55 protein-coding genes and 1 riboswitch are annotated in these 57,671 nt (G+C 43.1%); of the genes, 17 read left to right on the top strand and 38 right to left on the bottom strand.

Translation table 11 applies throughout. The features are described from left to right. Window positions 1-515 precede the first annotated feature (515 nt). The 4 genes from ACE4RR_RS17545 to ACE4RR_RS17530 form a co-directional block, all read right to left on the bottom strand. Entirely contained in the window at window positions 516-1,814 is a 1,299-nt protein-coding gene (locus ACE4RR_RS17545) for a TrkH family potassium uptake protein (protein ID WP_375536749.1), read from the bottom strand. A gap of 30 nt (window positions 1,815-1,844) precedes the next feature. Beyond that, complete coding sequence (locus ACE4RR_RS17540) at window positions 1,845-2,513, bottom strand: potassium channel family protein (protein ID WP_375536742.1); 669 nt, start codon at window positions 2,511-2,513, stop codon at window positions 1,845-1,847. A gap of 68 nt (window positions 2,514-2,581) precedes the next feature. Next, window positions 2,582-2,735: riboswitch (cyclic di-AMP (ydaO/yuaA leader) on the bottom strand. A gap of 256 nt (window positions 2,736-2,991) precedes the next feature. After that, on the bottom strand, window positions 2,992-3,432 hold the full coding sequence (locus ACE4RR_RS17535; protein ID WP_375536741.1) for an NUDIX domain-containing protein: 441 nt from the start codon (window positions 3,430-3,432) through the stop codon (window positions 2,992-2,994). Between the two features lie 346 nt (window positions 3,433-3,778). Then, the gene (locus ACE4RR_RS17530) at window positions 3,779-4,030 is read right to left on the bottom strand and encodes a GNAT family N-acetyltransferase (protein WP_375536740.1); all 252 of its coding nucleotides are present in this window, start codon (window positions 4,028-4,030) and stop codon (window positions 3,779-3,781) included. A gap of 183 nt (window positions 4,031-4,213) precedes the next feature. On the opposite strand from ACE4RR_RS17530, the gene ACE4RR_RS17525 reads away from it, so the two are divergent. The 5 genes from ACE4RR_RS17525 (at window position 4,214) to ACE4RR_RS17505 (ending at window position 8,238) form a co-directional block, all read left to right on the top strand. Further along, window positions 4,214-4,786, top strand: a complete 573-nt coding sequence (locus tag ACE4RR_RS17525; protein WP_375536739.1) for a recombinase family protein — start codon at window positions 4,214-4,216, stop codon at window positions 4,784-4,786. A 36-nt stretch (window positions 4,787-4,822) separates the two neighbouring features. Beyond that, window positions 4,823-6,268: a Mu transposase C-terminal domain-containing protein gene (locus ACE4RR_RS17520; protein WP_375536738.1), complete on the top strand. Its 1,446-nt coding sequence runs from the start codon at window positions 4,823-4,825 to the stop codon at window positions 6,266-6,268. Next, window positions 6,261-7,073 (top strand): AAA family ATPase, encoded by an 813-nt coding sequence (locus tag ACE4RR_RS17515; RefSeq protein WP_375536737.1) that lies wholly within the window; start codon window positions 6,261-6,263, stop codon window positions 7,071-7,073. The genes ACE4RR_RS17520 and ACE4RR_RS17515 overlap by 8 nt, the downstream gene beginning before the upstream one ends. Before the next feature lie 362 nt (window positions 7,074-7,435). Continuing rightward, on the top strand, window positions 7,436-7,966 hold the full coding sequence (locus tag ACE4RR_RS17510) for a DinB family protein (protein WP_375536736.1): 531 nt from the start codon (window positions 7,436-7,438) through the stop codon (window positions 7,964-7,966). A gap of 71 nt (window positions 7,967-8,037) precedes the next feature. Continuing rightward, the gene (locus ACE4RR_RS17505) at window positions 8,038-8,238 is read left to right on the top strand and encodes a hypothetical protein (RefSeq protein WP_375536735.1); all 201 of its coding nucleotides are present in this window, start codon (window positions 8,038-8,040) and stop codon (window positions 8,236-8,238) included. A 279-nt stretch (window positions 8,239-8,517) separates the two neighbouring features. On the opposite strand, the gene ACE4RR_RS17500 is transcribed toward ACE4RR_RS17505, so the two are convergent. From ACE4RR_RS17500 to ACE4RR_RS17475, 6 genes are all read right to left on the bottom strand, one after another. Then, window positions 8,518-9,285, bottom strand: coding sequence for a DeoR/GlpR family DNA-binding transcription regulator (locus ACE4RR_RS17500; RefSeq protein ID WP_375536734.1), 768 nt, complete (start codon window positions 9,283-9,285; stop codon window positions 8,518-8,520). A 19-nt stretch (window positions 9,286-9,304) separates the two neighbouring features. Continuing rightward, the gene (locus tag ACE4RR_RS17495) at window positions 9,305-10,792 is read right to left on the bottom strand and encodes a rhamnulokinase (protein WP_375536733.1); all 1,488 of its coding nucleotides are present in this window, start codon (window positions 10,790-10,792) and stop codon (window positions 9,305-9,307) included. Beyond that, entirely contained in the window at window positions 10,789-12,009 is a 1,221-nt protein-coding gene (gene rhaI, locus ACE4RR_RS17490) for an L-rhamnose isomerase (RefSeq protein ID WP_375536732.1), read from the bottom strand. The genes ACE4RR_RS17495 and rhaI overlap by 4 nt, the downstream gene beginning before the upstream one ends. 24 nt (window positions 12,010-12,033) lie before the next feature. After that, window positions 12,034-12,411 (bottom strand): sensory rhodopsin transducer, encoded by a 378-nt coding sequence (locus tag ACE4RR_RS17485; RefSeq protein WP_375536731.1) that lies wholly within the window; start codon window positions 12,409-12,411, stop codon window positions 12,034-12,036. Between the two features lie 22 nt (window positions 12,412-12,433). Further along, entirely contained in the window at window positions 12,434-14,503 is a 2,070-nt protein-coding gene (locus ACE4RR_RS17480; RefSeq protein WP_375536730.1) for a bifunctional aldolase/short-chain dehydrogenase, read from the bottom strand. A gap of 393 nt (window positions 14,504-14,896) precedes the next feature. Continuing rightward, window positions 14,897-16,141 carry a hemolysin family protein gene (locus ACE4RR_RS17475; RefSeq protein ID WP_375536729.1) on the bottom strand — a complete coding sequence of 415 codons (1,245 nt, stop codon included), beginning with the start codon at window positions 16,139-16,141 and terminating at the stop codon, window positions 14,897-14,899. Between the two features lie 337 nt (window positions 16,142-16,478). On the opposite strand from ACE4RR_RS17475, the gene ACE4RR_RS17470 reads away from it, so the two are divergent. Genes ACE4RR_RS17470 through ACE4RR_RS17455 form a run of 4 tightly spaced genes read left to right on the top strand, consistent with a single transcriptional unit; the run spans window position 16,479 to window position 21,640 of the window. Continuing rightward, window positions 16,479-17,924, top strand: a complete 1,446-nt coding sequence (locus ACE4RR_RS17470; protein ID WP_375536728.1) for a PTS mannitol transporter subunit IIBC — start codon at window positions 16,479-16,481, stop codon at window positions 17,922-17,924. A gap of 27 nt (window positions 17,925-17,951) precedes the next feature. After that, window positions 17,952-20,051, top strand: a complete 2,100-nt coding sequence (locus ACE4RR_RS17465) for a BglG family transcription antiterminator (RefSeq protein ID WP_375536727.1) — start codon at window positions 17,952-17,954, stop codon at window positions 20,049-20,051. A 13-nt stretch (window positions 20,052-20,064) separates the two neighbouring features. Continuing rightward, on the top strand, window positions 20,065-20,502 hold the full coding sequence (locus tag ACE4RR_RS17460; protein ID WP_375536726.1) for a PTS mannitol transporter subunit IIA: 438 nt from the start codon (window positions 20,065-20,067) through the stop codon (window positions 20,500-20,502). 1 nt (window position 20,503) lies between these two features. Then, window positions 20,504-21,640 carry a mannitol-1-phosphate 5-dehydrogenase gene (locus ACE4RR_RS17455; RefSeq protein WP_375536725.1) on the top strand — a complete coding sequence of 379 codons (1,137 nt, stop codon included), beginning with the start codon at window positions 20,504-20,506 and terminating at the stop codon, window positions 21,638-21,640. A gap of 348 nt (window positions 21,641-21,988) precedes the next feature. On the opposite strand, the gene wrbA is transcribed toward ACE4RR_RS17455, so the two are convergent. Together wrbA and ACE4RR_RS17445 are read right to left on the bottom strand one after the other, a co-directional pair. Continuing rightward, window positions 21,989-22,606 carry an NAD(P)H:quinone oxidoreductase gene (gene wrbA / locus ACE4RR_RS17450; protein WP_375536748.1) on the bottom strand — a complete coding sequence of 206 codons (618 nt, stop codon included), beginning with the start codon at window positions 22,604-22,606 and terminating at the stop codon, window positions 21,989-21,991. A gap of 487 nt (window positions 22,607-23,093) precedes the next feature. Then, window positions 23,094-23,429, bottom strand: coding sequence for a helix-turn-helix domain-containing protein (locus ACE4RR_RS17445; RefSeq protein WP_375536724.1), 336 nt, complete (start codon window positions 23,427-23,429; stop codon window positions 23,094-23,096). A 316-nt stretch (window positions 23,430-23,745) separates the two neighbouring features. On the opposite strand from ACE4RR_RS17445, the gene ACE4RR_RS17440 reads away from it, so the two are divergent. Further along, complete coding sequence (locus ACE4RR_RS17440; RefSeq protein WP_375536723.1) at window positions 23,746-23,937, top strand: hypothetical protein; 192 nt, start codon at window positions 23,746-23,748, stop codon at window positions 23,935-23,937. 138 nt (window positions 23,938-24,075) lie between these two features. Here ACE4RR_RS17440 and ACE4RR_RS17435 read toward each other — a convergent pair whose 3' ends face one another. From ACE4RR_RS17435 to ureA, 21 genes are all read right to left on the bottom strand, one after another. Beyond that, window positions 24,076-25,437 carry a hypothetical protein gene (locus ACE4RR_RS17435; RefSeq protein ID WP_375536722.1) on the bottom strand — a complete coding sequence of 454 codons (1,362 nt, stop codon included), beginning with the start codon at window positions 25,435-25,437 and terminating at the stop codon, window positions 24,076-24,078. A 30-nt stretch (window positions 25,438-25,467) separates the two neighbouring features. After that, window positions 25,468-26,517, bottom strand: coding sequence for an Ldh family oxidoreductase (locus ACE4RR_RS17430; RefSeq protein ID WP_375536721.1), 1,050 nt, complete (start codon window positions 26,515-26,517; stop codon window positions 25,468-25,470). A gap of 81 nt (window positions 26,518-26,598) precedes the next feature. After that, entirely contained in the window at window positions 26,599-27,618 is a 1,020-nt protein-coding gene (locus ACE4RR_RS17425) for a tripartite tricarboxylate transporter substrate binding protein (RefSeq protein WP_375536720.1), read from the bottom strand. After that, window positions 27,619-29,118, bottom strand: coding sequence for a tripartite tricarboxylate transporter permease (locus ACE4RR_RS17420; RefSeq protein ID WP_375536719.1), 1,500 nt, complete (start codon window positions 29,116-29,118; stop codon window positions 27,619-27,621). It abuts the gene before it with no gap. 12 nt (window positions 29,119-29,130) lie between these two features. After that, window positions 29,131-29,703, bottom strand: a complete 573-nt coding sequence (locus tag ACE4RR_RS17415; RefSeq protein WP_375536718.1) for a tripartite tricarboxylate transporter TctB family protein — start codon at window positions 29,701-29,703, stop codon at window positions 29,131-29,133. A gap of 138 nt (window positions 29,704-29,841) precedes the next feature. Then, complete coding sequence (gene gucD / locus ACE4RR_RS17410; protein WP_375536717.1) at window positions 29,842-31,296, bottom strand: alpha-ketoglutaric semialdehyde dehydrogenase GucD; 1,455 nt, start codon at window positions 31,294-31,296, stop codon at window positions 29,842-29,844. Between the two features lie 10 nt (window positions 31,297-31,306). Next, window positions 31,307-32,239, bottom strand: a complete 933-nt coding sequence (gene kdgD / locus ACE4RR_RS17405) for a 5-dehydro-4-deoxyglucarate dehydratase (protein WP_375536716.1) — start codon at window positions 32,237-32,239, stop codon at window positions 31,307-31,309. A 196-nt stretch (window positions 32,240-32,435) separates the two neighbouring features. Beyond that, window positions 32,436-33,602, bottom strand: coding sequence for a mandelate racemase/muconate lactonizing enzyme family protein (locus tag ACE4RR_RS17400; RefSeq protein ID WP_375536715.1), 1,167 nt, complete (start codon window positions 33,600-33,602; stop codon window positions 32,436-32,438). Between the two features lie 39 nt (window positions 33,603-33,641). Next, window positions 33,642-34,568 (bottom strand): dihydrodipicolinate synthase family protein, encoded by a 927-nt coding sequence (locus ACE4RR_RS17395; protein WP_375536714.1) that lies wholly within the window; start codon window positions 34,566-34,568, stop codon window positions 33,642-33,644. Between the two features lie 21 nt (window positions 34,569-34,589). Beyond that, window positions 34,590-34,739 carry a hypothetical protein gene (locus tag ACE4RR_RS17390; protein ID WP_375536713.1) on the bottom strand — a complete coding sequence of 50 codons (150 nt, stop codon included), beginning with the start codon at window positions 34,737-34,739 and terminating at the stop codon, window positions 34,590-34,592. Beyond that, window positions 34,736-35,422 (bottom strand): GntR family transcriptional regulator, encoded by a 687-nt coding sequence (locus ACE4RR_RS17385; RefSeq protein ID WP_375536712.1) that lies wholly within the window; start codon window positions 35,420-35,422, stop codon window positions 34,736-34,738. Before ACE4RR_RS17385 ends, ACE4RR_RS17390 begins: the two co-directional genes overlap by 4 nt. Window positions 35,423-35,519: 97 nt before the next feature. Then, entirely contained in the window at window positions 35,520-36,848 is a 1,329-nt protein-coding gene (gene gudD / locus ACE4RR_RS17380) for a glucarate dehydratase (RefSeq protein ID WP_375536747.1), read from the bottom strand. Between the two features lie 26 nt (window positions 36,849-36,874). Further along, on the bottom strand, window positions 36,875-37,597 hold the full coding sequence (locus ACE4RR_RS17375; protein WP_375536711.1) for a FadR/GntR family transcriptional regulator: 723 nt from the start codon (window positions 37,595-37,597) through the stop codon (window positions 36,875-36,877). 555 nt (window positions 37,598-38,152) lie between these two features. Continuing rightward, a complete protein-coding gene (locus ACE4RR_RS17370; protein ID WP_375536710.1) occupies window positions 38,153-39,217 on the bottom strand; it encodes a metal ABC transporter substrate-binding protein in 1,065 nt (354 codons plus the stop codon). A gap of 1 nt (window position 39,218) precedes the next feature. Next, complete coding sequence (locus ACE4RR_RS17365) at window positions 39,219-40,043, bottom strand: urease accessory protein UreD (RefSeq protein ID WP_375536709.1); 825 nt, start codon at window positions 40,041-40,043, stop codon at window positions 39,219-39,221. Beyond that, window positions 40,036-40,677 carry an urease accessory protein UreG gene (ureG, locus tag ACE4RR_RS17360; RefSeq protein ID WP_375536708.1) on the bottom strand — a complete coding sequence of 214 codons (642 nt, stop codon included), beginning with the start codon at window positions 40,675-40,677 and terminating at the stop codon, window positions 40,036-40,038. Before ureG ends, ACE4RR_RS17365 begins: the two co-directional genes overlap by 8 nt. 44 nt (window positions 40,678-40,721) lie before the next feature. Then, window positions 40,722-41,408: an urease accessory protein UreF gene (locus tag ACE4RR_RS17355; RefSeq protein ID WP_375536707.1), complete on the bottom strand. Its 687-nt coding sequence runs from the start codon at window positions 41,406-41,408 to the stop codon at window positions 40,722-40,724. After that, a complete protein-coding gene (locus ACE4RR_RS17350; RefSeq protein WP_375536706.1) occupies window positions 41,398-41,853 on the bottom strand; it encodes an urease accessory protein UreE in 456 nt (151 codons plus the stop codon). Before ACE4RR_RS17350 ends, ACE4RR_RS17355 begins: the two co-directional genes overlap by 11 nt. Before the next feature lie 22 nt (window positions 41,854-41,875). Beyond that, window positions 41,876-43,585, bottom strand: a complete 1,710-nt coding sequence (gene ureC, locus ACE4RR_RS17345) for an urease subunit alpha (RefSeq protein ID WP_375536705.1) — start codon at window positions 43,583-43,585, stop codon at window positions 41,876-41,878. 5 nt (window positions 43,586-43,590) lie between these two features. After that, window positions 43,591-43,953, bottom strand: a complete 363-nt coding sequence (gene ureB / locus ACE4RR_RS17340) for an urease subunit beta (protein ID WP_375536704.1) — start codon at window positions 43,951-43,953, stop codon at window positions 43,591-43,593. Window positions 43,954-43,977: 24 nt separating this feature from the next. Further along, window positions 43,978-44,280, bottom strand: a complete 303-nt coding sequence (ureA, locus tag ACE4RR_RS17335) for an urease subunit gamma (RefSeq protein ID WP_375536703.1) — start codon at window positions 44,278-44,280, stop codon at window positions 43,978-43,980. Window positions 44,281-44,553: 273 nt separating this feature from the next. Here ureA and urtA point away from each other — a divergent pair, with 273 nt between their 5' ends. The 5 genes from urtA (at window position 44,554) to urtE (ending at window position 49,396) form a co-directional block, all read left to right on the top strand. Continuing rightward, the gene (urtA, locus tag ACE4RR_RS17330; RefSeq protein WP_375536702.1) at window positions 44,554-45,888 is read left to right on the top strand and encodes an urea ABC transporter substrate-binding protein; all 1,335 of its coding nucleotides are present in this window, start codon (window positions 44,554-44,556) and stop codon (window positions 45,886-45,888) included. 69 nt (window positions 45,889-45,957) lie between these two features. Beyond that, on the top strand, window positions 45,958-46,857 hold the full coding sequence (gene urtB, locus ACE4RR_RS17325; RefSeq protein WP_375536701.1) for an urea ABC transporter permease subunit UrtB: 900 nt from the start codon (window positions 45,958-45,960) through the stop codon (window positions 46,855-46,857). A 20-nt stretch (window positions 46,858-46,877) separates the two neighbouring features. Then, a complete protein-coding gene (gene urtC / locus ACE4RR_RS17320) occupies window positions 46,878-47,978 on the top strand; it encodes an urea ABC transporter permease subunit UrtC (protein ID WP_375536700.1) in 1,101 nt (366 codons plus the stop codon). Next, window positions 47,920-48,729, top strand: a complete 810-nt coding sequence (urtD, locus tag ACE4RR_RS17315) for an urea ABC transporter ATP-binding protein UrtD (protein ID WP_375536699.1) — start codon at window positions 47,920-47,922, stop codon at window positions 48,727-48,729. Before urtC ends, urtD begins: the two co-directional genes overlap by 59 nt. After that, window positions 48,707-49,396, top strand: coding sequence for an urea ABC transporter ATP-binding subunit UrtE (gene urtE / locus ACE4RR_RS17310; protein ID WP_375536698.1), 690 nt, complete (start codon window positions 48,707-48,709; stop codon window positions 49,394-49,396). The genes urtD and urtE overlap by 23 nt, the downstream gene beginning before the upstream one ends. Window positions 49,397-49,441: 45 nt before the next feature. Here urtE and ACE4RR_RS17305 read toward each other — a convergent pair whose 3' ends face one another. The 5 genes from ACE4RR_RS17305 to ACE4RR_RS17285 all read right to left on the bottom strand — a co-directional run bounded on the left by ACE4RR_RS17305 (window position 49,442) and on the right by ACE4RR_RS17285 (window position 55,786). Further along, window positions 49,442-50,623 carry an iron-containing alcohol dehydrogenase gene (locus ACE4RR_RS17305; RefSeq protein ID WP_375536697.1) on the bottom strand — a complete coding sequence of 394 codons (1,182 nt, stop codon included), beginning with the start codon at window positions 50,621-50,623 and terminating at the stop codon, window positions 49,442-49,444. A 22-nt stretch (window positions 50,624-50,645) separates the two neighbouring features. Continuing rightward, window positions 50,646-52,145 carry a sodium:solute symporter family protein gene (locus ACE4RR_RS17300; RefSeq protein ID WP_375536696.1) on the bottom strand — a complete coding sequence of 500 codons (1,500 nt, stop codon included), beginning with the start codon at window positions 52,143-52,145 and terminating at the stop codon, window positions 50,646-50,648. Between the two features lie 106 nt (window positions 52,146-52,251). Further along, window positions 52,252-52,740 carry a hypothetical protein gene (locus ACE4RR_RS17295; protein ID WP_375536695.1) on the bottom strand — a complete coding sequence of 163 codons (489 nt, stop codon included), beginning with the start codon at window positions 52,738-52,740 and terminating at the stop codon, window positions 52,252-52,254. Window positions 52,741-53,148: 408 nt separating this feature from the next. Next, window positions 53,149-54,153, bottom strand: coding sequence for a LacI family DNA-binding transcriptional regulator (locus tag ACE4RR_RS17290; RefSeq protein WP_375536694.1), 1,005 nt, complete (start codon window positions 54,151-54,153; stop codon window positions 53,149-53,151). A 163-nt stretch (window positions 54,154-54,316) separates the two neighbouring features. Then, window positions 54,317-55,786, bottom strand: coding sequence for a flavin monoamine oxidase family protein (locus ACE4RR_RS17285; RefSeq protein ID WP_375536693.1), 1,470 nt, complete (start codon window positions 55,784-55,786; stop codon window positions 54,317-54,319). A gap of 220 nt (window positions 55,787-56,006) precedes the next feature. On the opposite strand from ACE4RR_RS17285, the gene ACE4RR_RS17280 reads away from it, so the two are divergent. Continuing rightward, window positions 56,007-56,993 (top strand): aldo/keto reductase, encoded by a 987-nt coding sequence (locus tag ACE4RR_RS17280; RefSeq protein WP_375536692.1) that lies wholly within the window; start codon window positions 56,007-56,009, stop codon window positions 56,991-56,993. Between the two features lie 534 nt (window positions 56,994-57,527). After that, window positions 57,528-57,671, top strand: a 144-nt coding sequence (locus ACE4RR_RS17275; RefSeq protein ID WP_375536746.1) for a transposase, incomplete at its 3' end; no start/stop codon positions are given.

Here is a 57,671-nt window from a genome sequence, read left to right as displayed (position 1 = left end):
TTTATTTATCATAGAGAAAAGACTCTGATTCATAGCCGGTAAGCTTCTTTTTAGCAAAGAAATAAAGTTGATTCTGGGGTGAAGAGGCCGTTATAACGGTGATTTGGTATTTATGAGTGATACATTATTGAATGAAGTAAAGGAAATGTTCTTAAAATCGTCTTTAAAGTACTACATAATTTGATCAATAAAGATAATGGACCGGGCGACACCACGACAGACTGATCCAAAAGAAAAACCGTCTTTTGGTCACTCTGTACGATCGCTTCTGTACTAAACGTACCGATAACCATGGTCTGTGCGGTTGGCGCCGACATTGTGTCACTTTCAACGTTATTTTGCACCTTTTTTTGCGCTATTTTGCACTGTAGAATAAATATATAAAGCCTAATTCCTCCTTCTTTTTGAATGAGAAATTAGGCTAATGATTTTTATAAAATCGCGCGCCGTTTTCTTAAGAGCACTCTATAGTTTGAGAATTATCAAGTATTGATACGATCCTTTTTCTACATCAGTTACCCTGTAAATATATCTCCTTTGGGATATCTTATGTTACTCTGTTTCGAACTCGCTAAAGCAAATGCCAATGTTACAGGACCAATCCGTCCCATAAACATAAGAATAATAATAACAAGCTTTCCTATCTCTGATAATTCATCAGTCATTCCCATGGATAAACCAACCGTACCAAAAGCCGAAAAGACTTCAAATACAATCAGTGACATTGGAGTATGTTCTGTGATGGATAGTATAAAAACACCTAAGAAAACCGCCATTAAACTAATCACCATAATAGCTAACGATCTGGAAATGATATGTGGAGAAATGGTTCGTTTAAATACAACGGCTTCCTTTTTTCCTTTTAAGTAAGTAACCACAGCTAACACAATAACAATAAACGTTGTAAGCTTTATCCCGCTTCCTGTGGAGGCACTTCCTGCACCTATAAACATAAGCAGCAGGACTAGCATTATAGAACTGGTCTCCATGCTTCCTATATCTAGGGTGTTAAACCCTGCTGTTCTAGGTGTTACTGCCTGAAAATAGGAGGACCATAGCTTTTCAGAAAGAGTCAAGTTTCCTAATGTTGTTGGGTTTCCATATTCTAATACAAAAAGAAACAGCATAGCGATTACATTAACGATGATTGTGCTAGTTAACATGATTTTAGAATGTAAGGATAGTTGGCTAAATTTCCTTGTGTAATATACATCATGCAAAACAACAAACCCAATTCCTCCGGTTATGAAAAGAAAGGTAATAACAATATTTACTGCAGGGTCACCTACGTAAGAGGATAAGCTGTTAGTCCACAGGGAAAATCCAGCATTATTAAACGCTGAAATAGCATGAAATAAGCTGGTGTATATGCCATAGAACCATCCATACTCTGGAACCCAGCGGAAAGACAAAAGTATAGTAGCTATGATTTCCATAGCAAAGGAAAAAATTAAAAGAAGTTTAACTAAGCGAACCATTCCTCCTAAAGAAGTTTGATTAAATGATTCTTGGACCAGAATTCTTTCTTTTAATCCAACTCTCTTTCCTAATACAAGAACAATCAGAATGGCAAAGGTCATTAAACCTAAACCACCTATTTTTATTAAAATCATGATGACAACTTGTCCAAAAGTTGTAAAATCTATTCCAGTATCCAGTACGACTAACCCTGTAACCGTAGTAGCTGAGGTAGACGTAAATAAAGCATCTATGAACGTTATTGGATGATAGGTCGCAATAGGGAGTAGCAATAAAATGGTTCCCATAACTATAGCTGTTAAAAATCCAATGGCTAATGTTTGAGGTGGGGACATGTTAATGTGTTTGTCTCGTAATGCTCTCACTTATAGTCCCTCGTCTTCAAAACGTTTCACATCATTTTTGTGCCCAATGACTATAATTATATCTCCCTTTTTTACCACATCATCTGGCATGGGAGATACATTAATATTTCCGTCTGGTTTAATAGCCAGGATAGTCACACCAAAGGTAGCGCGGACATCTAATTCAATGAGCGTTTTATTATGCACTTTACTAGTAGCCAGTAGCTCTACAATGCTGTATTCATCAGAAAGATCAATATGGTCAATGATCTTTTCTGAAGCCATATTTTGTGCAATTCGAATACCCATATCATATTCAGGGTGAACAATTTGATCTGCCCCTATTTTTTCTAATACTTTTTGGTGATAAAGATTTTGCGCTTTTACACATACATTTTGGATATCCATATCTTTTAATACCAAAGTAGTTAATATACTGGCTTGTATGTTATCTCCAATGGCAACAACCACATGTTCAAAGTTACCAATTCCTAGAGATTTTAATGCTCTTTCATCAATAGAATCAGCCTGAACAGCGTGGGTAGAAAAAGGAACATACTCACTAACTTTTTCATTGTCAATGTCCAAAGCAAGTACCTCGTGACCGAGTCTATAGAGCTCCTTGCATACACTCCCGCCAAAACGCCCTAAACCAATAACTGCAAATTGTTTGCTATTTCTTTTTGCCATTTTTTCCACTCCTTTGAAATAAAAAAAAAAAAAAAACCATCACAAAGAAATGGTCTCTAAGAGACCTTTTCTCTCTTCATAGGACGCTTACGAGGTTAGCTGTCGGATTAGGGATCGAGAGTATCCCATCTTGATAATTAAGATTCACCCCAAGACGAAAAACATTCGTCAAATTTGGTTCCCCCGTACTGTTTGGCCAAACAGTTTCAGCGATCAAAAAGGCGTCTTATGAACTTTTACAAGATTAATCTACTCCTGATTTTTATGGTTGTCAATAACTTATAGTTGGCCTTTTACTTTATAGAAATAACGATTATAAATTTTTTCTACTCAGGATCGGTATTCATAGCTGTCACTTTTGGAGTTGTTTTGCACCTTTTTTATGTGCTATTTTGCACTGTAGAATAAATATATAAATCTTAATTCCTCCTTCTTTTGAATGAGAAATTAGGCTCTTTACTTCAATAAAGATTTCATTTTAACGAATGAATGCCATTTCTCTTTTAGCAAGAGCATCCTTTAACCATCGAGGATGCATTCTCAGTAAGTCTTGTGGTAATTTTTGTTGTCCAAAAAACTTAATATCAAGTGATTCATCTGAATTACATCTCAGTTCTCCACCTGTAACTTCAGCAAGAAAACAAGTTGTGATGAAATGTACTACTTTACCATTTGGATAAGCAAATACTTGTGAATTAGGGTCAGAGTAAATACCAATCAGCTTTTTAATTCTTATATCTAAATTAGTTTCCTCTTTTACTTCCCTAATAGCTGCTTCAGAAACTGTTTCACCGATTTCTATATGTCCTGAAGGAATTCCCCATAATCCTACATCAGCTCTTCTCTGTAACAAAACTTGATTCTCTTCATTTAAAATAATAACAGCAACACCAGCTTTTAACTCATCAATTCTCTTCATCAAATAAAACCTCCTTTAAATTAAAAAAGTCCGAAAGGAAAGATTTCAACGCATAACAAATACGCTGAACCTTTCCCCTCGGACCTTTTATGTCAATAGGTGCCTTTTACAATTGTAAAAGATGTAGACCTCGGTCACAGACCTATAAAATAGCGGAACCCTATCTACAATTTTCCAGTTCATAAACGAAGATTATAATTTCTAATACACTTCATTATTTTACAACTAATAATTAATAAATTAAAGGTGATGTCCAATAAAAGAAGGCGCATTCTTACAGAATTGCGCCCGATTGTGGAAGATCGATCATTAAAAAGTAAACATCAAATCTATAATTGACTTTCAATTAATACCCCTGGTAGCTTAAAAAGAATTCTTCTTTCAAAATTGAAAAAATCTTAGTATCACGAAACTCTCCTTTGATAAATTCATTTTTTCTTAAAGTACCTTCAAAATACATTCCAACCTTCAACATAACTTTCTCTGAACCAATATTATCAATATCACATTTGCCTTGAATTCGATTTAATTGAATTTTTTCAAAACCAAATTTGACTAATTCTTTAATAGCTCTTAACTGTATTGTATCAGAAAGCACCCTATAAATTGTTACTCAGGACTGGCGTTCAAAGTATCAAAAACGAATGTTTTTAAGACGAATTTTCTCAGCTCAATTTTTCTTGATCATTGCTGGAATATTAGTTTCAAAAAACTATTCAAAATCTATGACTCTTATACCACCCTTTGTGATACGATATGTTTGAAAGGATGGTATCTTTTGATGAACCGATACATTTATGGATATGCAAGAGTCAGTACTCGGAAGCAAGATTTATCCCGTCAGATAGATTTATTAAAAACATATAACTGTAATGAAATACTAACGGAAAAAATGACAGGGACAAAATCGGATCGGCCTGAGTTGAATCGTTTAAAGGACAAATTGAGACCACATGATGTTGTCGTTGTCGAAAGTTTCTCTCGTCTGGGAAGAAGTACGAAGGATTTAATAGATCTTGTCAATTACTTTGAAGAACAAGACGTAAAACTAATCAGCAATAAGGAGAATTTTGATACATCCACACCGCAAGGGAAACTAATGATGACAGTATTCCAAGCGTTCAGCCAATTTGAACGGGATTTGATTGTAGAACGCACCAAAGAAGGGCTGAAAAGTGCCAGAGCAAGAGGAAGAAAAGGCGGAAGACCGAAAGTGAATCATAAGAATATCTCCAGAGCGTTGAACCTTTATCATACAGAAGAGTACAGCGTAAAGGATATTGTGGATATGACTGGAATTAGCAAAGCCACACTTTACCGATATTTAAATAAGGATGAAATCAAGAGTTTATAACAATGGTGATTTTTAATGTCGGAAGGAGCAGGTTGTATGAAGAAACCCCCTCCATTGACTTCGTGTTCAGAAGAACAAAGACAAAACGCTATGGAAAAATTCAAGATAATTAAACCTTATCTTTCCGATGAAAAATCATTAAACGTCATTGTAGAAGAATCAGGTATCTCCACACGAACACTTCGATATTGGATAAGTAAGTACCAGCAATTTGGATTAAAAGGTTTGGTTCGTAAAAATAGAGGAGATGCAGGTAGCTTTAAAGTAGAAAAAGCAGTGCAAGAAGAGATTAAGAATTTAATTCTAAACCTCAAAAGAAATTCAATCACTTCCATCCACCGAAAGATTTGTAAAATATGTACAAAGAACAATTGGCAACAACCTAGTTACAACCAGGTATATGCTATTTCAAAAACCCTCTTACCAAGTATGAAAAAACTAGCCTATGAAGGAAAAAAGGAATATCAAAATAGTTATGATTTGATTCACCGTCGGGAAGCGAACTATCCTAATGAAATTTGGCAAGCTGATCATACTCCGTTGGATATCATGGCTTTAAATGAAAAGGAAGAACCGGGTAGACCTTGGCTGACCATTATTATGGATGAGTATAGTCGAGCAATCGCTGGATATTTTTTAACTTTTCAAGACCCAACTGCTATTCATACCGCACTGGTCTTGCACCAAGCAATATGGCGAAAGAATAATCCAGATTGGCAAATATGTGGTATTCCTGAAAAGTTTTATACGGATCATGGAAGTGATTTCACATCCAATCACTTAGAACAAGTTGCCATTGATCTAAAAATTAACCTTGTCTTTTCCACAGTGGGTGTTCCAAGGGGTCGTGGGAAAATAGAAAGGTTCTTCTTGAGCGTTAACCAATTATTTTTGCAGGACCTTCCGGGTTATATAAGAAATCAAACTAATTCTTCACTTATCACCATGAAAGAGTTGGATGAAAAATTATTGAATTTTATCATATATAATTACCATCATAGGATTCACAGTACGACAAAAAAAGAACCAATACATGCATGGAGTCATTCTGGTTTTCTTCCTAACATGCCTGAGAGTATAGAGAACCTTGATTTATTACTGCTAAATGTTGCAAAGCCAAGAAAAGTTCATGTGGACGGCATTCGCTTCCAGGGATTAAGATATATCAATACTAATCTTGCTGCATACGTAGGTGAAACTGTTATTATCCGTTATGATCCAAGAGATATTGCAGAGATACGGGTTTTCTATAAAGATGAATACCTATGTACAGCAATTTCTCCTGAAATCTCCGATTATACCATCGATTTAAAAGATATCGTTTCAGACAGAAATAAGGTTAGAAGGGATTTAAAAAAGCAGATTAATGTGAGAAAGTCAGTTGCGGAAGAAGTCATTTTATCAAAGCAAAATGCTGTAGAAGACAACCCGGATAAGTCAAAATTAAAGAAATCAAAATTAAAGAGGTACTTCAATGAATAAGCGACAAATATTTATTGAAACAAAAGAATATAAGAGATTTGCTGAATTCTGTGGAGCCTGTATCAAATATAAATATATCGGTATTTGTTATGGACTTCCAGGGGTTGGAAAAACATTATCCTCAAGGTATTATGCAAATTGGGATTTCATCGAAAGGCAAATTGCATATAAGACAGCAAAGGAAATCGGTGTAGATGCAGACGAAAGGATTTTAAAAGCAAGAACTATTTTTTATACTGCTCCTGCTGTAAGGGCGACTAAAATGTATAGCGAGATTAACTTAATTGGTGGAAAAATGAGAATAGTAAAAGCTGCATATAGAACGATCGCTCAAGGCGAGGAAGAATATTACTCTGGCGATGCATTTGAAGATATAGACTTGATTATTGTTGATGAAATAGATCGGCTAAAATTGCAGCATTTAGAACAGCTTAGAGATATCTATGACCGGAATGACATAGCATTGATATTTATAGTCATGCCTGGTATCGAGAAACGATTGGCACGATATCCTCAGCTTTTCTCCAGAATTGGATTTGCACACGAATTTGCTAACTTGAGCAAAGACGAAACACATCACATTTTAGAGTATAAGTGGGAAGAGTTAGGTCTCTCCATAAAACTCGAAGACTTTTCCGATTATGAAGCAATAACCACAATCATTAAGATCACCAAAGGGAATTTCCGGCTTATACAACGACTGTTCACTCAAATTGATCGAATACTCGAGATAAATAATCTTGAAACGATAACTACAGAAGTGGTTGAGGCTGCACGAGACAGTTTAGTTATCGGTATTAAATAAAACTGCGGAGAAGCCATCAATGATTAAACAGATGGTTTTTTATTAGGTCCGTTTTGTGCAAATTATCGTTTAAAATAGGTGCAAAACAACTCCAAAAGTGACATTAAATGCGATTATATCAAGGTTTCAAAAATGTATCAAGTGGGTGAAGTCAAAAGATACAGATTATCTAATACTTCATTGCTATCCTTTTTATCAGGAGATATACAGTGTACAGGTGTGCGTGAATAAAAAAGTTGTAAATAGCAAATATAAAGAGATTGACTCACACCAGTTCTTTTGGAATGATGATAAGTAATAGTTACAGAGGTAAAGGAATTGGAAAAATGCTAGTCAAACTTGAAAAAGGGAGGAAATCTAGGATGCTTTTCGATTTACCTGGTGAGAAAAATATGTCCCCGACAGTGGGAATATTATATTCTGCTGTGAAAGAAAATAACCAACGATTAAAATCAATCACTGAAGGAATGTCACAAGAAGAAGTCGACTACAAAGGGCCAAACAACAATTTTAATAGCACTGCTCAGATAATAAACCACCTTACATACGTTGACCTTCAGTGGGTATATAGAATAAAAGGACAATCACTTCCTTCCTCTTCAGAAGAAAAATATGGACCTGCGTTAGATACAAATGGTAGGATTCCAATGGTTAAAGATAAGTCTTTGATTACTCTGTTGTCCGACTATGAAGACGTTATTAAAATGTTGAAAGAAACTTGCACACAACTTAGAGACGCTGATTTAGAAAGAGTCGTCTCCTTCGGACATGAGAACGAAAAACAAGCAACCATTCGTTGGGGAATATGGCATATAGCAGACCATAGCCGTTATCATCAGGCGAATATCAATCTACTTAGACGGTGGTATGCTAAAAAATCCCTGTCAAATTAATAAGCCAGTTGCCTTCAATTTTAATGTATGCTCTTGCCAGTATACATATTTCTACCGGGAATTTTCGGGCGATGGCAGCAACAAAATTCTCCATAGAACAAGGTGCTGTTTCTGGTCTTGTGACTACTGCGCAAGGAACGGGAACGTTAATGGGACCGCTGATTGGTACTAGTCTATATTCAATTGGAACACTCTATCCTTACATAGTAACGAGTATAAGATTTTTTATCGCCAGCATCATAATTTGGATTAAAAGCACAAGCATTGATTAAACAAATGGCTTTTTATTAGGTCTTTATTGTGCAAAATATCGTTTGAGATAGGTGCAAAACAACTCCAAAAGTGGCAGAAGTAGCGTACCTGATGTGCGCCAGACTTTCAAAAAGAGATAATTTTGATGGAATAACGGATCTCCTTTCCGATCACAGCTAGGCTGTCTATTCGTAGCTGTGATCGTGAAATGAACTTATGAATTTCATTCATAAAACAAACAAGTCGAATGAACCATGAAAAATGGCTGTCAGGAGAAGTCTCCTAACAGCCATTACATTTTATATATTTTCATCCAAAATATGCAGATCAACGTCCTGCTCTTTTATAGGAGTTTGATAATCTTCGGAGATTTTGTCCGTAATAAATACATCAATTTGATCCCAGCCGGCAATGCGGGAAAATGATTGTACTCCTAGCTTTGTGTGATCGGCAAGCAAATATACTTCATCAGAGGCGTGGATGATTTTTTGCTTTAGATGGGCCTGCATTTCGTTAGAATCACTCAAGCCCTTTTTTGTATGAACCCCCTGACACGATAAAAACACTTTATCTACATGGTAAGAGTCAAGGGACTGCTCGGCAAGCGGACCGACAAACGAGAGTGAACGTGGTGAAAGAATGCCTCCGGTCGATATCACTTTAATATTCTGTTTCCCGCTTAATTCCACCGATACTTTAATGGAATTCGTCAGCACTATCAGCGGTATATCCGGCAGCTCTTTAGCCATATACCACGCTGTAGAGCTGGCATCTAAAATAATCCGGTCATTTTCATTAATAAATTGCAGGGCTTTTCTGGCGATTTTCCTTTTTTCTTCAACATTTGTAATTTCCCGCTCGAAATATGGCGTCTCGGCTTTGCCCTGTTTTACGGAAACGGCGCCTCCGTGGCTGCGCTTGATTTTGTTCTGCTTTTCGAGCTGATCAAGATCGCGGCGTATCGTCTCTTCGGTCACCCTGAATTTTCTGCTCAATTCCGTGACCCGGACGCTTCCTTTTTCATCAATCAGTGCAAGAATCTGCTCATATCGTTCTGCCACTAACACATTTCTTCCCTACTTTCGTCTAATCCGCTGCATTGTTTAACCCCATCTTATCACAAAATCGATCATATGCCTCCTGCCATTCCCGGTAGTTTTCCGGAAAATAATACGTCATATCCGTACTTTTTAATGTAATCAACCGCGCTTCTTCGAGGTTTTTTACTTTTCCAAGTGCCATCATCTGCACCATTATATTGCCAATCGCGCTTGCCTCCACCGGTCCTGCCCAGACAGGCTTACCGAGAGCATTTGCCGTAAACTGACAGAGCATAGTGTTTTTAGTGCCGCCTCCCACCATATGAAGTCCGTAATACGGCTTACTTGTCAGTTCTCCTGTACGGTCAAATACGTACCGGTATTTAAGGGCCAGGCCCTCCATAATACAGCGGACGATCTCTCCCTTCGACTGCGGTACATGCTGACCTGATTCCTCGCAATATAGCTGAATCTGCCTGGGCATATGAAGAGGGTTTAAAAATTGCAGGTTATCCGGATCAATAAAGCTTTGAAAAGCAGGGACCTTATCCGCTTCCTTAAGAAGAGAATCGTATTGGACTGGTTCCTCCTGCTCCCAAATCCGTCTGCATTCCTCCAGAATCCACAGCCCCATAATATTTTTGAGAAGCCGGTACGTATTGCTGACTCCACCTTCGTTTGTAAAATTCCAGCGAAGGGTCTGTTCATTGATTATCGGCTCTTCACTCACTTCTGTTCCCATAAGTGACCACGTGCCGCAGCTTAAATAGACGAAATCCTGATCAAGCGCTGGAATGCCTGCCACCGCGGAGGCTGTATCATGTTCCCCCGCTGCAATGACCGGAATCGGCTCTACACTCAGTTCTTCACATACATCACTGTTTAACTCACCAACAATTGTTCCAGGCAGTACCGTTTCTTGAAACAGCTCCACAGGGACATTTATTGCACTCAATAATTCACGGTCCCACTGCTTTTTTATCGGATTATACAATTGAGTTGTTGAAGCATTGGTAAATTCACTTTTTTTCACTCCGGTAAGAAAATAGCGCAGTAGATCAGGAATCATTAGCAGGGACTCTGCCTCTTTTAGCACAGAAGAATCTGCGATTTTCATTGCATGCAGCTGATAAATTGTATTAAATGGCAGAAATTGAATCCCTGTTCTTTCAAAAATAGCCGCTCTGCTTATCGTTTTCTGATGGCATACATCCATCACCCCGTCTGTATGGTGATCCCGGTAATGATACGGGGCTCTGAGAAGCTCTCCGTCCTCTCCAATCAGGCCAAAATCGACGGCCCACGTGTCAATCGCCAGTCCTTCGATAGGGTCAGCACTTTTTTTCACAGCCGCAGCGAGTCCGAGCTTTATTTCTAAATAGATCCGATAAATATCCCAATGTAACCGCTTCCCAATCTGAACAGGGTCATTGCTGAAACGGTGGACCTCCTCGTATGTTAATTGACCGTTTTTTATATCGGCAAGCAGGGCACGTCCGGACCCAGCCCCGATATCAAACGCTAACACACTCACCAGCTGGCACCGCCCTTGCCACGGGAAAGTATTTTTTCACCGTAGCCGCTTTCTTGATAGGCTTTTAGTGGATGGACAGCAGCTCCAATTTCCTCACGGACCGCCTGCAGCAGCGGTGTAACATCACTTTCATATGCATCCCGTACTGCCTGCTCTGCAGCAAGGACATCCTGCTGCTGCCTTGCACGATTCAATTCCTCCTGATTGACGAGACAGGCTTTTGCATAGAGTGACTGCACGTTCTCAATCGACCGGATCATGGCCGGAATTTTCGGCTCAAGATTATGGCATTGATCCAGCATGTAAGCGATATTTGATGCATTGGCCCGGACTGTTTCATCACTGTCTTCTTCCGCTGCGACAATTTCCTGCAGAATGAGAAAGATTTCGTAAGGGTTATGTGCCGCGACAATGAGGTCATCATCTGCGTATTTACGGCTGTTAAAGTGAAAGCCGCCGAGCTTCTTTTCATCGATTAAATACGCGACTAGGTGTTCAATATTGGTGCCCTGCGGATGATGTCCGGTATCGACAAGTACTTCCGCTTTCGGCCCAAGCTTCACTGCAGCGTTATACGCCATGCCCCAGTCCGCCAGATCGGTATGATAAAAAGCCGGCTCGAAAAATTTATATTCAATTAACATACGCATATCCTCATCCAGCTCATTATAAAGAGACTGGAGATTATCCTGCATCCAGTTTTTCCTCTGCCGAAAATCTGCTTGGCCAGGGTAGTTCGTTCCATCGGCAAACCAGAGACTGATCAGCTTGGAATTTGTCTGTCTGGCGATGTCGACACATTCACGCAGATGGTCAGCGGCTTTTTCCCGGACTGCTTTCCTGCTGTTTGTGATGCTTCCAAACTTATAATCATCATCCTGAAAAAGATTAGGGTTGACAGCTCCAATCTTAAGGCCTAGCGAAGCTGCATGGTTTTTTAGTTCATTGTAATCGGTGACCTTGTCCCACGGGATATGAATGGCCACAGAAGGACTTGACCCCGTATATTTATGAACCTGTGCTGCATCTTCAAATTTTTCGAACGGATCGCGCGGCACCCCTTCCTGCTGAAACACTTTAAAGCGGGTGCCGGAGTCTCCAAACCCCCAGGACGGTGTCTCAACTTTCAGGTTTTTCAGCTTAGTTTTTACCGCTTCAAGATCAATACCGCGCTGCTTCTGCTGTTCTTCAAACAAAGCATAAAATTTGTCGCTCATGTGCTCACTGCCTTTCTGATTTTTTCAACGGCTGACAGGAAACGCCATCGTACTCATTAACGCAAGTTCCGGCTGAGTCGAATCGAGCCGGCTGTACTGAACAATTACCGGAGTATCACTTTCTACCTCAATGGCATATGGAACGGCTTCGGGGATTTTATCTCCATTCACCTCAAGCAGGCTCGTTCTGATATGCTTCGTTCGTCTGCCAGGTAAGGTATAAGGAATATTTTCCAGCGGCTCCCGGTCTTCGAAAAAAATCGTGATCGTCAGGTTCGCTGGCTCATCCCCGCTGTTGAGGACACAGATCGATTCGTGACTTGGCTGACTTCCACTGCTGAGCGGCGGGATAAAGCCATCCGGAATGAACCAGTGCGTTTCCCCAATTGAACTGTTTTTCATGCGCGTCGCCTCCGTTTATAAATTATCTTGTAAAGGCAGCGGGTACCCCGCCGTCTACTGTAATCATGCAGCCAGTGGTTTTTTCAGAGCGGGCAGAAGCAAAAAAGCTGATGGCTTCTGCAATATCCTTAGGGTATATATTCACACGCAGTGTCGTTCTCTTCCGATAATGTTCTTCTAATTGATCCGGGTGTATTCCGTAAGCTGCAGCTCTTTCTTCCTTCCATGAAGAAGACCATATTTTCGATCCCTGCAGCACGGCATCTGGAAGTACGGAGTTTACACGAATACCATGCTCTCCACCTTCTGCCGCGATACAGCGGGCAAGGTGCGTTTCCATCGCTTTAACAGAGCTGTACGCGCTGGCATTTTTTCCAGCATATACCGAGTTTTTCGATCCGACAAAAATCATACTTCCGCCTGTTTCCTGCACCTTCATTTGCTTAAAAGCCTCCCTTGCGACGAGGAAGTAGCCGGTACCAAGCACGTTCATATTCAAATTCCATTCCTCAAGAGTCGTTTCATCAAATGGACTTGAAGTAGCGAGACCCGCGTTATTTACTACGATATCGACCCCGCCATACGCGAGAGCAGTGCTTTGGTATGCCTCCTGAACCTGCTCTTCACTGGTGACATCCATCTTTACGGCTGTGACTCTTCCTGCCCCATAGACTTCGTTTAATTCTTTTGCTTTTTCACGAGCACCTTCCTCGTTCAAATCAGCAAGAACAACGTGTGCCCCTCTTTTTAGAAAATCTTCAGCTACCGCACTGCCGATCCCGCCGGCACCTCCTGTAATAAAAGCAATGTGACGGGAGAGCTCTGTTTCTGGTGGAGCAAGCGAAAGCTTATACAGCTCCAGCGGCCAATATTCGATATTGTACGATTCATTTTCATCAAGAGAGACAAAGCTTCCAAGAGCGGTACTTCCTTTCATTACTTCAATTGCACGGTGATACAAATCGCCGCTGACCTCTGCCATTTTTAAGTTTTTGCCCGTATTGACCATGCCGAGTCCGGGAATCAAAATAACCCTTGGTGCTGACTCAAACATGATATCGCCTTCATTTTTATTTCGTTGAAAATAATTCTTATATTCTTTTTTAAATTGATGGACTCCAGCTTTTACTTTTTCTTTTAATTGTTCAATAGATTCTGATTGGGGATTCCAGTCAACATACAGTGGGACCCGCTTGGTGTGGACGAGGTGGTCCGGGCAGGCAGCGCCGACTCTGGCAAGATCCGGGGCATCCTTACTGTTCACGAACTCCTGCACAGGAGTATCATCAGAATAAGTAAGCAGCATTTTTTTATCCCCGCTGACCTGCCCGCGGATAAACGGCATGATTTCAGCAAGCACTTCTTTTCTTTGTTTTTCTGCCAGAGGTTTATAAGCCTGTCCCCCGAACGTGTCTGCCTGCTTGATTTTTTTGTTGACGTATGTTTCCGCTTCCTGAATAACTGCTATCGTCTGGTCATAAGTTTCCTTTGATGTCTTCCCCCATGTGACAAGACCATGTTTTTCCATCAGTACCAGCTCGGCTTTCGGGTTGTTTTTCACCCCTTCTGCAATCATCTTAGATAATGAAAAACCAGGCCGGACATAAGGGACCCAGACGAAACTATCTCCGAAAATCTCCTCTGCAATTTCACGTCCATTGTCTGCACAGCAGATGCTTATGATCGCATCTGGGTGAGTATGGTCGACATGAGGATAAGGTAGGAAAGCATGCAGAAGCGTTTCGATAGAAGAGCGTGGATGCTTACTGTCTATCATGCAATGAGACAAGTATTCTACCATATCTTCATCGCTCATCTCGTCATATTCGAGAAGCGGCCGGATGTCTTCCATACGAAGACCAGTAAAATGCTCTGCCCCCATCGTGGCAAGATCAGAGCCGCTTCCTTTCACCCACATTACTTCTACATCGCGGCCGCGAAAATCCTTTTCTATTGTTTTCATAGACGTATTTCCGCCGCCAAAGTTGGCCACTGCACGATCTGATCCAAGCAGGTTTGAGCGATATACAAGTTCATTCAGGCCCTGTTCCATTTTGTCAGCGTTTTCAACGTTCCATAAATGATTAACCATAAAAACCTCCTGTATCCTTGTGTTGTTTTTCCCTTAAATCTATCTTAACAAATTTGGTTTTATTTTTGAATATATTTATTTATTATTGTATGAACCAGTTATCATTTCCAGTTTCCTACTTTACGAAGGCTGTTTTCAAGCTTAATACAGTAATCACTAGACAGGAGATTCGTTATTCTATCAAAATCCCCTCTATTCGATAGGCTTGCAGACTTCAGGTACGCAATCCGTTTGAATGGATGGTAATATGGCTTTCAATTCTACCGATAACGGAACTCATGTCCGGCAAAGGCAACAAAACAGGTTGATTCGAGCAATTAACGGAATCTCATACTGATTTTCTCCACAAAAAAAGCACCTCTGTCTCAACAGCAGGTGCCTCCTGAAATGATATTAATCCTCTTCCTCTTCATCAGGAAGCTTCGTGATTTTTGCCTCCACGATACGATTATCATCCATTTCCAGTACTTCAAAAAATAAATAGTTATGCTCGAGCGTTTCCCCTTCTTCCGGGATATGGCCGATTTCCTTATATAGAAATCCTGCCACAATATCCTCTTCTTCCGGGATTTTTGTCCGGAACACATCATTTAGTCTTCGAATTCCAAGCTTCCCGTTGCAGATAATATGATCTGATGTGAGCTCGCGGATCAGCACGTCTTCATCTTCATCGGTTTCATCTGCAATCTCCTGCCCGATCATTGCTTCGATGATATCTTCATGGCTGATAATGCCGTTGGTACCGCCATATTCATCCATAACGATGGCAAGGTGCTTCTTTTCCTTGAGCATCATTTTAAATACCTTCTCGATGGACGTCGTTTCAACTATAAATAAAGGATTATTGTCGGTAAAATCGTCGAGAGTGGTTCCCGGTTCGTTCGCCCATTGCAGCAGCAGCTTAGAATGGAATACGCCGACGATGTGGTCCATGTCTTCTCGGTAAACCGGGTAACGTGTATGGTTGTTGTTTAAAATGATCTCGCGCGCTTCATCGAGTGTACTTTCCTCTGGAATGCCGACAATTTCGATACGCGGGGTTTTCAATGCGTCGCGCACATCCTTGCTGTAGAAATCAATAACGCCTTTAATTCGCTGCGTTTCCTCATCATCAAAGGTACCTTCATGCGTCGCAATGTCGACCATAGTTTTTAATTCTTCTTTAGAAAAAGAAGCTTGTACCTTCTCCCCTTTAGAAATCACCCGAATAACCACTCCTGTAAAAATATTTAGTAAATACGTAAGCGGTTTAAAAATGAACATGACCAAGCGGATGACCGGAGCAACTATGTATGCAATTTTTTCGGCGAAGGTGGCAGCCACTGATTTTGGCAGCACCTCAGCAAAAATGATAATCGTCAGAGTCAAAACGGCTGTTGCCAGCCCTACATTCACACCGTAATCAATAGCTACAATGGTCACGATCGTCGGCAGAGCAATATTGGAAATATTGTTTCCTATTAGAATAGCGGTAATAAGCTCGTCCGGCTTGGAAACCATTTTCAACAGTTTCTTCGATGGTTTGTCCCCATTTTCCGCGGCTGATCGTACTTTCATTTTATTCACAGCCGTCAGTGCAGTTTCACTTCCGGATAAAAAGAAAGAAACAAACAATAAGGCAACTATTGCAACAAGCATGAATGTATTTCCTCCATTGTCGAGTTAAATTTATTTCTAAGAAATCATTATACCTTATTTTTATACACAGAAACAGTTTTAACAAAAGTCTGCTCTGTTTATTCGACAAAGTTCGAATATTTATCGATAACCCGCCTTCTTCTGTATTCACTTCTCTTATTAAATATTGTCAACATTCAATGTGACGAATCCCTGTTTTCCTTTTATTGAGGTGTTGCAGAGAGCCCCTTATTATTAAATTATAAGCTCTCATCATGATAAAACATTTTTATTTTTTTAATAATGGTTTCAAAATCCAGAATGTCAAACAGCAAATAACTCTAAGGAGGAAAAACAAATGAGTGAAGAACAAAAGAAAAAAAGCAGTATCCGCGCCAGAGTTCAAAGCTTTGGAAGTTTTTTAAGCGGTATGATTATGCCGAATATCGGAGCATTTATTGCCTGGGGACTAATTACTGCGTTATTTATACCGGACGGGTGGATACCGAACGAACGACTTGCTGAGCTTGTCGATCCGATGATTACGTATCTACTCCCGCTCTTGATCGGCTATACTGGTGGTAAGATTATTCATGACACCCGCGGAGGCGTCGTTGGTGCCATCGCTACCATCGGGGTTATCGTCGGTGCTGATGTCACCATGTTTATCGGTGCGATGATTATGGGACCTCTCGGTGGCTATCTGATTAAACAGTTTGACAGGGCAGTTGAAGGAAAAATTCGTCAGGGCTTTGAAATGCTCGTAAATAACTTTTCGGCGGGTATTCTCGGCGGTGGTTTAGCTTTAATCGGCCTTCTCGGAATTGGGCCGTTCGTCTCTGGCATTACAGCAGTACTTGCTGCAGGGGTGGACGTCATTATCAGTGCCGGACTGCTGCCGCTTGCCAGTATTTTTATTGAACCTGCGAAAGTGCTGTTTCTTAACAATGCTATTAACCATGGAATTCTGACCCCGATTGGCGCAGACCAGCTGGCTGCAAATGGAAAATCGATTCTCTTCCTATTAGAATCAAACCCTGGTCCTGGCTTAGGGGTATTGCTGGCTTATTGTATTTTTGGACGAGGAATTTCAAGAAGCTCTGCTCCCGGGGCCGTTATAATTCACTTCTTCGGAGGGATTCATGAAATTTATTTCCCGTACATTCTCATGAAACCGGCGCTATTATTAGCAGTTATCGCCGGAGGCATGAGCGGCGTTTTCACCTTCTCCCTTTTCGGTGTAGGATTGAACGGAGTGCCTTCGCCTGGAAGCATTATCTCCATCGGACTGCTCTCCCCGCGCACTGATTATATAGGAGTGTTCGGAGGGGTAATTATCGCCGCACTTGTTTCTTTTGCTATCGCTTCATTAATTCTAAAATTCAGTGCCAACAAAGGGGAAAGTGAAGACTTAAGCAGTGCCACGGCAAAAATGCAGGATATGAAAGGGAAGGAAAGTTCAGTTGCTTCCAGCTTATCAGCTGATACTGCAACAAAGGATTCCGACACAGATGTACAGAAAGAAATTAATAAAATTGTGTTTGCCTGCGATGCAGGAATGGGCTCAAGTGCGATGGGTGCTTCTGTAATGAGAAATAAAATTAATAAAGCTGGACTTGATATTGCCGTAACAAATACGTCGATCAATCAAATACCTGAGGATGCAGATCTTATCATCACTCATCAGGATTTGACAGAAAGGGCCGAAGCAAAGCGGCCGGACGCAGAACATGTCTCCGTGGATAACTTCCTCGGAAGCAGTAAATACGATGAAATAGTGGAAAACTTAAAGAAACAGCAATAGGTCACATCCCTTAGAGGAGGGATAATAATGGACTATATTACTGCGAGGGAACGGGCACTTCTGCAATTTCTTCTGAAAAAGGATGAAGAGGTGCCGGTCTCTGTTATGGCAAGAGACTTAGAAGTGAGCACGCGCACGATTCACCGGGATTTAAAAGCGCTGGACTCTTTTTTGACCTCACGCGGTCTGGCAATAAAAAAAAGCACAGGCAAAGGCGTTTCTTTAACCGGAACAAAAGAGAATATGAAGGAATTGTCACTCCAGCTTCTGCAGCAGTCTCCGGCCGAGTATACGGCGGAAGAAAGACGAATTCTCGAAATATGCACCCTGCTTGAATCGAAGGAACCAATTAAGCTGACCGCACTTGCAATCGATTTGAAGGTTACAGCTGCGACAATTAGTCATGATCTGGACCGGCTCGAGGATTGGCTGTCATTTTTTGAATTGACATTAACCAGGAGACGCGGTTCCGGTGTTCAACTCGAAGGAAGCGAGACTGCCAAGCGGAGGGCAATGAGCAGTGTTATTGCAGAAAATTTCAGAGAAGAAGATTTTTTCTCTATGATTCGCAAGAATATTGACGATAAGCGGGACCAGGAAAAAGGGGAAATTTCGAATCGTCTGCTCGGTATGGTGGAAGAGGATAAATGGTCAGCCGTTGAAGAGGCACTATCCCTCCTAAGCGAAGAGCTTCCGTACTCATTTGCTGACAGTGCCTACATCGGTCTTGTGGTTCATCTGACGCTTGCTGTCGAACGAATAGAACAGGGACAGAATATTGACATGAACCCTGAGTTTCTAAATTCCCTGGAAATGACAAAGGAATTTACCCTCGCCGGGAAAATAACGTCGCGTCTTGAACAGGTGTTTCAAATTATAATCCCTAAGGCGGAAACCGGTTATATTACAATGCATTTACGCGGGGCAAAGCTCAGGCAGGATCAAGAATTTATCCTTGATACCAATAATCTGCCCGCTGCGGTTTATGCAAAGAAGCTAATGAGGTATATACAGGAAGAAACAGGTGTTTTTTTAACAGGAGAAGGATCCCTATATGAAGGACTCGTTTCCCATCTCGAACCGACCTTGTACCGGCTCCAGGAAAACATGAAAATTCACAACCCGCTCCTTCAGGAAATTAAACGGGATTATCCCGATTTGTTCAAAATTGTGGAGAAGGCAGCGGGAAAAGCATTTGGTGAAATCATGATTCCAGAAGCAGAAATTGGATTCCTTGCTCTTCACTTTGGGGCTGCACTAGAACGTTCCCGCCAGCAGCAGACTATAAAAGCACTCGTCGTCTGCTCAAGTGGTATCGGGTCATCGAAAATGCTGCTGACCCGGATAGAACGGGAAATTCCAGAATTGGCCGAGCTGAAAAATATCTCGATGATGGAAATTGAGGAAGAACGGTCAAAAGGGTTTGACCTTATTATCTCTACCCTCCCCCTTTCCGGGAATGAGCCTCATATCGTCGTCAATCCATTTCTAAGTGAAGATGATATTGAAAACATTCGATCCTATATTGAAAGAATTAATAAGACAAAACAGCAGCAGACTTACACGGAGAAACAGCACAGCAGGCCGCCGGCGGATCCGTTTCATCAAATAACTAAAATAGAACGGTATTCCCGTTTTATCAACGAGTTATTAAAGCATTTGAGACTCGGCAATATTCAGGAGACCTCACAGGTGAGAAGCGGATTAAAGCAGGCATGCCTGCAGCTCGAGAAAAACGGAAAGCTGCAGGATGGGTCGGCTGTAGCCGAAAAGATGTGGGACAGACATGAGTCATCTGGTGTTGGCATACCAGGATCCCATCTTGCCTTGTTTCATACACGAAGCCCATATGTCAGACAGCCTTCATTTACCTTATGGGAACTACCTGAACCACAGTCGCTGCAAGCAATGGATGGCTCCCAGATAGAAGTTTCAAGACTCCTTGTGCTGCTTGCTCCGGAGAAAGAAGTACAGGAGCTTTATGAAATTTTAAGTGCTGTCAGCAGTCAATTGATTGAAAATGACTATTCCATCAAACATTTCACATATGCCGGACAGGAGAGTATCCGGCGGCATATGGCATCAGCCTTTCATCAATGGCTGAAAAATAAAATTTCCTCAACTTAAGGAGTGGAGAAACATGAGTAAAGAAGTACTGCAGAAAGAGAACGTGAAGCTAAAAGAGACTATTGCAACAAAAGAAGAAGCAATTAAAAAAACAGGAAATATTCTAGTAGAGCAGGGCTATGTAGATTCCAGCTACATTGATTCCATGCTGGAGAGGGAAAAAATCACCTCGACCTATATGGGAAATTTTGTGGCGATACCTCACGGAACTGAGGATTCTAAGGCTCTTATCCAGGAATCCGGCATTTCAATTATTCAGGTCCCTGATGGAGTAGATTTTGGAGACGGTAGAATTGTAAAAATTCTTATCGGCATTGCTGGAAAAGGAGACGAGCACCTTGAAATACTTTCAAAAATCGCCATCGTTTGCTCCGAGGAAGAAAACATTCAAAAAATGATTGACGCTGGAAGCGCCGAGGAACTGTTAGACCAATTCAGCGAGGTCAATTAAGATGCTCGCACTGCAAATAGGAGCAGGCAACATCGGCAGAGGCTTCGTTGGGCAGATCTTAAACAAAGCTGGTTACCGCCTTTGGTTCGCTGACGTAAATGAACCCTTGATAGATGAGCTGAAACACCACCGGAGCTACCATGTCCGTCTAGCAGATGAGAATGGACAATCCATGAGTGTGAATGGAGTGAAAGCCATCCACAGCATACTGGAGGAAGAGAAGCTGCTGCAGCTGATAGAGGAAGCAGATCTTATTACGACAGCAGTCGGTCCCGCCGTACTTCCTCATATTGCTCCAGCTATTGCTAAAGGCCTACTCCACCGCATTAATAGTGGAAAAACCAAGCCAGTACACATTATAGCGTGTGAAAATATGGTCGGAGGCACAGATGCCTTAAAGCAGCATGTAAGTAAACATTTGAGCAGCGCCGATTTCATTTCGTTAGACGAAATTGCTGGATTTGCCAATGCAGCAGTAGACCGGATTGTACCCGACCAGGCTGCTGGAAGTGGGCTTGACGTGACTGTAGAACCTTTTTTCGAATGGGTAGTGGAAACAAAAAATTGGATCGGAACGGCACCTGCGATAAAAGATATTACGTTTGTTGAAGAGCTGGAGCCATTTATTGAACGTAAGCTTTTTACCGTAAACACCGGACATGCAGCTCTGGCTTATCATGGCTTTGTGCATGGATGTGCAACAACAAAGGAAGCGTTTGAACACACGGCTGTTCAGAAGAAATATGTTCAGACTCTGCAGGAAACCGGCCTGCTTCTTCAAGAGAAGTACGGTTTCTCCTCTTCTGAAATGGAAACCTACCACCACAAAATTAACAGCAGATTTCAGAACCCTTATTTAGCTGACCCGGTCACAAGAGTGGGGCGTGGACCGATTCGCAAGCTCGGCCCAAAAGATCGTCTCGTCAAGCCTTCTCTGGAATTATTGGAGCGCGGCCGTGTACCAGAAGCGCTGGCAGAAACGATCGCAGCTCTCCTTCAATTTCGATCTGCTTCTGACGAGGAAGCTGCAGAGCTGCAGGAATATATTCATAAGCATAGTGCCGCTGAGGCGTTCTGCAAATATTCCAGTCTTAAGGAAGACCACGAATTAACTTCACTTGTTAAGAAATATGTTTAAGGGGCTGTAGCAAAAGCCACTTTTTATAGAATAAGTAGTATCTTAAATAGAAGATAGCAGGGGACAAGTCCGAAGACTCCAGTGGGAAGAGCAGCGGCTGAAGATCCGCCGGGCGCGGGTTTCGCCCGGTTAGCTGAAGCGCTGCCCACGGAAAGCGAAGGACTTGTCGACTGCATTTTTACCATGCAAAAGGGGGCGCGTATCACCTACCTCCTGTCCGTATGCAGATCGTCCGAAGATTCTGCCGGTTCCTATTAAACGAAACGCTCCCGACTATCATGTTTGATAATCGGAAGCGCTTTTTACACTTTAGAGACCGTTGTCTTCCAGCCTCTTCTCAATTATTTATTATTGTTGCTGGCCCTGCTTTACCCAGCCTGCAATTTCTGCTGTACGCTTTGCTTGATGCTTCACAGCCGCTTCTACATCTTCCTTCATATTACCGTCCTGGTCCACCGTAACACTTGTGCCGTACGGGTTACCGCCTGCACCGAAAGTAACTGGATCAGAGTAGCCGGGTGCTGCGACAATACATCCCCAATGGAATGCTGAGGTGTATAGATTCGTAATGGTCTGCTCCTGTCCTCCATGAGGGTTTTGCGCAGAAGACATCGCACTTACGACTTTATTCATAAGCTTGCCCTGCGCCCAAAGACCGCCGGCCTGGTCCATCACCTGCTTAATCTGCGCAGGCACGTTTCCAAAACGTGTCGGGATGCTGAATAAGATTGCATCTGCTTCATCAAGATCATCCATTGTAACTTCAGGTACGATATCCTTTGTTTCATCGTAGTGCTTTTTCCATGCAGGATTTTGAGCGATTGCTTCTTCTGGTGCAAGTTCTGGAGCGCGGACAATCTTTGGTTCCCCTCCAGCTGTCTTCACGCCTTCTGCTGCCCACTGCGCCATCTGATAGTTTGTGCCTGTTGAACTGTAATACAAAATTGTTACTTTCACGTTTGCCATATTATCATTTCCCCTTCCGCCAAATAATTTTTGAAAAAAGCCAGCCATGTGAGGTGCTCCTTTTCTTCCTGATAAGAATACTACTTTTCTCACCTGGTCACTTTTTATATATTAGGTTACTTTATGTAATCTAATATAAAATAATTATTGATGTTCGTCAAGTAAGTTACAATACTTTTCTTACCTTTTTACAGACTACTTAAAACATCCATATTCTTTGTAACCTCTCGGAAATTATCCGTCTTCCCTTTAATAGAGTGTTTTTCAGCAATCAAATAGGAATGTGAATGAATCTCACGAGTTAAAATGGTTTCTATGACTTGACCGCTCTTAGAAGACATTCATTTCCGCGCTTTGCATTGGGTATACGAAAACGGAGCAGCAGGAATCCAGTTCCTCTGCTCCGTTTTCATTTATCTGAATTAAGTGTTTCATCACTGGTCAATACATCATTCATGTTTATGCAGAAAACCAACCACACGCGTTATTAATAAAGAGTATGTTTTGTATTCTTATTCTTCGATTTCAAAAACTCTTTAAACCGATCCTTTGAGATACCAGAGTCCATTGCTTCTTCAACAACTTCCCTCCATTCTTCATCCAGATCGGCTCCATCATCCTCGCCCTGGGATGGCTCAATCAGGTAATGCAAAGGAATATTTAGCACTGAGGAAATTTTCTCTATGTATTGTACTGATGGAAATTTATAAATGTTCTGTTCAACATCACGCATATATGTTTCAGGGATGCCGGCTTTTTTCGCAAGCTCTGCTGCTGAAATATCTTTTTCCATCCGATACCGCACAATTCGATCTCCAATCATGTTGTATCCTCCTCCCTACTTAATTCATACCCCCATGGCAGAGATGATATGCGGTTAACCAATAAACAGGTCAATTGTAAGAAAAGACACAACTATATTCACGCACTTTATCCAAAAATATTACAATTTTCAATAAGTATGTACTCTATAAAGGGGCAACAGTAGTGAGTAAAAAATGGCACGGATACAGTTATGTTACAAAAATTACGACTATTCGACGATTTATTACAATATTATTACATGATACCATAGGTATTCAATGAGTATTTCAGAAACCGGAATAGTAGTTAACGTGACGAAAAGGGGGGACATTTTCGTGAACGAAGAAAAACCGTATGTAGAACTGTTAAAAACATCCGGAAACCCACATACGAGTTTCCTGGAGATTTCAGAAACGATTCTTGCTCAAAACAATCTTCCCGAAAATACCAAGCAGACAGCGCTTAAGCGAGTTGTCGATGCTTATGAAGAAGTTTGCGGCCGCCGAGAAGCTAAATGTAACAAATAAACCGATGACGGTGTATTATACAAAACTATAAATTCATACTTAAAGACCCAACCATACAATGCTGGTGGGTGGGTCTTTTTCACGTTTTAAAGGCATCTTTTCCTCATGAAAATCCACAGATGCAGCTAGATATTCTTGCTAAGAGGATAACGAAAGGTGATGAAGCAAAAGCACGTAAATCATGCCGATTAGAAACATTCCGACAATATACAGCCCGTTCCATCGCAGTCCGACTGTCAGAGTACTTCGGTGAACCGCATTGGCAATAAAGATCGTAATCGCATTAAACGGGCTGATAATCGCAGATAAAAACCAGGCAAGCAAGAAGACAACAGCAAGTGTTACCGCATCCGTCCCAAGCATCTCCGGGCTGATCTGCATGGCAAGAATAGGTATTGTGATAATTTGATGAACTCCGATAAAGGCAAGCATAATAACGAACACGATAATTATTACAGCCACGAGAAGAAAGGATATCGAAGACATTGCTTCCAGCATCCGGCGGATCACTGTGGAAAACGGTGAGTCTGCCAGAGCTGCACCGAATAAACCAGCGCTTAAAAACAAAACAATTTCTGTGTTGACACCGTATTCGATCATATGAAAAAATTTTAGGAAATCCTCGCGAAACCTTTCCCACTGCCTCAATAATACAGCCCATAACAACGGAATGATCACACATGTCAGCCCGACAAGCAGCAGCATCGGCAGATTTGTCACCGACTCAAGCCACACGAGTGTTCCAATCATTGCACAGAGCATTGCCACTATTTTCAAAAGGACAGGCACTATATTTACCGGCTTCTCTGTCCGCAGCGGCTTTTCTTCAATCGTAATATTCTTCTTTTGAAATAAAAAGAAGACAGCATTTCCAGTTACAAGCTGTAAAACCATCAGCATCAGTCCAAAAAGTACATACTCACTGAAGGAAAGATCTAAATAAAGCAGGGTTAAGGCTACAGAACCAAAATACGGAGACCACCCCATCGCAGTAGAAAATCCTACAAAATACGCCCTCGCTAAAAAAGAGGGATCGAACGTGTTATGTCTCAATATATCGTGAAGAACCCGGACGGAACCGACACTTAAAATAGGTGCAATAATAGTTAAAAAAGCTGTGAGTCCGATAAAAAGCCTCGCCGGAAGATGTACAATCTGCTTTAAGTAGGTTTGAATATCATCCATATACGTGCTGTTTATGAGCGGAATCGATAATAACGGCGCCAATGTCATTAAGACAAGCAGGGGAAGATTCTGCAGCATCCCTTCTGATGCTGTCAGGAGCGCCTTGTCATTTACAAATAAATCAATCACGAGCCCGGTGGAAAACAATATTCCGCCCATCAGCTTTGTTTTTAAGTCTGTCGCAGCGATGGTCATTAAAAACGTGCACACTACGATAATCGTAAGTCCATCTCGAATCACCGGTACGTGGATAAAGGAATCTATAAAGTAGCTTAAACACATTAACAAAATAAAGCTTCTCTTTACCATAGCCATTGTTTAAACCTTCTTTGCCGCGTTTAAATGTTATCTAAGATAGTCTTCGATGGAGATGCCGCAGGAGGCCGCGGTTTCCTTCAAGGATTCATACACTTCACTGCCGAGCTCGATGCCGTTTTCTGTTCTTTCTTTTTCATTTTGGAATTCAATTTCACCTGGGAGAAAGATTTCTTCGACGTCCTGTGCTTTAGCGGAATTTTTAATTTCGTTTATCATTTGATCGACCCGCTGCTTGAATTGATCCCTTTCCATAAACGAACGAATATCAATGATCTGGAAGAAATGGCCTACATTCTGAGGCTTATCATAGTCGCCGTATATATTGTTGATATGAGGACCGAAGCCGGCTCCTGTCAGTACACCGCTCATAATATCAATCATCGCTGCCATTGCATACCCTTTTGGTCCTCCAAATGGCAGAACGGTTCCTGCAAGAGCTTCACCGGAATTTGTCGTCGGGCGTCCCTCTTTATCAATCGCCCAGCCTTCCGGAATGTCTTCACCGCGCTGCTCGGCTGAAATAATTTTTCCTCTCGCTACGACGCTCGTCGCCATGTCGAAAATAATTGGACTGTTTTTCTCTGCAGGGATTCCATAAGCGTATGGATTCGTGCCAAAATAAGGAGTAATTCCTCCCCACGGCGCCATCGTAGAAGGAGCATTGGACATAGCAAAGGCAATCATGTCCTGCTCAAGCACTTTTTGAATAAAATAGGCGCCGGTACCGAAATGACTTGACCTTGTCACCCCTGCATAAACCGCTCCGTGTTTTTTTGCTTTTTCAATGCCTTTCTCAATCGCTTTTGCACCGACGATCTGCCCCATCCCATCATCGCCGTCCAATAGAAGCGTAGCATCACTTTCCTGAAGGACGGTTACGTTCGGATCAGGATTCACCGCTCCGGATTTTAACCTTTCTACATAGATTGGTACACGAGTTACCCCGTGCGAATCTACACCGCGCAAGTTCGCAGATACCAGGCTGTCTGCTACGATACGGCTGTTCTCTTCTGATATGTCCACTTTCTGTAAAATATCTGCCACAAAGTTTTTTAATGATTCAGCATAAACTTTCATTCGTTGGTCTCCTTTTTAAAATAATGAAAGACAAGGTGCCATATCGGCACCCTGCCCATTTTTCCTGAGTTAACTAATTACTTATTGTTCACTGGAATCATAAAGCTCTTGATAAGAATCCTGAGTTTCCTGCATAAATTCCTCAGCTTCCTCTGGTCCCATGAAGGTAGGGGCTACGACATGTCCCTCTGCTTCTTCCTGATATTCTTCATTATTTGTCACAACTTCCTCCATCGCATCCGCGAATGTGTTTACAACATCCTCTGGAGTTTCAGGAGGGAATGCCCAGAAGAAAATCTTATCAAACACTACATCTGATCCTTGTTCGGTAAAGGTCTGGACATCCTCAAACTGGTCAAGTCTTTCTTCTGACATTACACCAAGGCTCTTCATTTCGCCGGAATCAATATATTCTTTAACGAGGCCAATTTGAGTTGGTACAACATCTACCTGGCCGCCCAGCAGAGCAGTAATTTTATCCGAAGCACCGCCGGCATCAACAATATTAAATTCAACATCTTCTTCTTCCTGCAGGGCAAGCAGCTGCAGGTGAGTAAAGGACCCCGTTTCAGTCGCTACAGAAACTTCACCAGGTGTCTCTTTTGCTGCAGCCACAAGATCTTCAAGAGAATCATACTCAGAATCAGCGCTGACAAGCAGAGAGTTCCCCTGGTCGAGCACACTAATACCGGCTACTTCAAAATCTGAGAATGTATAATCAGCTAGTCCTAGAATGTTATTCAGCATGGCACCGTCGTGATAAGCCAGTACTCTGTAGCCGTCCGGATCAGAATCGAGTATTTCCTTGGATCCGGTGCTTCCCCCTGAGCCTTCCACGTTTTGAATGACCAGAGAAACTCCTAATTCATCCTCTAAATACTTCGCCAGAGTTCTTGTATTACGGTCCGTATCACCGCCGGCTCCTGCAGGAACAACTACTTCAATCGACTCCTCCGGATATCCATCACCGCCATCACCTGACTCTGCTCCTGCATCTGAGCTATCTGTGCCTGAATCCTCTGATTCTCCACAGGCAGCAAGAACTCCCAACATAGAAACAATCATTGCCAATCCTAACGTCTTCATTTTAAACCAATTCATTTAAACTCCTCCTAAAGCTCTTTTTGTTTTAAAGTTTTTCCATACTTTAAATCCGACTGAGGTAATTGCAATCACCCAGAAAATCATCGCAATCGGCTCTGTCAAAAATGGTAGAAAGTTTTCTCCTGTCAATTGCAGGCCCCGCCGCAGATTTGTCTCCGCGATCGGACCGAGAATAAACCCAAGAATAACCGGTGCAATAGGAAACTTGAACTTAATCAGCAGATAGCCCATGATACCGAAAAATAACAGTGCGCTGATATCGAACAAACGATTGTTTTCTGCAAACGCTCCGACAGCACACAGCACGACGATAATTGGAAGCAGCATATGCTTGGGAACACTTAAAATTTTGACAAAGTACTTCATGCCAAGAAAAAGAAATATTACCATTGCGATGTTTGCAATAATCAGAGCTGCAAATATTCCGTAAACAATATCTGTGTTTTGAGTAAAAAACAAGGGTCCCGGCTGAAGCCCGTGGATAATTAATCCCCCGAGAAGCATCGCAGTCACTGTATCTCCTGGAATACCCAATGCCATCAGTGGTACAAGTGCCCCTCCGACTGCTGCGTTGTTAGAAGATTCAGATGCCACTACTCCATCGGTCGTTCCTTTTCCGAATTGTTCGGGATGCTTGGACTGGTTTTTCGCTGTTGCGTAAGCAATAATATTAGCAGTCCCTCCGCCGATGCCCGGCAGAATTCCTACAGCTACGCCAATAACGCTGGAGCGGAGAAAGTTCCACCCCTGTTTAAAGAGCACTGATAAGGAAAATCCGATCCCTTTAATTTTGTACGTAAGCTTCTGCGTACTTAATGGATTTATTTTTTTCTCGGAAATTTTTAATATTTCTCCTATCGCGAATAATCCAATAAGCGCCGGCAGCAGGTTAAAGCCTGCATCCATCTGGTCCATACCGAATGTAAATCTCGGAAAAGCATCAATCGGTGCAGAACCAACCATGGCAAGGCTTAACCCCAATAGTCCGCTCAGCATACCCTTTACAACAGATCCCTCAGACAAACTGGATATTAAGGTTAATGCAAACATCGTAATGGCAAAATATTCAATCGGACCGAATCGAAGGGCAAAGTCCGCAAGTGGTGGAGAAATTAATATCAAAGCAGCAATACTTAGGATACCGCCCATAAATGAAAATACGATGGACAACCCGAATGCCTTGCCTGCTTCCCCGTTCTGTGCCATCGGATAGCCATCAAATGTTGTTGATATGGAAGACGGGGTGCCTGGAAGTTTCAATAGTATTGCAGGGATCATTCCTCCTGATACACCGCCGATATAAAGACCCATCAACAGCGCCATGCCAGAGCCAGGATCCATTGTAAAGGTAATAGGCAGACAAATGGCGACGGCCATGGTGGCTGTCAATCCGGGAATAGACCCGAAAATTAATCCCATTGCCACGCCTATGATAATCAGCATCATATTGTACGGAGCAAACATCGTTGAAAAGCCAGTTAATAAATCAGCAATCATATTCTTCCCTCCTTATCCTGCTATTCCGGAAGGAAGTCTGAGTTCGAACCCTAAACGGAATGTGTAATAAATAACTACAGAAGTTAAAATTGCCAATATTGCAAATATTGGAATGTTCCAATATTTTCGTTGGGCAAGCAGACAAAACTGCACGAATAAATAAACAATGGTAGAAATTAAAAACCCGATAATGGGCATAACTGCGATATACAGTGCAATTAACCCGGTAGTAATTAGGACATTGCGGTATCTGGAAGCACGTTGGGCACGTGTTTCGGATGATTCAACTTTTGTTCCCTCCAGCAGCATTTCTTCCGCTATTTTTTCTTCCTTCGTTTTTTCATGCTCAGGCACACTTGGCCCAGACATTAACTTCTTCGCTTTTTTCCAGTCTAATAATGTTTGAAATAGAAGTACTGCACTTAATACAAACATGGCAATCGCAACAATTCTCGGTGCGAAATCCGGACCGATCTGCGAAACAGTTAACCGGCCGAAAGTAAAGGTGGCAGAATACATCACTACAGAAACGATCAATAATGCAATGGTTGCTGCCAAATCTTTGACCTTTAACGTGGTCGCCATTTTATCTTGCTCCTTTCCGCTTGGCATGTGTCTCTCTCATCATTTGAAACCGCTTACCTTTCATTGTAAAAAATGAGCTGGAAGCGCAAATCTCAGTAAGGAGAGACTGCAGCGCTTCCTTCTCATGGGCTGCCAGGTTTATTTCATGAATACAGTTTTAATAGAAGTAAAAAACTCAATGGCCGCTTCACCTTGTTCTCTTGAATGTGAGCTTGAACGCTTCATCCCCCCAAACGGAGCCTGCAATTCAACCCCGGCACTTTCGGCATTGATTCGGACGAGACCTGCATCCATTTCGTCTATAAACTGCAGGGAACGCTGGATATTGGTTGTGAAAATGGAAGCACTTAATCCGAACGGCACATCATTTGCTACTTCAAGAGCTTCATCTAAAGAACTAACCTTCATAAGGGCAAGTACCGGTCCGAATATCTCTTCCTGCGCAATTGTCATCTCAGAAGTAACATTGTCAAATACTGCCGGAGTTACGAAATAACCTTTTTCATCCTCAAGGACTTTGCCGCCGTATATAAGTTCGGCGCCTTCCTTCTTCCCTTTTTTGATATAGTCAGCAACGGTTTGGAATTGGCTTTTGTTTGCACATGGTCCCATCCAGCTGTCCTGCTTTAATCCATCACCAACTGTAATCTTCTTCACTTCGGCAAGCAGTTTCTCTTTAAAGGTTTCATAGATTCCTTCTTGGATAATAACTCGGCTCGTAGCAGTACATTTCTGACCTGTCGATTTCAGACCGCCGCTGATCGTAGCGCTTACTGCAAGGTCAAGATCGGCATCATCTGCGACGATTACAGGATTTTTCCCGCCCATTTCCAGCTGGTATTTGGCGCCACGGGCAAGAGCGCTCTGCCCGATACCTCTTCCGATTTCCTCAGAGCCTGTAAAGGTAATACCGTCTACCTGCGGATGATCGGTAATACCTTGTCCGACAACAGAACCGGAACCGGTTACAAAATTAAGAACTCCTTTCGGAAGACCTGCTTCAGCAAGGCATTCTACAATTTTTGCAGCCGTGATCGCAGCGTCCTGAGCCGGCTTAAATACAACCGTATTTCCATATACAAGTGCAGGAGCGATCTTCCAGACTGGAATAGCTGCTGGAAAGTTCCATGGAGTAATGACACCGACGACTCCAAGGGAAGCCCGCTTGGTAAACATGAGAGCATCTTTATCAGTGGAAGGGATAACATCTCCTGTTTTTCTCATGCCTTCTCCCGCATAATAACGAAGTATCGCCACTCCGCGCATCGTTTCGCCTTTTGCTTCAGGAAGCGTTTTCCCCATTTCTCTGGTCATCGTTTCAGCGATATCATCTACATTGTTCTCTAAGATATCGGCAGCTTTGTGAAGCAGTGCTCCGCGCTCCGGTGCTGCCGTTTTGCTCCATTGCTTTTTGGCAGCAGCTGCTGCGAGGACAGCGTTGTTCACATCCTCTTTAGAAGAAAGCTGATAATAACCTACTTCCTCCTCTGGATTTGCCGGGTTCGTACTTGCCTGATCTTTATTTGAACTGGATGACTTCCATTCGCCGTTGATGTAATTCAGATATGTCTTTTGCTGAGTTGCAGTTCCCATGCTTTCCCTCCTATTTTTGAGGCTGTCTGGCAGGATAGTTTATTTCTGCCTTCTTCAATACTTCCTCGAGCTGCTTATAATGCTCTTTTTCTACTGGTACGACTGGTGCTCTTGTGGACAGGCCAGCCGGCAGACCGGCAATTTCCATCCCCGCTTTAATCAACGAAACTGCATATCCCTTTTTCTGCTTGCGGATGTTATTAATTGGCAGCAGAATGTCGGTATAAAGATTTCGCAGCGTATGTTTATCTCCTTGTTTCAAAGCTTCAAAATATTGACGGGAAATATGCGGAATATAGTTTGAAATAGCGGAAGAATACGTTTGGAAACCTAATGAGTAATAAGCAGGCATTGTAATCTCCGCAAACGGCATCCCGTTCATCCACGTGAATCTCTCACCAAGGTGCTGAGTTAACTCAACGTTTAGTTCCATATTGCCAAAGCCATCTTTCAGGCCGACGACCTGCGGATGCTCCGCCAGCTTTTTAACCGTTTTCAAATTTGAAATGGCGTTATCCCGCTGATATACGATGGCATTCAGGTCCGTGCTTTGAATAATAGTTTCATAATATTGATACAGCCCTTCCTGTTCGCCATTAATAAGGTATGGAGGAAGTATCAGATACCCGTCTGCCCCTAGATCAGCTGACCACTCCGCCTGCTTCACAGCATGTCTGATGTTGCCGCCGACCCCTGTATATACCGGCACATTTCCTTTAGTAGTTTCCACAGCTGTTTCTACCATGCCCCGGTACTCATCATCACTTAACGATTGAAACTCACCTGATCCGCAGGCTATGAAAATAGCACTTAGTTTTTCATCTACAAGATATTGAATGTTTTGCTGCAGAGCCTTCTGGTTAATCTCGCCATTTTCTTGAAATGGCGCTACCGGAAATCCTAAGATTCCTTCGGGAAAAGTTCTTCTTTTGTCTGCCGCCATGGCATGTCACCTCTTTAGTAAAGTCATGAATTCGTGAAAGCCCTGTACTGTGAGTACATCCGCGTGAAAAATGGGCCGCTGCCTTTCACTCCTTTCAAAAAGGTGCTTTATTTGTTTTATTGTTAATAATTATAATTGTAAGACAATTAATTTTATTAGTCAATTCAGAATTTTATTTTTCATAAAATTATTTTTATTAACGTGTCTGTGAAGTCCGGTCTTGAAGCTGATGTACACTTACTTCGCTCCAGCTCAGATCATCCAGCTGATACTGCTTCATTTTTTCTTCATCAAGCTCTATACCGAGCCCTGCAATATCTCGGGATGGTGGAATGAGATAGCCGTTTTCATAGGTTACTTTTTCTTTTACGACATCATTAACATATAATTCTGGCCCAGTCGGATCCGAGGTGTAATCAAGGTTTGACATCGCACAGCCGAGGTGCGCCATAGCGGCAGTTCCGATAGAAAGCTCCTGTGTTGTACCAAGAAGGCAGCTTTTTTCAGCTATTGCAGCAGCTGCTGCAGCTTTTCTGGCGCTTGTCAGTCCGCCGATAAAAACAGGTGAAATGTTAAATATATCAACAGAGTCATTCTTGATCATCTCGTATTGCTGTCTGAAGCTCCAGACGTGTTCACTAACAGGATGCTCCACTTTAAAACGGAAATGACGGAGTCCGTCAAAATCATTTTTATATGCCGGGCTTTCTACTAAGGTAAAATTGTACTTTGACAATCGTTTCACCGCTCTTGCCGAGCTTTTCCAGTCAAGAAGATGGCTGAAATCAAGGGATTTTATGGTCACCTTAGAGCCGAATTCCTTTTCTATTTCTGCAAGAAAAGCCTCATCTGCATCGATGTTTTTCCCGGCATAAAGGCGGAATTCATCAAAGCCCTGCTGAAATCGTTCGCGCACTACCTTGACATTTTCCTTGACTTCATCCATAAAACGGTGCCTGAAAATCGGGTAACAGACTTTTATTTTGTCCTGCTGTCTTCCCCCAAGTAATTCTGAAACTGACACTCCAAGGTATTTTGCACAGAGGTCATGAAGTGCGTTATCGATGCCGTTGCGGATAAAGCTGCCTTTCTCGTAGTAATACATCGCTTCTGGAAAATTATCGAGAAGTTCTTTATTGATAAGCTCAAAATCGAACGGATTTTTGCCGACAACAATCTGCTTCAAAACTCGGGTTAAGTCCTGAACATCCGGGGCATAGCGGGGAAGGTGGGAAAAGTCAGACATTTCTCCTATCCCTGTCACGCCTTCATCAGTCAAAAGCTTGACAATAATATGTTTATTGACAAAACCTGTATGCCTTGGGACGCCTACTACTGTCAAAACTACATCAGTTATTTTCATCGTATTCTCTCCTTTTACTAGTGTTTGTATAGGTAATGCTCAGCGGACTGCGCTGAATTGTTCTTTCGTCAGCCCCCATTTTTCCAGCAGCTCGAGTACAGCATTGTGGTCTGCTTCATCTAGAGGTGCGACCGGCTCCCTCGTTTTTCCTGCAGGAAAACCTAAAGCTTCCATGGCTTCTTTAATGACGACTACATTGTTTCCGTTATTATTTTTCGCGCGCAGGTCTTCAAATGGAACGACTTGATACCAGATGTTCCAAACTGAATCCCAATCGCTCGTTTGAAGCGCTTCCAGCATTTCAAATGATAAACGGGGATGCAGATTTACAAGGCCGGAGGTAAACCCTTTCGCACCGGCATTCCAGAAAAACGGCGCCCATTTTTCCGCTGTGCCGCATACCCAGGTTACTCCGTGCGTTGCCGGGGTTTCTTGAACAATTTTCGCAAAGCGGGGAAGATCATTGACCGCGTATTTGACTCCTGCCAGCTGCTTCATATGAGTCAGTCGTTTCAGAACATTATCACTTAAGGCAGGATTTTTAAAATAAAGCACAGCTGGCATATCTATCTCTTCCATAATTCTTTGAAAGTAGTTTACAACGCCGTCTTCTGTCATATATGGATGAATCGGCATATGAATCATGATGGCATCACAGCCGTCTTTTTTAGCGGTTCTACCCATTTCAACTGCTGTTTCAACTGAATAGCCGACACCGGCCACCATCATGGCACGCCCGTTCACCCGTTCAGCTGTGCGGCGGTTTTCTTCTATTGATTCTTCGATGGTGAGTGCATAAAACTCTCCTGTATTACCGGAAGGAACGATAACCTCGAGTCCATTTTCAATAAGAAAGTCAATATTCGCATCAAGTGCTTTCCAATCGATGGAAGCATCCTCCTGAAATGGGGTAATGTTAATGGCTGATATCCCTTCCAGCTTTTTTGCTGCCTGAATTTCGTTCATTTTTATCCTCTCCTTTTATTATCATTTCAAGCTGTTTACTACCACTTCATTAACGATATTGTCCGGTTTCTTACCTTCCATCACTTGAATAATGGAAGCAGCCGCTGTTTCTTCCAGCATTCTGACTCCAGAGCTGTCAATTTGCTGTGGTATAAATACTTTAAAGCTCATCGCTCTTCTCCTTCCTTGGAAAGAACATGATGCAGTGTTCGTGTAATATGCTGTTTCATTTCTGCTTCTGCTCTTGCCCCATCTCGATCAGCGATGGCCTGATAAATCATCCAATGTTCTTGAAAACCACCGATCTGTTCCTCATCATTTTGAAGGGCCTTTTTTCGAAAAGCGTGATCAAAGGCAGCTACTCCTGCTGCATTTTTCTGCACGAGTGGACTTTTCGCACCGTCGATAATTTTTTGATGAAAGGCGGTGTTCTCTTCCACCAGCGCTTCAACTTTATTTTCTTTAATTAACTGGTCCATTTTTTCAAGCTGTATTTCCAGACTTTTTATTTCCCCGTCCGCCATTTTGACAGCAGCGAGCCGCGCACATAGTCCTTCTACAGCTGCACGCAATAGGAAAACTTCTTCAATTGAAGTATGAACAATATTAGAAACAAAGGTACCTTTTCTTGGTTTTGTGACAACCATTCCTTCATACTCCAGAACCCTCAGTGCCTCTTTCACCGGGGTCGTGCTTATTTTCATCCACTCTGATACTTCTCGTTCACGAATGGCATCACCCGGCTTGAAATGCCCAAGAATTATTGCTTCCCTGATAGCTTCTGCTGCTGTTTCTCTTAAAGATTTTATCGAGGCTGTGCTCCCAGAAAAAAACTGTTTTTGTCTGCTAGTCACGCGCTCACCACCTTTTGAAAATTTGTGATATCTGATATATCACAAATAAGTTGAAAAGAGAGATCAGCGGCGGAGAACCGCGTAATCTCTTTATTTTTTACCTCACAAGACATGGTTTTTTTTGATCAAATGTCCATCCGGAAATTAAATACTGCATCGCTTTAGAATCATCACGTACTCCCAGGCCCTTCTGCTGATAGAGTTCGTGTCCTTTTTCAAGCTGATCCCGGTCCAACTCAACTCCAAGACCAGGTGCTGCAGGTACTTCTATTTTTCCATCTGTAATCTGGAGCGGGTGCTCTGTCAAACGCTGTCCATCCTGCCAGATCCAGTGCGTGTCAATCGCAGTGATATCTCCTGGTGCTGCCGCAGCAACGTGGGTAAACATCGCGAGTGAAATATCAAAATGATTATTGGAATGAGAGCCCCATGTAAGTCCCCATTCGCTGCACATCTGCGCCACGCGCACTGAGCCCCGCATTGTCCAGAAGTGAGGGTCAGCAAGCGGAATATCCACGGAATGCAGCTTGATCGCATGCCCCATTTCCCGCCAGTCGGTAGCGATCATATTTGTGGCTGTAGGAATTCCTGTTGCCTGCCTGAATTCAGCCATCACTTCCCTTGCTGAGAAGCCTTTTTCTGCACCACACGGGTCTTCTGCATAAGCGAGGATATCCTGTTTATTTTTACACAGCTCGATAGCATCATCTAATTTCCATGCCCCATTCGGATCCAGTGTTATTCTGGCATCCGGAAACCTTTCTGCAAGTGCAGTTACTGCTTCGATTTCCTCTTTACCCGGAAGAACACCGCCCTTTAATTTGAAATCTTTAAACCCATATTTATCGTAGGCAGCCTCTGCTAACCGGACAATCTTCTCCGGGGTAAGCGCTTCCTCATGACGGAGTCGAAACCAGTCACAGTTCGCATCTTCCTCACTCCGGTACGGCAGGTCCGTCTTTTGCCGGGACCCGATATAAAAAAGATAACCGAGCATTTCTACTTCGCTTCGCTGCTGACCTTCTCCAAGAAGCGCAGCAGCAGGAACACCAAGATATTTACCGAGCAGATCCAGGAGTGCCGCTTCCAATGCGGTGACCGTGTGCACCGTTGTGCGGAGATCGAACGTCTGCGAACCCCGGCCGTCAGCGTCCCTGCTGATAAATGTCTGTTTTACATTTGTGAGAATATTATTAAACTCCCCAATTGTTTTACCAATCACCAGCTCTTTCGCTTCCTCTAAGGTCTGTCGTATCTTTTCACCACCAGGGACTTCTCCGAGTCCTGTGGCTCCGGTGCTGTCTGTAAGTATGACAATATTTCTTGTAAAATAAGGGCCATGTGCTCCGCTTAAATTTAAAAGCATGCTGTCATGGCCTGCCACTGGAACTACTTCCACTTTCTCAATGGCTGGAGTATCTTTCATCAATGCCAATCACCGCCTCAATATAGTTAACGGGAGGAATGATCGGATCTTTCTTTTTCCTTTTCCCTCTCTCGTTTATAAACTCTTTCTCTGACATAATTTAAATGTGTATACATACTCGTATAAGCTGCAATAGGATCTCGATTTTTCAATGCGTTATAAATATCTATATGATGCTGCAGCGTTTTTTCCGGATTTCTATAATGACCTGGAATCTGGTCCCACGTCTCATCAAATAAATTCAATAGGGGATCAATAATTGCTTCAAGCAGCGGGTTGCTGGCACTCTGGGCAATTTCTTCATGAAACTGCCTGTCAAATGAACGGTAGTCATCAGTATGCTTTTTCATTTCTTCAATAGCGATTTCCAGCTTCTTTAGTGAGTCGTCTGAAATCTTTTCCGCTGCCATTGTCACAAGCCCCAGTTCAAGGGATATCCTCGTTTCAATGATGGTACGGACATTGCCGGTTGAAAGCGCTAACATCATTGAAAAAGGTTTACTCCCAATTTTGTCGGAGAAAAATGTGCCGTTTCGTGTCTTGCGGTGTACCACACCTACCGCTTCCAACGAAGTTAATGCTTCCCTCATTACAGGTCTGCTTACATTAAACATGGTCATCAATTCCATTTCAGATGGAAGGCGATCCCCCGGCTTGAGCTGGCCGGTGGTCAATAGCTGAATTATTTCATCAATTACTTGTTTAGAGAGTGTTTTTCGGTCGATCGATTTAATTTCGACTTGCTTCATTCTAATGGCCCCTTTTCTATACCAAACATAATCGTACACGCGGATGTACTCTTATTAGATTATAGACTTTCACGGTTTATATGTTAAATTGTAAGACAAATTAAATAGATTGTCAATTATAAAAAATCAGTTTTTACAATGATAAAGGGTGTTCCCGGAAGGCAGCGGCTCCTGCGGAAGAAGCCACAGCTGAAATTGGCTGCTGGAGAGGTCCCGGCTCCAAAGACAGCTGAAGCACTCCTCGGGCAAGCCTTCTCCTGCAGTAATTTGGCAGTAATGTCCTTTCGTTTCACATTGAATCGCATCCTCCGTCCAAACAGCACTACGTTGAAAGAACCGCCTCAAGCACCCACAACTAAAAAAAAGAGCCTTCATAAAGACTCACGTAAAATAGGGAGAGCTGGGCGGGCGGCTCCAGTTCTTTAAATTAAGAGACAATCGGAGAGGACAGCGCCCAATATCAGCCGATACTTTCTGATCAAAGTCCTGCTCTTCCTCCATACTCTCCCTGCACCCTGCAGTAACTTCAGCATCTTAACAACATTTCAAGATATTCTACTTCAACAGTAATTCAAGAGATTCCAGATTCTCTTCCATTAAAGAAAAATAATCCTCCCCTTCGTCTTCCTCATGAAGGCTTTCTAAATTATTTAAATATACAGCTTCTGCATTAATTTCTTCTGCGAATGTTTCAGCAACCCCGATATTGTAGCTTTTCTCAAAAGCTACATGTTCAATTCCATCCTGTTCTGCTTTTTCAATCAGGCGCTGCATCCGCTTTTGAGAAGGTTCACTTGAGGAGACAGTCTGAGTGATAGACACCTCTTCAAAGCCGTAACTTTCCGCCCAATACGTATACCCTGGATGGGCCACAAATATGGATCCTCGCTCCAGTTCTGTTAACTGCTCAGCAAACGCCTGATCCAACTCGGAGAGCTCTGCCTGGAGCTTTTCATTACGATTTTCAAACTGCTCGCTGTTTTCTGGCTGAAGCTCGGATAATTTCTTTTCGATATTATCAGCTATTTGAGTTGATTTTTCCGGGTCAATCCACACATGAGGATTTTCCCCGCTGTGAGTATGAGTCGTTTCCCCTTCTTCTCCGTCATGAGAATGTTCGTGGCTGTGGCTTTCTTCGTCTTCTTCATGAGAATGTTCGTGGCTGTGAGTATGACTGTGGTCTTCTTCATTATTTTCTTCGAATTCCTGATATTCTACCCGTTCAATCTCCTCAGCCACATCTACTGTCTGTACTTTTTCTTTCTCCAGGAGTGGAATAACAGTCTCATTCAGGCCTTCCATGCTTCCATCGGTATAAATAAAAGCATCTGTATCAACAAGATCTGTTATTTCCTTAATGGTTGGCTCATATGTATGGGCGTCCGCCCCGACAGGCACCATGTTTTTTACTTCGACATGTTCTCCGCCGATTTTTGTAATAAAATCCTCTATCGCAAAGATATTTGTGGCAACTACGAGCGGCTCCGTTTTCTGCTCTTCCTCTGTTTCCGGAGCTGCCTCTTCTCCGGCAGGGTCTTCGTTTGACTCCTCCGCCGCTCCGCAGGCGCTCAGCAGGAAGACAAGCATGCCTGCCGCACTTATTGACCTGAACGATTTCATTCTACAAATCTCCTTCTTGTGCTGTTTCCATCATTATTGTAATCTGTCCCATCACGTACCTTATATGTTTTTTCAAGTCCACTAGATCATTACTGAGCCATCGGAAGCAAAAAATTCCTTTTTCCACTTCAGTGACTGCAGAATTAGCCTCAGCCACTGCTTCACTTACCTCTAACAGCTGTTGTTTATCTAAAGTTTCAGAAGCAGCCCAGACGGAGGCGTAATAAGAATATCCATCAAGCAGTCCAATCTCCTCGTAGCCTGCTGTTTCGGGTTGAAATCGAAAGCGGTCGTATGCACAAAGCTTCCCATTTTTTGAAATGGAAGTAAGCAGGTCTATTTCCTGATACTGATAATGCTCTCCTTTTTCCCTGCGTCCGGCTGATAAAATTTCTCCCCACAGAAAGTGGGAAAAAGAGGATAATTGGATTTCTGTTTTACTTTGAAAGCGTGCGTTTTCAAAAGGAATAATTGTATCTGGGTCGAGTTTGACGAATGCATTATTTTCTACAGTAATCTTCATTGTCTGTTTTGTACAGCGGCCATTTCTGGAAGGGTAGACCTTGAGTGCAGATTGCTGAATAAGTGTTACGCGGGAACTTTCTTCTATTATAATATTGTAACTGTTATGGTCTCCAGATACCATCCCCCCGGATGTTTCCATTAAATAAACAACCGCATGACCTTCTTCCTCCGGATAGAGAGCGTGGCTTGCTTTTAAGGGAGAAGTCTGATGAAGTGACCGGAGAAAGGTGCGGTTTTTTCTTCTTGAAAAGGTAAGCGAAAGCTCCCCAGTCAGCTGCAGACCTTTTACCGCGTCAGGCACCACTTTTCACTTCTTTATCGAGTTCTGTATCTTCGAGGAGAATAGAATGCCTGATCCATGAGATAATCCCGTTAAGACCAATTCCCTTTTTTTGATTGGCAAAAAGAAACGGACGAGATCCTCTTGCCATTAATGCATCTTTCTCCATAATTTCAAGGTCCACATCGACATATGGAGCGAGGTCAATTTTATTAATGACAAGCAGATCTGAGCGCGTTACCCCAGGTCCGCCTTTTCTAGGAATGTCCTGGCCTTCTGCTACATCGATCACATAAATGAAGCCATCGACGAGCTCCGGACTGAAGGTAGCCGACAGATTATCGCCGCCGCTTTCTACAAAAATAATATCAAGGTTTGGAAAACGTTCATTCAATTCATCAATTGCAGCGAAATTCATTGACGCATCTTCGCGTATCGCTGTATGAGGACACCCTCCGGTTTCGACTCCAATAATACGGTCTTCCGGGAGAACTCCATGTACCGTTAAGTATTTGGCATCCTCTTTCGTATAAATATCATTGGTAATGACCGCCACTTCCATATCAGGATAGAGTTCTCTCGTTAGTCTCTCGACCATTGCTGTCTTTCCTGATCCTACTGGACCTCCGATTCCTATTTTTACTGGCTTTGGCATACGGGCATTCCCCTTTCTTGATTACATGAATTATTCTTTTGATTTTACGATATAAACAGCCGGACCCGCAGATGCTCATGTTTCATGGAGGCAAGCTCCAGCCCTGCAGTGCTGCTGCCGGCATCAGAGAGTGTCCTTTCATCAATTCTCTTTGCAGCCTTTTCACACTCCGGAAGCAATTGATAGATAGTTTTGACTCCAGATGTCTGACCGAGAGGCACTGCACGCACCGCGTTATGCACCATCCCTGAAACACTGGAATACAAGAACGCCGTCAGTGCTGCACTCAGCTCCATCTTAGATAATGCTGTATACATCCCGTACACAACCGGATAATGAAAATACATATTTCGACTTGATAAATCAAGGTTTATGCTGGGGCCTGGCCCCAACTCATCCATCGCACTGATAGTTTTTAAGAATTGTTTTCCCATCCAGATGCTGCCTTCGCGGGACTCCTTTGGAATTTTCAAGGCATGGCAGAGGACGCCGGCTTCTTCAAGAAGTTCATAATCGTTTTCTAAGGCTGCTCGATGGACTTCTTTTACGATTAAGCCATCACCACCGACAAGATTTCCGTGCAGATAAGACAAGCAGAACTGCTTTAGTGTTTCTTCATTATAAAGGACGCCGGCTTGAATATATGTCTCCATCCCAAAGGACTGGGTGTAGGATCCAATGGGAAATGCGGAGTCATGCAGTTGCATAAGTTGAAGAAAGTTAGTGGGCATGTTCGTGTTGTTGGCCTTTGTACTTAAATGGCTTATGAAATCTGCGCTGATCCTTGAAGAATGTAATACCGACTTCCATAAATAAATCCGGCAGAAGCTTATCGAAACGCACGATAATTTCTCCATTTTCAATTAAACACGGCGTATGACGGTTGCCTAACTCAAATGCTGCTTTCCCCATCTCTTCTATAGACTCCGGCACCAGCACAAACACGTCTTCGAGCACCGTCGTTACCACAACCTCTGTTTCTTCGTCTTCAAAAATTACATCCCCTGGGGAGAGCTCAATACCATCCTCAAGTGAGATAGCCATATCTCTTCCCTGGTCGGTGTTCTTACGGAGAATCCGCTTATTCAATTCCTCCCATTCAAGCTCAAGCCATTCTCTTTTTTTCTTTGTGGATTCTTTAGGATTTATACGTCCTACCGGCTTTGTGATTTTCAATTGCAGATCCCTCCTTTTCTATTTAAAACAAAAAGTAACGCTGCGCCATGGCGACTTCTTCAAACGGTTCACAGCCAATTTTCTCGCCGGCTACTTTTACTTCATATGTCTCCGGGTTGATGCTTATTTCATCCATGCAGTCATTACGCTTCATATCTTTCTTCCCGATCTTGCGGCAGCAGTGGACCGGCACCACTCGCTTCTGAAGACCAAGCCTGTGGTGAATACCCCTATCAAAAGCAGCTTGGGAAAGAAATGTAATGGTGCTTGAATAGCGGGCCCGTCCGAAGCTTGCAAACATCGGGCGCTGCATTACAGGCTGCGGCGTTGGAATCGAAGCATTGGGATCTCCCATCTGAGCGTAGGAAATATGACCTCCTTTGATGATTGTTTCTGGCTTTACCCCAAAAAAAGCGGGCTTCCACAGGACAAGATCTGCCCATTTTCCTGTCTCCACAGACCCTGCTTCATGGCTGATGCCATGTGTCACAGCTGGATTGATTGTATATTTGGCTATGTAGCGCTTAATACGATTATTATCATTTTCCCTGTCTTCCTTTAAATAGCCGCGCTGTTTTTTCATCTTATCTGCTGTCTGCCATGTTCTAATAATCACTTCCCCGACACGTCCCATTGCCTGAGAATCAGAGGAAATAATACTGATGAGGCCCATATCATGCAAAATATCCTCGGCACCGATCGTTTCCGGGCGAATACGCGAGTCAGCAAATGCCACGTCTTCCGGTACGTTTCGGTCCAGGTGATGACAAACCATCAGCATGTCGAGATGCTCATCGATCGTGTTTTTTGTAAAAGGTCTTGTTGGATTAGTAGAAGAAGGTAAAATATTCGGCAGCGATGCTATCTTCATAATATCCGGAGCGTGGCCGCCGCCCGCGCCTTCCGTGTGATACGTATGAATGACACGGTCACCGATTGCCTTGATTGTATCCTCAACAAAACCTGCTTCATTCAGGGTATCCGTATGAATCGCCACCTGAACGTCATACTCATCAGCTGTACTCAGACACGCATCAATTGCAGCCGGCGTCGTTCCCCAATCTTCATGAAGCTTTAATCCAATAGCGCCTGCTTCAATTTGTTCTGCGAGCGGGCGCTGCGCAGAACCGTTACCTTTTCCGAGAAAGCCTAAATTTACCGGAAATGCCTCAGCTGCTTCGAGCATCCTGTGGATGTTCCATTCACCAGGTGTGCATGTCGTGGCATTCGTTCCAGTCGCAGGTCCTGTTCCTCCGCCAAGCATCGTGGTGATACCAGATGCTGTCGCTGTCTCTATTTGCTGGGGACTGATAAAATGAATATGAGCATCAATACCGCCTGCCGTCAAGACCATGCCTTCTGCAGCAATAACTTCCGTCGACGGTCCGCAGACCAGCTCGGGGTCCACTCCTTGCATCGTGCCCGGATTTCCTCCTTTTCCGATCGCATGAATCCTGCCGTCCTTTACTCCGACATCCGCTTTTACAATGCCCCAATGATCAATGATCAGTGCATTCGTGATGAGGAGATCGACGACTCCGTCTGCTCTATCCGCCGTACCGCTTTGTCCCATACCGTCCCTCAACACTTTTCCGCCCCCGAATTTCGCCTCATCTCCATAGGACGTGTAATCCTTTTCCACCTCTGCCCAGAGCTCCGTATCAGCCAACCGCACCTGATCCCCGACAGTCGGGCCATATAAACCAGCATACTGCTTACGTGAAAGCTTCATATTAATTAACTTCCTCCTTTAAAGCCTTTGGCTGCCGCTCTCTGAACTAGAGCTTCTTTATCATCCACCGTTCCCTGTGTCAGAGCGTTCAGACCGAAAACCTCCCGCCTGCCGGCAAGATCAGTGAGTTCTACTTCCTTCTCCTCTCCAGGCTCAAACCTCACAGCGGTACCTGAGGCAATATTCAACCTCATGCCCACTGTCGCCGTTCGATCAAAAGACAAATGTCGGTTCACCTCAAGAAAATGAAAGTGCGACCCTACCTGGATTGGACGGTCACCGGTATTTGCCACACGGATCGTCAAAATCCTGCGTCCCTTATTACATTCAATCGGCTCATTTTTCAGTCGGTACTCACCTGGGATCATCCTGGTTTCCTCCTTTATACAGATTTATTGAATCGGCTGATGGACCGTGACCAGCTTAACTCCATCCGGGAAAGTCGCTTCCACCTGCACGTTATCTATCATCTCTGCCACACCTGCCATTACGTCTGATTCTGAAAGAATTTCTTTCCCTTCGCTCATCAGGTCTGCAACAGACTTGCCGTCCCTCGCCCCTTCTGCGATATAGGAGCTGATGATGGCAATTGCTTCTGGATAATTAAGCTTTACACCGCGGTCCTTGCGCTTTAGTGCAAGCTCTCCTGCTAAAAAGGTCATTAGCTTTTCCTGTTCGACCGGAGAAAGTTTCATCGGGTCACCTCTTCTTTTATAGAAATCTCAGTCTCAATGTAAGTATAGCTCACACAAAATGTTAGTATCTATATTTTCGATAGATAATCTAACATCCTTTCCTTGTAGACACTTGTCTTTCTATTATGAATTTCGTATAGAAATTTCAATAACATATAATAATGAAATTGTTCGAAAATTAGGTTTTATTAAGTCAGTAAATCTAACAGACATACTGAAACAATCCTCCTGGTGTGTTAGCTTAAATGACATACTTACTTTAGGGGGAAGCAAATGACATATTCATTCCGAAGATCTATCATTCATTCTATATCTGCAGCCGCGTGTGTGCTTTTTTTAAGCGCATGCTCGGAAGGGGCTGCTGATGAATCCGCTCCAGATACAGATTCCAGTACCGGAGCAACTGGAGCTGCCGAGGAGGAAGAAGGAACAGAGGGGGAAGTAGAATCTGAAGAAGTAGAAGTAGACGAAGAAGAACAAATTCCAGTAGGAATTCTTCATTCCTTAAGCGGAACGATGGCAATGAGTGAAACCTCCGTACGGGATGCAGAACTCCTGGCGATTGAAGAAATAAATGAAGCCGGAGGGGTACTCGGTAAAGAACTTGTTCCGATTGTAGAAGACGGAGCCTCCGATGAACCGACCTTTTCGGAAAAAGCATCCAAGCTCCTGCAGCAGGATGATGTACCTGTCATTTTCGGCGGCTGGACATCATCAAGCCGGAAAGCGATGCTGCCGGTTGTCGAGGATAATAATGGCCTGCTTTTCTATCCCGTACAGTATGAAGGGATGGAATCATCTCCTAATATTTTTTATGCGGGTGCTGCTCCTAACCAGCAGATAGTCCCGGCAGTAGACTGGCTCCTGGAGAACAAAGGCGATGATTTTTTCCTGTTGGGTTCTGATTATGTGTTTCCACGCCTTGCCAATCAGGTGATCTCTTCCCAGTTGGATGATGAAGGCGGCACCGTTGTCGACGAGGAGTACACTCCGCTCGGCCATACTGATTTCAATACAATTATTTCAAAAATTAAAAGTGAAGAACCAGAGGTTATTTTCAACACATTAAATGGGGACAGTAATGTGGCATTTTTTAAACAGCTCTCAGATGCAGGTCTTACTTCCGAGGATGTAACGGTAATGTCGGTGAGTGTTGCGGAAGAAGAAGTCCGCGGTATAGGGGCTGATGTATCGGCAGGTCATTATGCCAGCTGGAACTATTACCAGAGCACCGACACCCCAGAAAATGAAGAATTTGTTTCCTCTTTTAAGGAGGCATATGGAGATGACCGGGTAACTGGAGACCCGATTGAAGCCGGCTACTTTATGGTTCACCTTTGGGCAAAGGCCGTCGAGGAAGCTGGGAGCACAGACGTGGAGGCGGTTAAGGAAGCTGCAGACGGTATTTCCATGGATGCCCCTGGAGGTCCGGTTGAGATTGACGGTGATAACCAGCATGTCTCCAAGACCGTTCGTATTGGGGAAATTCAGGAAGATGGGCAGTTCGAAGAAGTCTGGGACTCCGGCGAACCGATCGAGCCGGATCCATATTTAGACGCGTATGACTGGGCGACAGGATTAAGTGAAATCGTAGAAGAAGAATCGTAGCATCTATGGGAGAGATGTCTTAGATTTTCTGAGGCATCTCTGTCTTATTTCCAAAAGGAGCGATTGCATGTGGACATTTTGATTTTGCAATTATTTAACGGGGCAAGCCTTGGGTCAATTTTATTATTAATTGCTCTCGGACTCGCCATTACCTTCGGATTAATGAATGTAATTAATATGGCTCACGGCGAGCTGATTATGATCGGCGCTTACGCTACCTATGTCGTTCAGAACATTTTCGCTGCTCATTTCCCAGCCTTATTTGACTGGTATTTTCTTATTGCACTCCCTGTAGCCTTTCTTGTTGCTGCCGGAGTCGGGATGCTGCTGGAATTCACAGTCATCCGGCATTTGTACGGGAGACCTCTCGACAGTCTGCTTGCCACTTTTGGAGCCGGGCTGATCCTTCAGCAAAGTGCCCGAATGATTTTCGGCGCTTCAAATGTAGGTGTCTCCAGTCCATCCTTCTTATCTGGTGGATTATCTATTTTCGGAGTGACCCTTCCGAATACCCGCCTGTTTATTTTAGCGCTGGTGACCCTTTGTGCTCTCGCTTTGTTCTTTTACTTTTTCAAAACTTCGAACGGACGCCGTATTAGGGCCGTCATGCAAAATCGTAACATGGCCTCCTGCGTCGGTATTTCCACTAGAAAAGTAGACACAGTGACCTTTGCTATCGGTTCAGGGTTTGCAGGAATTGCCGGAATGGCACTGACACTCATCGGCCCGATCGGACCTTCTATCGGCATGCATTATATTATTGATGCCTTTATGGTAGTTGTTGTTGGTGGAGTCGGCATGCTTTCAGGCACCATTCTGGGAGCTCTCGGTATCGGAGTCTTTAATACTGTATTTGAATATTGGACCGATGCTTCTCTAGGTAAGGTTCTTATATTCGGTTTGATTATACTGTTCCTGCAATGGCGCCCTAACGGTCTATTTTCTTTAAATACAAGGGCACTGGATTAACATCATCAGGAGGTGAACTTATGTCATCTGCACTTAAACGTATTGCAGGCTCTCAGAAAAACATTTTCATTATTATGTTTCTCGTATTGCTGATACTGCCTCTTTTTTTATCAGATTTTCATACCAATCTGCTCGGGCGTTATTTATCTTTCGCGATACTTGTCATTGGCCTTAACCTGCTTTGGGGATATGCCGGCGTACTGAGTCTCGGTCACGGTATCTTCTTCGGGATCGGCGCCTATGTCATGGCCATGTATGTCACGATGGAGTCCTCCGGCGGCGGCCTGCCTGATTTTATGGTGTGGAACGGAGTTACGGAGCTTCCTTTTATCTGGAGCATTCTTTCCTCTCCGTTTGCAGCCGTCCCGCTCGGCATACTCTTTCCAATGGCACTCGCTTTTCTGATAGGATTTTTTACATTCCGCAACCGTATCAGAGGTGTTTATTTCACCATTCTCACTCAGGCCCTGGTCATCGTTACTGTAACTCTGATTGTCAGCCAGCAGAATGTAACGGGCGGATCCAACGGACTTACCGGCTTTCGCACAGTGTTTGGATTTTCTTTAGCAAGTCCGTTTACAGTAACAATCCTTTATTTTGTGACACTTGCATTTCTGGGACTCATCTTCTGGTTAAGCTGCCGTCTAGTGAACAGCCGATTCGGAAATGTCTTAGTCGCCATTCGCGATGGAGAAAACCGGCTCCGCTTTTCAGGGTATAACACAGCGTACTACAAAATATTTATTTTCACTCTGTCAGCGGGAATCGCCGGACTTGCTGGTATGCTGTTTGTGCTTCAAGTAGGCATCATTTCACCATCTATGATTGATATCGTTCCTTCCATCGAGATGATTTTATGGGTGGCTATCGGCGGACGCGGCACTCTGTTAGGACCAATTTTCGGCGCGTTGCTTGCAAATTCTGGGAAAACCTTCTTTAGCCAGACCTATCCTGATTTCTGGTTATTCTTGATTGGGGCAGTCTTCATTATTGTCGTGGTGTTTCTTCCCGGAGGTTTAATGTCCATCGGTACAAAAATAAAACAGAAATGGGGCAGATCACATGTCAGAGCCAAAGACGAAGAAACAGGAGAAGAAGACAAAAAGAATACTGCAGTGTGAAGACGTTCTCGTCAAATTCGGTGAATTCAAAGCGCTCGACCGCTTCTCTTTTTCCGTAAAAGAGCGGGAGGTTCATTTTCTTATCGGTCCAAATGGTGCGGGAAAAACGACGTTTCTGGATGTACTCTGCGGCCTCACAAAAATGGCAGATGGACAAGCTGTCTTCAACGGTACCCACCATTTAAAACGAATGAAGGAATTCGAAATCGCAAGAAATGGAATCGGCCGAAAGTTTCAAACTCCTTCTGTGTTCCCTAATTTAAGTGTCTATCAAAATCTTGAGATTTCGATGAATCAAAAGAAAAGTGTATTTTCGATGCTGCTGGCCCGTCTCACCTCAACAGACCGGGAAAAAATTGAAGGGCAGCTCCAGACGATTGGACTGAAGGATCAGCAGCACATCAAGGCTAGTTTCCTTTCTCACGGTCAGAAGCAATGGCTCGAAATCGGCATGGTTATGATGCAGGAGCCGGAACTGCTGCTGCTCGATGAGCCGATTGCAGGTATGACCGAAGAAGAAGAGGAAACTACCGGTAAGCTGCTTCACACGTTAAAAGAAAGCTGTTCCATCATCGTGGTTGAGCATGATATGGACTTCGTCCGCAAATACGCAGAACGAGTTACAGTTATGCACGAAGGCAGACTATTGTCAGAGGGAAGCATGGAGGAGGTACAGAAAAATAAGCAGGTCAGAGAGGTTTATCTTGGAAAAACAAAGGAGGAAAAAAATGCTGCAACTTCATCAGCTTGACGCAGGCTATGGAGAAAGCCTTGTTCTCAAAGATATCTCGCTTCATGTTAAAAATGGCAAAGTAGTCTGCATTCTTGGACGGAACGGCGTTGGAAAATCTACGCTTATTAAAACTATCATTGGTGTACTGAAGACCTCGAATGGAGAAATTGTATATGATGAAAAAGACGTCACCCGCTCCGCTCCTTTTGTCCGGGCAAAAAAAGGAATGGGCTACGTCCCACAGGGCAGAGAAATATTCTCTAACCTTACTGTATATGAAAATTTAATTCTTGGGTTTGAAGCAGGAAAAAAACGCAGCAGCGATGTGCTCGCCCGAATTTATAAATACTTTCCGATTTTAAAGGAGATGAAAAATAGGAATGGAGGCGATCTGAGCGGAGGCCAGCAGCAGCAGCTCGCGATCGGCCGGGCGCTCGTCGCTGAACCAGCCCTGTTATTGCTTGATGAGCCTGCCGAAGGCATCCAGCCCAACATCGTCCAGGACATTCAGGACGTAATTTTAAATATAAAGGAAACTACGGATACTTCGATGATTCTCGTGGAGCAGAACATTTCCTTTGCCAGAGAAGTGGGAGATTACTTTTACGTCATGGACCGGGGCAGAATTGTGTTTGAAGGTCCGGAAATTATTGAAAAAGAAGTGAATCGTTATTTGAGTATATAATTCATCAAAATGTGCCTGAGAAACATTACTCAGGCACATGTTACTTTATTTCTCTCCAAGCACCAGCTCTCCAAAATAAGCGGCTTTATATCTATCCCGTATATCCTCAAGTGAATATGGTTTCGGGCTTCTCGCTAACAGCCGTGTCTGTTTCAGCCCGTTTTCAGCGAGCTTGTCGATATCCTCTTCCGAAATTCCGAATTTATCGAGCGTCATCGGAATTCCAACCTCCTGGACTAAGTTTTTCAGTTCTTTGACTGCGGCAAGAGAGGCGTCTCTCTTGTTCATATTTTCTGTCAAGACTCCTAATGCATCCGCCATTAACACCATTTTGTCCATGCAGGACGGCCAGATATAATCAAAAATATAAGGCAGGAGCACGGCATTAGATTCACCGTGCGGGATTTTAAATAATCCTCCAAGCGGATAGGCGAGGGCGTGAACTCCGGAGACGCCTGCGTTATAGAAGCTCATTCCAGCGATGGTGCTTCCCCATGACATATTTTTTCTCGCTTCACGGTCTGAACCATTCCAGACAGCGACACGGATGCTTGAAGAGATTTTTTTGATCGCTTCCAGCGCAAGTGCATCAGTCAATGGTGTTGCATTCACGGAAACAAGCGCTTCCACGGCATGAGTGAGAGCGTCTACCCCTGTTGAGGCCGTAATTTTTGGTGGAAGTGTATAGGTCAGTTCAGGATCTACAATGGCTGCATCTGCCAAAAGATATTCGTGTGTTATTACGTCTTTTGTGTCTTCCAGGGAGAAGACGGCAATATCTGTTATTTCTGCCCCTGTACCTGATGTTGTAGGAATGAGTATTTTAGGCAGCCCTTTATTTGTCAGCGCTTTAGTACCCGTTAGATTTAAATAGTCCTGGATGGACCCTTCGTTTTCAGCCAGCACCGCCGCAGCTTTTGCTATATCCAATGAACTGCCCCCACCGATTCCGATGACAAGATCAGCGTTAAAATCTTTCAGCGCCTGCAATGCATTCTCTCCTACCTGCAGCGGCGGCTCCGGCTGCAGATCTGAATATATCTGATAGTCCAGACCGGCACTGTGCAGCTGTGTTTCAAGTTTTTCCACGACCCCTGCTTTTATTACTCCCGGATCGGCAAAAACCATAATTTTTTTAGCTCCAAAATTGTTCATTACTTCCGTCACTTCATTGATTGCACCTTCCCCGGATACTATTTTTAACGGGGTTACAAAGCTCTTGTACATGCATAGCACTCCTTACCTTGATTTAATGATTAACTGTTTTTTTTCCGGTCATATTTATATTTTTTTCAAAGGTTGCCAGCGACACGACATACATGACTATCATACTTACCGATACCCCGATTCCGGCTGCGCCAAAAGGGTTGGAAAAATTAAATCCAAACGGCAGGTATACAACCCAATAGGTGACGGTGCCGAGTATTAGAGATGCAAGTGCCGCTGTTTTTGTTGCTTTGTTCCACAATGCCCCTACGACAAGCGGCCCGGCTGCAGCTGACATTATACCGCCGATTCCGATCCACATAAACACTGATAAATATTGAGGTGGTGTCCAGGCAAAAAAGACAGCCGCAATAATAACCACAAATGTACTGTACCTGCTGATCAGCAGTTCATTCCGCTCAGCTTTGGCTTTTGGCGTTTTCAGGACCGGTACAAGCGTTTTCCGATACAAGTCATTAGCAAGAAGCTGCGTCAGGGAAACCACCAGACCGTCGGATGTAGACATAACGGCAGAAAGCACAGCAACAGAGAAAAAGGCTGCCACTGCAGGCGGAAAGATTTCGCTGAATAATACAGGGATAATCTGATCAGGCACGATATCGGCACCGCTTCCGACAACAGCCAGTCCGAGCATTCCGCCGAGAGCCATAAGCGGTAAAATTGTCGCAAATATAGTGCAGTACATAATAAGTTTCTTCATGTCTTTTCCTGATTTCACCGCCATGAATTTGTTGCCGAGGTGCGGCAGTACGGCAAATGGCAGATGGGCGATAAATAACAAGGCCACCAGCCAGAAGGCGCCGTAAGTGTTATCACCAGGGAGGAACAGCTGGTTAAACCCACCCTGCGGATTTTCATTATCTATCACTGACATCATGTCAGCAAAGCCTCCATTCACGCCGGCACTTCCAATAAAACAAAAAAAGACAACAACAGCAGTAATGACCATTAACGTTCCCTGGATGGCGTCAGTCATAATGTCAGAGTGAGAGCCGCCCATAAACACATAAATAGAAAGCACAACGGCTGTGATGATAAGTCCAATTTCATAATCGACACCCATCATCGTCTGAAACATGGTGGCCGCTGCAACAAATTGGGAGACAACGTAGAAAATAAGCAAGATAGAAATGATCGTTAAAGCAATTCGCAGGAAATTACTATTGTAACGTTCTCCAATGAACTCAGGAATCGTTCTTGTGCCAAATTGATCACCGTACCTTTTGATGACTTTCGCAACGAACACCATTCCGATCACCGTGGCAATTGGGTATAGTAATGGGTACCATAAGCTTGGTGTTCCGATATCATAAGCAAGTCCCGGCATGCCCATGAAGGTCGATCCACTTGATATACCTGCTGCAATAACCAGTGCAATCGTCAATGGGCCATAGCTGGAGCGGGCCGTAGCAAATGAATCAGAAGATGTTGTTTTTTTCATGCCGGCCCAGCCCATCACAAGCATTAATAAAATAAAAAATCCCATAAAGATCCACGAATACGTAACAATGGAGCTGTTCATTGTTCTCCCTCCTCTTCATTGTCATCCAGAAGCCTTGTTTTCCATAATACCGCGGCCATTGCAGCCCACGTACTAATAATGAAAACTGCCATTATGACAAGAAAGTTCATGTCTGCTCCACCCTTTCTTTTATAAATTGAAAAACCTCTGGAAATTTCTCAACACGATCTGAAGTATTGGAGGCTGGTTCGTATAAATACGTTTTCGATTTCGATGAAAATCTACTTTGCTTGTAATAGATCTGGTACGACATATACATCCTACGGCTGTGCATGAGATTGATTTCCGGCACGCTCCAGGAGCGTGCTTGATGAAGGTAATAGCGGCGCAGCGTTTCAAAGGCGTCATCAATACAAACCGATATGTCCAAATGCGCATTCATGATGTGAGCTGGCTCTACCTCCTTGTCCACTAACGAAGGTAAAGAATCTGACCTGCTGCTGCCCCCTCTCACTCTGTCTGTCATCATAATAACTTTCTCTTCACGCTGGCCAAAAATGGACCGGTATTTAACAAGCCATTGCGTCACACAATGCGGGTAATAAATCGACTCTTCCGTTTCCTGAAGTGTATTTTCAAAGATTGAAATATTCATCGCTTTATTCCTGCCCTTCATATTTAATACTGATCATTTTCAGCGCCTGCTTCAAATTATTCGTTGAAAACTCCTGCATTCAAGCCGAAACGGCTGTTATCAACGCCGCCTCTTCGCTGCGGTTTTTTAAAATACCAGCAGATTTTAACAGAATAGCAGCTCGTTGATTTTATGTTAGCGCTTTCATTTTTGAGAAAGCATGCTGTGCTTCTTCGATCGCCTCTGTCATGTCTGAACTTGGGCCCTCCGCGACTTCAGCAAGCTTCTCCTCCGTGTGTGGATGAAACAGGGAATACGTGTTAGCGATCCCCTTTTCTTTTCCTTAAGAAAATAATCCTTTGGGTATCGTGTTCTCCTTTATGTGCTTTTCAATACGTATTCAAGAAGTTTCAAAAGAAAAACGCCACCTTAGTCAGCGAACTTTTTAGTCGTTTTTCTCTGATAAAGAACAGGATCAAGTGTTATTTGCACCGGTTCTCCGGAATTTGATCCTTCCTCAATCCGGTTAATTAAATGTTCAATGCCAAGCCGGCCAAGGTTATTTTCAGTGTGCTGTCCTATGGTAGTAAGCTCAAAAGAATGATGCCTTGCCATTCGTACATTGTCCATTCCACAAATACTAATGTCCTCAGGAATGCTGTAGCCCAGTTCCATTAGTGCATCAATGACAAATATAGCAATCGCATCTGTCGCTGCGAAAACCGCCGTAGGTTTATTTTTCCTCCCCATCATCAATAATGTTGCTTCTCTTACTGCCTCTTCACTCGTATCGGTTTCCCGGATCAAAGAATCATCTATTTCATGTAATCTTTTATTGATTTCCTCTGTGAACCCGCTGCAGCGACCGAAGAATGTCGAAGTATATAGTGGACCACCGATAAAGCCAATGCGGCGGTGGCCGAGATTCAATAAATGATCTGCTGCCAATGCACCAGCCTTCACATTATCTATTTCCACAAAGCTGCCACCATCTTGATGCTTTCGATTGAACATCATAAAAGGCAGATTCATGGAAGTAAGATCCTTGAAGATAGGGTCATCCATGAAAATGGAGGATAATATAATTCCATCCACCTGCTGTGATAGAACTGTTTCGTAGACCGACATGTTGTCCCCATAATTTTCAAAAAAAACAATTGTCTTATAGCCCTTCTCATTAGCATAATTAACAATTGATGTTGTCGTCTCTACAAAAAATGGGTTATGCAGTGGTCCGGATATTAAAGCGATTGTTTTTGTCTTTTTACTTACAAGTGATCTGGCAATAGAATTCGGCCGGTAATTTAATTCCTTCATGGCAGCCGTCACTTTTTCTAAATTGGAACGGCTTACATTTTTCGGTTCATTTAACACCCGCGACACTGTGGACTGAGACACTCCCGCGCGTTTTGCAACATCCTTTGAAGATACCATGGCTGCTCCTTTAGATTTGAATACGTATTCACAAACTATAGACATTATATTAATTAACGTCTCTATCGTTGTCAAGTAATCTATTAGTTTTATTAGCCTTACTGAAAAATTTAACTCCCTGATTCATTCCATTACCATTAACAGAGTTATATTTTATAAATAATCAAGCTCTTCTATTGATTTCGTATGCTGTGCGGATACCAGACTCGATAGCTCCTTCAATCCATCCATGAAAAGATGAAGTGTGCTCTCCTGCAAAGTGAATTCTCCCTTCCGGCTGACGAATAATTTCGGAAAAATGTTTCCCCTGCCCTGGTGTAAAGAGCGTAAAACATCCCGCCGAATAAGGATTGAGACTCCAGTTAAAGGACGCTCCCTGCATGTATTCATTATAAACGATATCACCATACACTTTTGCCAGATCTCCCAGTATTTCAGAAATCATTTCTTTCGGAGGCAGGCTCGACCAGATGGCGGCGTCCCTGCCCCACGTATAACTAGCGAGCAGAACACCCGGTCCGTCGGCGCCCCTGCGACGACTGGGAACGTAAGTGAACCTGGAGGGAAGGTCAGTAATTGCATTTCCGACCTTGTTCTTTTCCCAGAAACGCTGTCTAAATTCCAATCCTATTTTAACAGCTGAAATATTCGTAAGCTCTCGAATTATCTGCCACTTCTTAAATGAAATTGAATGATAAGGAAGGACCTCAATAAACTGAAAGACTGTGAAAGGAATCGTGACAATAGCATAGTCTCCTTCATAATGCTGCCTTTCTCCAGTAATCGGATTCACTGTCTGCAAAACAACACTATTCCTTGTCTGGTAAATACTTTTCACCTTTTGATTGAATCGAACTTCCTGCTGAAGCTCACTCAAGAACGAATACGGTAATTGATCATTACCCCCGGTGATCTCTAAAAATTTAACTGTTTCACTGAATATCGGATAAATAATGTCAGTGAGAATATCGACGAATGAAAACTCTGGAAACCCTTCGATTCCAAGCATGACACCTATGCTTCGAATCGCGTTCAATGAAAGCGGCGGCCCCAGCGGGTTAAATCGCAGAAATTCTTCCATTGAATATTCGGCATACTCTTCTTCAAGTTTTTTCTTTTCTTCAGGAGAACTATTTTTATAAAGATCAATAAATGGCTGAGTCGCTTCAAGAAACAGCTCCGTGGCAGTTTTTCCTTTTTCATTTTCCTCTACCGGGAAATTCAAGATATCAGGGCTTTTCTCATAGAGTTTTCTTGTCGTTAATACATTATTAACAAAAATCAAATCCTCAGGGGACGTATTATTAAATTCATTTACGGGTAAACGAAATCTCTTAATATATTCAAGCACTAACGCATGATTATCTGGAATTCTCATCGCTCCGGCTTCCATATAATTTCCTGGCGTGAATGGATGCCTCAGAGTATAAATTCTTCCACCAATTCGATGATTTCCTTCTAGCACGGTTACATGATGGCCAGCCTGTTTAAGTAATGATGCTGCTACAAGACCAGCTATCCCGCCCCCTATAATAAGAACACTTTTCGGTCTACCCGCTTTATTTAATCCATTTCTTATAATAGAAAGCATCTCTTCCGGATAACTCAATGTTGTGGCCCTTGTACCTTCCATCACCGCACCACCTCTCTTTTAAACGATATGTGGAAAAAAATTGATTATGTGACGGCTCTGATACTCTATTCTGATTACGGTGGATCCGTGGACAGATGTTTAGGTTTCCTGATTATCGGATACAGAAAGAAGATGCAGCATGTCTTTATATGGGAATTAAGTATGAAGTTTATTTAAAAAAACTGGAATCGTATTACTTGTAAGAGGAGGATGTATCCGAATGATAAATTTGAAGCAGGATGGAAAGCTTGGCTTTGGAACAGCACCATTAGGAAATATGTTCCGGAATATTTCAGAAGAGGAAGCACATGCCACAGTAGATGCAGCTTGGGAACATGGGATCCGCTACTTTGATACTGCCCCGTTCTATGGAGCTGGACTTGCGGAACTTCGGCTAGGAGAAGCATTATCAAAGCATAATCGTGATGATTACGTATTGAGCACCAAAGTTGGAAGGGTGGTTTTAGAAGAAACGGAAGAAAAGCAGGGACTGTTCGAGTTCGGCCGAAAAAACAAAGTGATTGATGATTACAGTGCAGAGGGTACTCGTAAATCAATTGCTCAAAGCTTAGAACGCCTTCAGACGGATAGTCTGGATTTTGTTTATGTTCATGACATTTCCCCGGATTTTCACGGTGATGAATGGCTGTCGAAATTTGAAGAAGCCAGAACGGGAGCATTCCGTGTATTGACAGAGCTTCGTAACAAAGGTGTCATTAAATCCTGGGGGTTAGGTGTAAATCGGACCGAACCAATTGAACTGGCATTAGAATTAGAAGAAACAAAACCGGATATCTGCCTGCAGGCCACCAGATATACACTGTTAAACCATGACCACGCTCTGCAGCGGTTAATGCCTTCCGCAGAAGAAAAAGGCGTCGGCATTGTCGTGGGCGCTCCTTTTGGTTCAGGTATTATAGCCGGAGGCTCTCACTATGAGTATCAAGAAGCACCGTCTGAAATTATTTCAAGAGTAGATCGCATGAAGGAAATTGCAGAACGCCACCAGATCAGCCTTATTGCAGCTGCCCTTCAATTTTCAGCATCTCACCCGGCAGTCACAGCCGTTATCCAGGGAGCCAGCCGCCCGAAGCGAATTCAAGATAATCTAAACGCCTTGAAGGCCGAAATACCTGACAGCTTCTGGCATGAATTAAGAGAACAAAAGCTGGTTTCATCGAAAGCACCTCTGCCGATCAAAGAGTAAATTCGTAACAGCTATGTCAGTACTTTTCAAAGTATCAGCAAGTGACTATCATTGAAAAACAACCAGGGGGCTGTATCATAAATGATACTCGCCCCTTTTTGCATGGTAAAAAAAGCAGTGGACAAGTCCTTCGCTTTCCGTGGACAGCGCTTCAGCTAACCGGGCGAAACCCACGCCCGGCGGATCTTCAGCCACTGCTCTTCCCACTGGAATCTTCGGACTTGTCCTCTGCTATCTTCTATTTAGGATACTACTTTTTCTATAAAAAGGGGCTTTTGCTACAGCCCCCTGGTTTTAATTAATTTGAGGGGGGCGGATGCGGACAGGAGATCCGTTTTTCCTTTAAAAGGAGCTATTTTGAGAAAATAGCGGAATTAGTGTCCGGATAGTGTGGCCGTGGAAGGCTAAGTTCCCAAAAAATGCGAGGCGTTATCTCATTATTTTTAGTACCGATTATTACTAAAAGAAAAAGCCCTTGATGGGTGCTGCACCCCAAAAGTTAGAGTAAAAAACTAACTTTTGGGGTGTTTTTATATGGCTAAATATAGTGATGATTTTAAATTTAACGTGGTGAAAGAGTATCTAGAAGGTTCGTTGGGGTATAGGTTGTTGGCAAAAAAACACAATATACCGAATAAACAACAAGTAAGAAAATGGGTAAAGGCATACAAGAATCTT

This window comes from Alteribacillus sp. HJP-4 (genome assembly GCF_042139015.1).
Taxonomy (GTDB): domain Bacteria; phylum Bacillota; class Bacilli; order Bacillales; family Marinococcaceae; genus JBHIKY01.
The sequence above is the reverse complement of the archived record's forward strand: the minus strand, read 5'-3'. Positions and strand labels throughout refer to the sequence as shown.

Excerpts from the sequence above, each read along its gene's own strand:
- ACE4RR_RS17520 (WP_375536738.1), top strand. The coding sequence starts at position 4,823 with ATGAAGAAACCCCCTCCATTGACTTCGTGTTCAGAAGAACAAAGACAA.
- ACE4RR_RS17375 (WP_375536711.1), bottom strand. The coding sequence starts at position 37,597 with ATGAAGCAAGTCGAAATTAAATCGATCGACCGAAAAACACTCTCTAAA.
- urtE (WP_375536698.1), top strand. The coding sequence starts at position 48,707 with ATGCTGCAACTTCATCAGCTTGACGCAGGCTATGGAGAAAGCCTTGTT.
- ACE4RR_RS17290 (WP_375536694.1), bottom strand. The coding sequence starts at position 54,153 with ATGGTATCTTCAAAGGATGTTGCAAAACGCGCGGGAGTGTCTCAGTCC.
- ureA (WP_375536703.1), bottom strand. The coding sequence starts at position 44,280 with ATGAAACTTTCTCCGGTCGAACAGGAAAAGCTAATGACCTTTTTAGCA.
- ACE4RR_RS17445 (WP_375536724.1), bottom strand. The coding sequence starts at position 23,429 with ATGATTGGAGATCGAATTGTGCGGTATCGGATGGAAAAAGATATTTCA.
- ACE4RR_RS17475 (WP_375536729.1), bottom strand. The coding sequence starts at position 16,141 with ATGCTTGTTGCAATAGTTGCCTTATTGTTTGTTTCTTTCTTTTTATCC.
- ACE4RR_RS17470 (WP_375536728.1), top strand. The coding sequence starts at position 16,479 with ATGAGTGAAGAACAAAAGAAAAAAAGCAGTATCCGCGCCAGAGTTCAA.
- ACE4RR_RS17285 (WP_375536693.1), bottom strand. The coding sequence starts at position 55,786 with ATGGAAGGTACAAGGGCCACAACATTGAGTTATCCGGAAGAGATGCTT.
- ACE4RR_RS17425 (WP_375536720.1), bottom strand. The coding sequence starts at position 27,618 with ATGAATTGGTTTAAAATGAAGACGTTAGGATTGGCAATGATTGTTTCT.
- ACE4RR_RS17485 (WP_375536731.1), bottom strand. The coding sequence starts at position 12,411 with ATGAAAAACAGTTCAATTGGGGAAACGCACTGGTTCATTCCGGATGGC.
- ACE4RR_RS17280 (WP_375536692.1), top strand. The coding sequence starts at position 56,007 with ATGATAAATTTGAAGCAGGATGGAAAGCTTGGCTTTGGAACAGCACCA.
- ACE4RR_RS17535 (WP_375536741.1), bottom strand. The coding sequence starts at position 3,432 with ATGAAGAGAATTGATGAGTTAAAAGCTGGTGTTGCTGTTATTATTTTA.
- gudD (WP_375536747.1), bottom strand. The coding sequence starts at position 36,848 with ATGAAAGATACTCCAGCCATTGAGAAAGTGGAAGTAGTTCCAGTGGCA.
- ACE4RR_RS17525 (WP_375536739.1), top strand. The coding sequence starts at position 4,214 with ATGAACCGATACATTTATGGATATGCAAGAGTCAGTACTCGGAAGCAA.
- ureG (WP_375536708.1), bottom strand. The coding sequence starts at position 40,677 with ATGCCAAAGCCAGTAAAAATAGGAATCGGAGGTCCAGTAGGATCAGGA.
- ACE4RR_RS17505 (WP_375536735.1), top strand. The coding sequence starts at position 8,038 with ATGGCAGCAACAAAATTCTCCATAGAACAAGGTGCTGTTTCTGGTCTT.
- ACE4RR_RS17370 (WP_375536710.1), bottom strand. The coding sequence starts at position 39,217 with ATGAAATCGTTCAGGTCAATAAGTGCGGCAGGCATGCTTGTCTTCCTG.
- urtD (WP_375536699.1), top strand. The coding sequence starts at position 47,920 with ATGTCAGAGCCAAAGACGAAGAAACAGGAGAAGAAGACAAAAAGAATA.
- ACE4RR_RS17480 (WP_375536730.1), bottom strand. The coding sequence starts at position 14,503 with ATGGTTAATCATTTATGGAACGTTGAAAACGCTGACAAAATGGAACAG.
- ureB (WP_375536704.1), bottom strand. The coding sequence starts at position 43,953 with ATGATCCCAGGTGAGTACCGACTGAAAAATGAGCCGATTGAATGTAAT.
- wrbA (WP_375536748.1), bottom strand. The coding sequence starts at position 22,606 with ATGGCAAACGTGAAAGTAACAATTTTGTATTACAGTTCAACAGGCACA.
- ACE4RR_RS17400 (WP_375536715.1), bottom strand. The coding sequence starts at position 33,602 with ATGAAAATAACTGATGTAGTTTTGACAGTAGTAGGCGTCCCAAGGCAT.
- kdgD (WP_375536716.1), bottom strand. The coding sequence starts at position 32,239 with ATGGCGGCAGACAAAAGAAGAACTTTTCCCGAAGGAATCTTAGGATTT.
- ACE4RR_RS17515 (WP_375536737.1), top strand. The coding sequence starts at position 6,261 with ATGAATAAGCGACAAATATTTATTGAAACAAAAGAATATAAGAGATTT.
- ACE4RR_RS17435 (WP_375536722.1), bottom strand. The coding sequence starts at position 25,437 with ATGGCTATGGTAAAGAGAAGCTTTATTTTGTTAATGTGTTTAAGCTAC.
- rhaI (WP_375536732.1), bottom strand. The coding sequence starts at position 12,009 with ATGAGCGACAAATTTTATGCTTTGTTTGAAGAACAGCAGAAGCAGCGC.
- ACE4RR_RS17545 (WP_375536749.1), bottom strand. The coding sequence starts at position 1,814 with ATGTCCCCACCTCAAACATTAGCCATTGGATTTTTAACAGCTATAGTT.
- gucD (WP_375536717.1), bottom strand. The coding sequence starts at position 31,296 with ATGGGAACTGCAACTCAGCAAAAGACATATCTGAATTACATCAACGGC.
- ACE4RR_RS17455 (WP_375536725.1), top strand. The coding sequence starts at position 20,504 with ATGCTCGCACTGCAAATAGGAGCAGGCAACATCGGCAGAGGCTTCGTT.
- ACE4RR_RS17540 (WP_375536742.1), bottom strand. The coding sequence starts at position 2,513 with ATGGCAAAAAGAAATAGCAAACAATTTGCAGTTATTGGTTTAGGGCGT.
- ACE4RR_RS17415 (WP_375536718.1), bottom strand. The coding sequence starts at position 29,703 with ATGGCGACCACGTTAAAGGTCAAAGATTTGGCAGCAACCATTGCATTA.
- ACE4RR_RS17295 (WP_375536695.1), bottom strand. The coding sequence starts at position 52,740 with ATGAATATTTCAATCTTTGAAAATACACTTCAGGAAACGGAAGAGTCG.
- ACE4RR_RS17460 (WP_375536726.1), top strand. The coding sequence starts at position 20,065 with ATGAGTAAAGAAGTACTGCAGAAAGAGAACGTGAAGCTAAAAGAGACT.
- ACE4RR_RS17305 (WP_375536697.1), bottom strand. The coding sequence starts at position 50,623 with ATGTACAAGAGCTTTGTAACCCCGTTAAAAATAGTATCCGGGGAAGGT.
- ACE4RR_RS17355 (WP_375536707.1), bottom strand. The coding sequence starts at position 41,408 with ATGCCCACTAACTTTCTTCAACTTATGCAACTGCATGACTCCGCATTT.
- ureC (WP_375536705.1), bottom strand. The coding sequence starts at position 43,585 with ATGAAGCTTTCACGTAAGCAGTATGCTGGTTTATATGGCCCGACTGTC.
- urtC (WP_375536700.1), top strand. The coding sequence starts at position 46,878 with ATGTCATCTGCACTTAAACGTATTGCAGGCTCTCAGAAAAACATTTTC.
- ACE4RR_RS17465 (WP_375536727.1), top strand. The coding sequence starts at position 17,952 with ATGGACTATATTACTGCGAGGGAACGGGCACTTCTGCAATTTCTTCTG.
- ACE4RR_RS17430 (WP_375536721.1), bottom strand. The coding sequence starts at position 26,517 with ATGAAAGTTTATGCTGAATCATTAAAAAACTTTGTGGCAGATATTTTA.
- ACE4RR_RS17510 (WP_375536736.1), top strand. The coding sequence starts at position 7,436 with ATGCTTTTCGATTTACCTGGTGAGAAAAATATGTCCCCGACAGTGGGA.
- ACE4RR_RS17390 (WP_375536713.1), bottom strand. The coding sequence starts at position 34,739 with ATGAGCTTTAAAGTATTTATACCACAGCAAATTGACAGCTCTGGAGTC.
- ACE4RR_RS17300 (WP_375536696.1), bottom strand. The coding sequence starts at position 52,145 with ATGAACAGCTCCATTGTTACGTATTCGTGGATCTTTATGGGATTTTTT.
- ACE4RR_RS17420 (WP_375536719.1), bottom strand. The coding sequence starts at position 29,118 with ATGATTGCTGATTTATTAACTGGCTTTTCAACGATGTTTGCTCCGTAC.
- ACE4RR_RS17395 (WP_375536714.1), bottom strand. The coding sequence starts at position 34,568 with ATGAACGAAATTCAGGCAGCAAAAAAGCTGGAAGGGATATCAGCCATT.
- urtA (WP_375536702.1), top strand. The coding sequence starts at position 44,554 with ATGACATATTCATTCCGAAGATCTATCATTCATTCTATATCTGCAGCC.